Source organism: Streptococcus taonis (assembly GCF_029948085.1).
GTDB lineage: Bacteria > Bacillota > Bacilli > Lactobacillales > Streptococcaceae > Streptococcus > Streptococcus taonis.
Genome location: NZ_JARZZP010000002.1, coordinates 57672 through 115342, shown reverse-complemented (window position 1 = coordinate 115342; position 57671 = coordinate 57672). Strand labels below are relative to the sequence as shown.

General features: G+C 39.8%; 55 protein-coding genes, 2 tRNA genes, 2 pseudogenes and 1 riboswitch (2 of these 60 cut by a window edge). Of the genes and pseudogenes, 53 read left to right on the top strand and 6 right to left on the bottom strand.

Translation table 11 applies throughout. The features are described from left to right. From QEZ38_RS01460 to QEZ38_RS01395, 14 genes are all read left to right on the top strand, one after another. Positions 1-635 carry the 3' portion of an ABC transporter ATP-binding protein gene (locus QEZ38_RS01460; RefSeq protein ID WP_049503117.1) on the top strand. The gene continues 130 nt to the left of window position 1, outside the view, so the window shows 635 of its 765 coding nt (coding positions 131-765); the start codon falls outside the window, past its left edge; the stop codon is at positions 633-635. Further along, positions 635-1345 (top strand): ABC transporter ATP-binding protein, encoded by a 711-nt coding sequence (locus tag QEZ38_RS01455; RefSeq protein WP_281334783.1) that lies wholly within the window; start codon positions 635-637, stop codon positions 1343-1345. The genes QEZ38_RS01460 and QEZ38_RS01455 overlap by 1 nt, the downstream gene beginning before the upstream one ends. A 354-nt stretch (positions 1346-1699) precedes the next feature. Beyond that, positions 1700-2356 carry a CBS domain-containing protein gene (locus QEZ38_RS01450; RefSeq protein ID WP_223139992.1) on the top strand — a complete coding sequence of 219 codons (657 nt, stop codon included), beginning with the start codon at positions 1700-1702 and terminating at the stop codon, positions 2354-2356. Positions 2357-2484: 128 nt separating this feature from the next. Beyond that, positions 2485-2775, top strand: coding sequence for a 30S ribosomal protein S6 (gene rpsF, locus QEZ38_RS01445; RefSeq protein ID WP_001151786.1), 291 nt, complete (start codon positions 2485-2487; stop codon positions 2773-2775). Between the two features lie 11 nt (positions 2776-2786). Beyond that, on the top strand, positions 2787-3257 hold the full coding sequence (ssbA, locus tag QEZ38_RS01440; RefSeq protein WP_223139991.1) for a single-stranded DNA-binding protein SsbA: 471 nt from the start codon (positions 2787-2789) through the stop codon (positions 3255-3257). 32 nt (positions 3258-3289) lie between these two features. After that, positions 3290-3529 carry a 30S ribosomal protein S18 gene (gene rpsR, locus QEZ38_RS01435; RefSeq protein ID WP_000068664.1) on the top strand — a complete coding sequence of 80 codons (240 nt, stop codon included), beginning with the start codon at positions 3290-3292 and terminating at the stop codon, positions 3527-3529. Between the two features lie 444 nt (positions 3530-3973). Next, the gene (locus QEZ38_RS01430) at positions 3974-4477 is read left to right on the top strand and encodes a GNAT family N-acetyltransferase (protein ID WP_281334782.1); all 504 of its coding nucleotides are present in this window, start codon (positions 3974-3976) and stop codon (positions 4475-4477) included. Positions 4478-4557: 80 nt separating this feature from the next. Continuing rightward, entirely contained in the window at positions 4558-5958 is a 1401-nt protein-coding gene (locus QEZ38_RS01425; RefSeq protein WP_281334781.1) for a bifunctional Cof-type HAD-IIB family hydrolase/peptidylprolyl isomerase, read from the top strand. A gap of 1 nt (position 5959) precedes the next feature. After that, positions 5960-6322: a S1 RNA-binding domain-containing protein gene (locus tag QEZ38_RS01420; RefSeq protein WP_281334780.1), complete on the top strand. Its 363-nt coding sequence runs from the start codon at positions 5960-5962 to the stop codon at positions 6320-6322. Between the two features lie 49 nt (positions 6323-6371). After that, positions 6372-7118, top strand: a complete 747-nt coding sequence (locus tag QEZ38_RS01415; RefSeq protein WP_281334779.1) for a tRNA1(Val) (adenine(37)-N6)-methyltransferase — start codon at positions 6372-6374, stop codon at positions 7116-7118. Then, positions 7108-7392, top strand: coding sequence for a GIY-YIG nuclease family protein (locus tag QEZ38_RS01410; protein WP_281334778.1), 285 nt, complete (start codon positions 7108-7110; stop codon positions 7390-7392). Before QEZ38_RS01415 ends, QEZ38_RS01410 begins: the two co-directional genes overlap by 11 nt. A gap of 84 nt (positions 7393-7476) precedes the next feature. Next, positions 7477-8412, top strand: coding sequence for a manganese-dependent inorganic pyrophosphatase (locus QEZ38_RS01405; protein ID WP_281334777.1), 936 nt, complete (start codon positions 7477-7479; stop codon positions 8410-8412). Between the two features lie 70 nt (positions 8413-8482). After that, positions 8483-8995, top strand: a complete 513-nt coding sequence (locus QEZ38_RS01400) for a YiiX/YebB-like N1pC/P60 family cysteine hydrolase (RefSeq protein ID WP_281334776.1) — start codon at positions 8483-8485, stop codon at positions 8993-8995. Further along, complete coding sequence (locus QEZ38_RS01395) at positions 8979-9629, top strand: DUF1803 domain-containing protein (protein WP_281334775.1); 651 nt, start codon at positions 8979-8981, stop codon at positions 9627-9629. The genes QEZ38_RS01400 and QEZ38_RS01395 overlap by 17 nt, the downstream gene beginning before the upstream one ends. A gap of 34 nt (positions 9630-9663) precedes the next feature. Here the strand turns inward: QEZ38_RS01395 and QEZ38_RS01390 are convergent, their stop codons facing one another. Next, positions 9664-11109: a UDP-N-acetylmuramoyl-L-alanyl-D-glutamate--L-lysine ligase gene (locus QEZ38_RS01390; protein ID WP_281334774.1), complete on the bottom strand. Its 1446-nt coding sequence runs from the start codon at positions 11107-11109 to the stop codon at positions 9664-9666. 105 nt (positions 11110-11214) lie between these two features. Here QEZ38_RS01390 and QEZ38_RS01385 point away from each other — a divergent pair, with 105 nt between their 5' ends. The 19 genes and pseudogenes from QEZ38_RS01385 (at position 11215) to QEZ38_RS01295 (ending at position 32742) form a co-directional block, all read left to right on the top strand. Next, positions 11215-12837 carry a putative polysaccharide biosynthesis protein gene (locus tag QEZ38_RS01385; protein ID WP_281334773.1) on the top strand — a complete coding sequence of 541 codons (1623 nt, stop codon included), beginning with the start codon at positions 11215-11217 and terminating at the stop codon, positions 12835-12837. Positions 12838-13027: 190 nt separating this feature from the next. Further along, positions 13028-14986 carry a peptide ABC transporter substrate-binding protein gene (locus QEZ38_RS01380; RefSeq protein ID WP_281334772.1) on the top strand — a complete coding sequence of 653 codons (1959 nt, stop codon included), beginning with the start codon at positions 13028-13030 and terminating at the stop codon, positions 14984-14986. Between the two features lie 145 nt (positions 14987-15131). After that, the gene (locus QEZ38_RS01375; protein WP_281334771.1) at positions 15132-16226 is read left to right on the top strand and encodes a cystathionine gamma-synthase; all 1095 of its coding nucleotides are present in this window, start codon (positions 15132-15134) and stop codon (positions 16224-16226) included. Positions 16227-16233: 7 nt separating this feature from the next. Continuing rightward, positions 16234-17400, top strand: a complete 1167-nt coding sequence (locus QEZ38_RS01370; protein WP_281334770.1) for a MalY/PatB family protein — start codon at positions 16234-16236, stop codon at positions 17398-17400. Between the two features lie 92 nt (positions 17401-17492). Beyond that, positions 17493-20579, top strand: coding sequence for a pilus expression-regulating Snf2 family helicase (locus QEZ38_RS01365; protein WP_281334769.1), 3087 nt, complete (start codon positions 17493-17495; stop codon positions 20577-20579). Positions 20580-20637: 58 nt separating this feature from the next. Continuing rightward, the gene (zapJ, locus tag QEZ38_RS01360; RefSeq protein WP_281334768.1) at positions 20638-21234 is read left to right on the top strand and encodes a divisome accessory protein ZapJ; all 597 of its coding nucleotides are present in this window, start codon (positions 20638-20640) and stop codon (positions 21232-21234) included. Positions 21235-21245: 11 nt separating this feature from the next. Next, positions 21246-22580, top strand: a complete 1335-nt coding sequence (gene murC / locus QEZ38_RS01355) for a UDP-N-acetylmuramate--L-alanine ligase (protein ID WP_281334767.1) — start codon at positions 21246-21248, stop codon at positions 22578-22580. 8 nt (positions 22581-22588) lie between these two features. Next, the gene (locus QEZ38_RS01350) at positions 22589-23104 is read left to right on the top strand and encodes a GNAT family N-acetyltransferase (RefSeq protein ID WP_281334766.1); all 516 of its coding nucleotides are present in this window, start codon (positions 22589-22591) and stop codon (positions 23102-23104) included. Then, entirely contained in the window at positions 23101-23595 is a 495-nt protein-coding gene (locus QEZ38_RS01345) for a GNAT family N-acetyltransferase (RefSeq protein WP_281334765.1), read from the top strand. Before QEZ38_RS01350 ends, QEZ38_RS01345 begins: the two co-directional genes overlap by 4 nt. A gap of 75 nt (positions 23596-23670) precedes the next feature. Further along, positions 23671-25419: an endolytic transglycosylase MltG gene (mltG, locus tag QEZ38_RS01340; RefSeq protein ID WP_281334827.1), complete on the top strand. Its 1749-nt coding sequence runs from the start codon at positions 23671-23673 to the stop codon at positions 25417-25419. A 352-nt stretch (positions 25420-25771) separates the two neighbouring features. After that, the gene (greA, locus tag QEZ38_RS01335) at positions 25772-26254 is read left to right on the top strand and encodes a transcription elongation factor GreA (protein WP_000818756.1); all 483 of its coding nucleotides are present in this window, start codon (positions 25772-25774) and stop codon (positions 26252-26254) included. 82 nt (positions 26255-26336) lie between these two features. Then, positions 26337-27710, top strand: a complete 1374-nt coding sequence (locus QEZ38_RS01330; protein WP_281334764.1) for an amino acid permease — start codon at positions 26337-26339, stop codon at positions 27708-27710. Between the two features lie 98 nt (positions 27711-27808). Next, a complete protein-coding gene (locus QEZ38_RS01325; RefSeq protein ID WP_281334763.1) occupies positions 27809-28219 on the top strand; it encodes a GNAT family N-acetyltransferase in 411 nt (136 codons plus the stop codon). Positions 28220-28270: 51 nt separating this feature from the next. After that, positions 28271-28867 (top strand): HAD family hydrolase, encoded by a 597-nt coding sequence (locus tag QEZ38_RS01320; RefSeq protein ID WP_281334762.1) that lies wholly within the window; start codon positions 28271-28273, stop codon positions 28865-28867. 149 nt (positions 28868-29016) lie between these two features. Then, positions 29017-29226: a helix-turn-helix transcriptional regulator gene (locus tag QEZ38_RS01315; protein ID WP_001107501.1), complete on the top strand. Its 210-nt coding sequence runs from the start codon at positions 29017-29019 to the stop codon at positions 29224-29226. Continuing rightward, the gene (locus tag QEZ38_RS01310) at positions 29216-29704 is read left to right on the top strand and encodes a DUF6773 family protein (RefSeq protein ID WP_281334761.1); all 489 of its coding nucleotides are present in this window, start codon (positions 29216-29218) and stop codon (positions 29702-29704) included. The genes QEZ38_RS01315 and QEZ38_RS01310 overlap by 11 nt, the downstream gene beginning before the upstream one ends. Positions 29705-29811: 107 nt before the next feature. Beyond that, positions 29812-31272, top strand: a complete 1461-nt coding sequence (locus QEZ38_RS01305; protein ID WP_281334760.1) for a nicotinate phosphoribosyltransferase — start codon at positions 29812-29814, stop codon at positions 31270-31272. After that, on the top strand, positions 31269-32093 hold the full coding sequence (nadE, locus tag QEZ38_RS01300) for an ammonia-dependent NAD(+) synthetase (protein ID WP_281334759.1): 825 nt from the start codon (positions 31269-31271) through the stop codon (positions 32091-32093). The genes QEZ38_RS01305 and nadE overlap by 4 nt, the downstream gene beginning before the upstream one ends. 107 nt (positions 32094-32200) lie before the next feature. Continuing rightward, positions 32201-32742: pseudogene (locus tag QEZ38_RS01295) on the top strand (GNAT family N-acetyltransferase). A 45-nt stretch (positions 32743-32787) separates the two neighbouring features. Here the strand turns inward: QEZ38_RS01295 and QEZ38_RS01290 are convergent. The 4 genes from QEZ38_RS01290 to QEZ38_RS01275 form a co-directional block, all read right to left on the bottom strand. Beyond that, entirely contained in the window at positions 32788-33870 is a 1083-nt protein-coding gene (locus QEZ38_RS01290) for a M24 family metallopeptidase (RefSeq protein WP_281334758.1), read from the bottom strand. Between the two features lie 114 nt (positions 33871-33984). Further along, on the bottom strand, positions 33985-34767 hold the full coding sequence (gene gatD / locus QEZ38_RS01285; protein ID WP_281334757.1) for a lipid II isoglutaminyl synthase subunit GatD: 783 nt from the start codon (positions 34765-34767) through the stop codon (positions 33985-33987). Further along, positions 34767-36110: a lipid II isoglutaminyl synthase subunit MurT gene (gene murT / locus QEZ38_RS01280; RefSeq protein ID WP_281334756.1), complete on the bottom strand. Its 1344-nt coding sequence runs from the start codon at positions 36108-36110 to the stop codon at positions 34767-34769. Before murT ends, gatD begins: the two co-directional genes overlap by 1 nt. A gap of 87 nt (positions 36111-36197) precedes the next feature. Then, a complete protein-coding gene (locus tag QEZ38_RS01275; RefSeq protein ID WP_281334755.1) occupies positions 36198-37514 on the bottom strand; it encodes an FAD-containing oxidoreductase in 1317 nt (438 codons plus the stop codon). Positions 37515-37853: 339 nt separating this feature from the next. Between QEZ38_RS01275 and cshA the strand changes: the two genes are divergently transcribed. The 15 genes from cshA (at position 37854) to QEZ38_RS01200 (ending at position 51315) form a co-directional block, all read left to right on the top strand. Next, on the top strand, positions 37854-39431 hold the full coding sequence (gene cshA, locus QEZ38_RS01270) for a degradosome RNA helicase CshA (RefSeq protein ID WP_281334754.1): 1578 nt from the start codon (positions 37854-37856) through the stop codon (positions 39429-39431). A 272-nt stretch (positions 39432-39703) separates the two neighbouring features. Further along, the gene (gene codY / locus QEZ38_RS01265) at positions 39704-40492 is read left to right on the top strand and encodes a GTP-sensing pleiotropic transcriptional regulator CodY (protein WP_281334753.1); all 789 of its coding nucleotides are present in this window, start codon (positions 39704-39706) and stop codon (positions 40490-40492) included. Beyond that, positions 40492-41067: a cysteine hydrolase family protein gene (locus QEZ38_RS01260; protein WP_281334752.1), complete on the top strand. Its 576-nt coding sequence runs from the start codon at positions 40492-40494 to the stop codon at positions 41065-41067. Before codY ends, QEZ38_RS01260 begins: the two co-directional genes overlap by 1 nt. Positions 41068-41148: 81 nt before the next feature. After that, positions 41149-41234: transfer RNA gene (locus QEZ38_RS01255), tRNA-Leu, on the top strand. Between the two features lie 135 nt (positions 41235-41369). After that, positions 41370-42647 carry an ABC transporter permease gene (locus QEZ38_RS01250; RefSeq protein WP_281334751.1) on the top strand — a complete coding sequence of 426 codons (1278 nt, stop codon included), beginning with the start codon at positions 41370-41372 and terminating at the stop codon, positions 42645-42647. 13 nt (positions 42648-42660) lie between these two features. Next, the gene (gene vex2 / locus QEZ38_RS01245; protein ID WP_281334750.1) at positions 42661-43308 is read left to right on the top strand and encodes an ABC transporter ATP-binding subunit Vex2; all 648 of its coding nucleotides are present in this window, start codon (positions 42661-42663) and stop codon (positions 43306-43308) included. Between the two features lie 54 nt (positions 43309-43362). Then, positions 43363-44742 (top strand): ABC transporter permease subunit Vex3, encoded by a 1380-nt coding sequence (gene vex3, locus QEZ38_RS01240; protein WP_281334749.1) that lies wholly within the window; start codon positions 43363-43365, stop codon positions 44740-44742. Between the two features lie 70 nt (positions 44743-44812). Beyond that, complete coding sequence (gene vncR / locus QEZ38_RS01235) at positions 44813-45469, top strand: response regulator transcription factor VncR (RefSeq protein ID WP_281334748.1); 657 nt, start codon at positions 44813-44815, stop codon at positions 45467-45469. Further along, positions 45466-46788, top strand: coding sequence for a sensor histidine kinase VncS (gene vncS / locus QEZ38_RS01230; protein ID WP_281334747.1), 1323 nt, complete (start codon positions 45466-45468; stop codon positions 46786-46788). Before vncR ends, vncS begins: the two co-directional genes overlap by 4 nt. Positions 46789-46932: 144 nt before the next feature. Beyond that, positions 46933-47814, top strand: a complete 882-nt coding sequence (locus QEZ38_RS01225; RefSeq protein ID WP_049528618.1) for a class II fructose-bisphosphate aldolase — start codon at positions 46933-46935, stop codon at positions 47812-47814. A 282-nt stretch (positions 47815-48096) separates the two neighbouring features. Further along, complete coding sequence (locus QEZ38_RS01220; RefSeq protein ID WP_281334746.1) at positions 48097-49089, top strand: ABC transporter ATP-binding protein; 993 nt, start codon at positions 48097-48099, stop codon at positions 49087-49089. 1 nt (position 49090) lies between these two features. Then, positions 49091-49909: an ABC transporter permease gene (locus QEZ38_RS01215; RefSeq protein ID WP_281334745.1), complete on the top strand. Its 819-nt coding sequence runs from the start codon at positions 49091-49093 to the stop codon at positions 49907-49909. A gap of 1 nt (position 49910) precedes the next feature. Continuing rightward, the gene (locus QEZ38_RS01210; protein ID WP_281334744.1) at positions 49911-50696 is read left to right on the top strand and encodes an ABC transporter permease; all 786 of its coding nucleotides are present in this window, start codon (positions 49911-49913) and stop codon (positions 50694-50696) included. A gap of 37 nt (positions 50697-50733) precedes the next feature. Beyond that, positions 50734-51195, top strand: coding sequence for a GNAT family N-acetyltransferase (locus tag QEZ38_RS01205; protein WP_281334826.1), 462 nt, complete (start codon positions 50734-50736; stop codon positions 51193-51195). 47 nt (positions 51196-51242) lie between these two features. After that, positions 51243-51315: transfer RNA gene (locus QEZ38_RS01200), tRNA-Thr, on the top strand. Between the two features lie 650 nt (positions 51316-51965). Here QEZ38_RS01200 and QEZ38_RS01195 read toward each other — a convergent pair. Further along, positions 51966-52149 (bottom strand): annotated as a pseudogene (locus tag QEZ38_RS01195) (helix-turn-helix domain-containing protein); the annotation flags it as partial. A gap of 407 nt (positions 52150-52556) precedes the next feature. Next, a riboswitch (glycine riboswitch) is annotated at positions 52557-52645 on the top strand. A gap of 90 nt (positions 52646-52735) precedes the next feature. Between QEZ38_RS01195 and QEZ38_RS01190 the strand changes: the two are divergent. From QEZ38_RS01190 to QEZ38_RS01170, 5 genes are all read left to right on the top strand, one after another. Next, positions 52736-54058, top strand: coding sequence for an alanine/glycine:cation symporter family protein (locus QEZ38_RS01190; RefSeq protein WP_281334743.1), 1323 nt, complete (start codon positions 52736-52738; stop codon positions 54056-54058). 438 nt (positions 54059-54496) lie between these two features. Continuing rightward, on the top strand, positions 54497-55675 hold the full coding sequence (locus QEZ38_RS01185; RefSeq protein WP_281334742.1) for a ryptide export MFS transporter: 1179 nt from the start codon (positions 54497-54499) through the stop codon (positions 55673-55675). 224 nt (positions 55676-55899) lie between these two features. Then, positions 55900-56448 carry a carboxymuconolactone decarboxylase family protein gene (locus QEZ38_RS01180; RefSeq protein ID WP_045763587.1) on the top strand — a complete coding sequence of 183 codons (549 nt, stop codon included), beginning with the start codon at positions 55900-55902 and terminating at the stop codon, positions 56446-56448. A gap of 14 nt (positions 56449-56462) precedes the next feature. Continuing rightward, positions 56463-57527 (top strand): acyl-CoA dehydrogenase family protein, encoded by a 1065-nt coding sequence (locus QEZ38_RS01175; RefSeq protein WP_281334741.1) that lies wholly within the window; start codon positions 56463-56465, stop codon positions 57525-57527. A 108-nt stretch (positions 57528-57635) separates the two neighbouring features. Then, positions 57636-57671 carry the beginning of a TDT family transporter gene (locus QEZ38_RS01170; protein WP_075232154.1) on the top strand. Its footprint extends 861 nt past the window's final position, so only the first 36 of its 897 coding nucleotides appear in the window; the start codon lies at positions 57636-57638; the stop codon falls past the right edge of the window.

Here is a 57671-nt window from a genome sequence, read left to right as displayed (position 1 = left end):
CCCTCTTCAACTTGTTGACAGGTGTTTATGAACCAAGCGAAGGGACAGTAACCTTGGATGGTCACTTGTTAAATGGCAAGCAACCCTATAAAATCGCATCTCTTGGTTTAGGGCGTACCTTCCAAAATATCCGCCTTTTTAAGGACTTGACAGTTTTGGATAACGTTCTGATTGCATTTAGTAATCATCATAAACAACATGTTTTTGCAAGTTTCTTGCGCTTACCAGCTTTTTATAAGAATGAAAAAGAATTGAAAGCTAAAGCCTTAGAATTACTAAAAATCTTTGATTTGGATGGAGATGCTGAAACTTTAGCTAAAAATTTAGCCTATGGTCAACAACGTCGTTTGGAAATTGTTCGTGCTCTTGCTACAGAACCTAAAATCCTTTTCTTGGATGAGCCTGCAGCAGGTATGAATCCACAAGAAACTGCAGAATTGACTGAGTTGATTCGTCGCATCAAGGATGAATTCAACATTACTATCATGCTGATTGAACATGATATGAACTTGGTTATGGAAGTTACTGAGCGTATCTATGTTCTTGAGTACGGTCGTTTGATTGCTCATGGAACACCAGATGAAATCAAGAGTAATAAACGTGTTATCGAAGCTTATCTAGGAGGTGAAGCCTAATGTCTATGTTAAAAGTTGAAAACCTCTCAGTACACTATGGTATGATTCAAGCTGTACGCGATGTGAGCTTTGAAGTAAATGAAGGAGAAGTTGTTTCCCTTATCGGTGCAAACGGTGCTGGTAAAACAACTATCCTTCGTACCTTGTCAGGACTTGTTCGTCCAAGTTCTGGTAAAATTGAATTTTTGGGACAAGAAATCCAAAAGATGCCTGCACAAAAAATTGTGGCATCAGGACTTTCTCAAGTACCAGAAGGACGTCACGTCTTCCCTGGTTTGACAGTTATAGAAAACTTGGAGATGGGAGCTTTTCTTAAGAAAAATCGTGAAGAGAATCAAGCAAATTTGAAGAAAGTCTTTTCACGTTTCCCGCGTTTGGAAGAACGTAAAAACCAAGATGCAGCTACCCTTTCTGGTGGTGAGCAACAGATGCTTGCTATGGGACGTGCGCTTATGTCAACGCCTAAACTTCTTCTCTTAGATGAACCATCAATGGGGCTTGCACCAATTTTCATCCAAGAAATTTTTGATATCATCCAAGATATTCAAAAACAAGGTACAACTGTTCTTTTGATCGAGCAAAATGCCAATAAAGCACTAGCCATCGCAGATCGAGGCTATGTTCTTGAAACAGGTAAAATCGTTCTTTCAGGAACAGGTAAAGAACTCGCAGCATCAGACGAAGTCAGAAAAGCATATCTAGGTGGCTAAAAAGGTCTGGGGGACCTTTTTAGTCGGCGGATAAGGATTACGTAGTAATCTTCGCATAGTCTGGGAGACTAGTTTAGGTTGCGAATAAGGATTGCGCCAGCAATCCACATTAGTCCGTGGGACCTTTTTAGTCGGCGGATAGAGATTGCTTGGCAATCATCAGAACCAGTGGATTGTGTTAGTGCGCGGGAAAGATTACTAAACAAATTACATAATCATAAGATTGAGAGCTCTAATCTAGGGCTCTTTTTATAGTATTTCAGAGTTTTCAGAATCTTGAAAAAGAGATGAAAGCGTTTGATTGATTTTCGTAAAAAGTGTATAATAAAGCTATAAACATAAAGGAGAGTTCCTATGGCAGTTAAAGATTTTATGACACGAAAGGTCGTATATATTAGCCCAGATACGACTGTAGCACATGCAGCAGACTTGATGCGCGAACAAGGTTTACATCGTCTTCCTGTTATTGAAAATGATAAATTAGTTGGCCTAGTAACAGAAGGAACAATTGCTGAAGCCAGTCCATCAAAAGCAACGAGTCTTTCAATCTTTGAGATGAATTACTTGCTCAATAAAACAAAAGTAAAAGACGTCATGATTCGTGATGTTGTAACTGTCTCAGGTTATGCAAGTTTGGAAGATGCAACCTACCTTATGCTGAAAAATAAGATTGGAATCTTGCCAGTTATTGATAATGGACAAGTCTATGGTGTCATTACTGACCGTGATGTTTTCAGAGCATTTCTTGAAATTTCTGGTTATGGCGAAGAGGGAATCCGTGTTCGTTTTATCACAGAAAATGAAGTTGGGGTACTTGGTAAGATTGTTTCTTTAATCGTTGAGGAAAATCTAAATATTTCTCATACTGTTAATATTCCACGTAAAGATGGTAAGATTGTTATCGAAGTTCAAATTGAGGGAACGGTTGATCTAGCTACCTTTAAACAGAAATTTGAATCTGAGAATATTCAGGTTGAAGAAATTACACAAACTTCTGCAAAAAAACTGTAAAAAATAAAATAGAAGCAGTTTTTACTTGCGAAAAAAATTTTTTTCTAGTATAATAATTTATTGTGAGCAAACCTCACTTACCCCTTGCAAAGTCTTGGGGTCATTAGACCAAAAGGAGGAACATATCAATGGCTAAATACGAAATTCTTTATATCATTCGTCCAAACATTGAAGAAGAAGCGAAAAACGCTTTGGTAGCACGTTTTGACTCTATCTTGACTGACAACGGTGCAACTGTTGTTGAATCAAAAACATGGGAAAAACGTCGTCTTGCATACGAAATTCAAGATTTCCGCGAAGGACTTTACCACATCGTTAACGTTGAAGCAAATGATGATGCAGCTCTTAAAGAGTTTGACCGTCTTTCAAAAATCAACGCTGACATTCTTCGTCACATGATCGTCAAAACTGACGCGTAAGAAGGTAGATTATGATTAACAATGTTGTACTTGTAGGGCGTATGACTCGTGACGCTGAGTTGCGTTATACCCCATCAAATGTAGCAGTTGCGACTTTTACTCTTGCAGTAAACCGTACATTTAAGAGTCAAAATGGCGAACGTGAGGCTGATTTTATCAATGTCGTTATGTGGCGCCAACAGGCTGAAAATCTTGCTAATTGGGCTAAAAAAGGCTCACTTATCGGGGTGACAGGTCGTATTCAGACTCGTAGTTACGATAACCAGCAAGGACAACGTGTCTACGTGACGGAAGTCGTGGCTGAGAATTTCCAAATGTTGGAAAGCCGTAGTGTGCGTGAAGGACATACTGGTGGATCTTATTCTGCACCAAGTTCAAACTATTCAGCACCTACTCAATCAGTACCTGACTTTTCACGTGATGAAAATCCATTCGGAACAACGAATCCTTTGGATATTTCAGATGATGATTTACCATTCTAATGGACAATTAATACTATAAAGGAGAAAAAAACATGGCTCAACAACGTCGTGGCGGATTCAAACGCCGTAAAAAAGTTGATTACATCGCAGCAAACAAAATTGAATATGTTGATTACAAAGATACTGAGCTTCTTAGCCGTTTCGTTTCAGAACGTGGGAAAATCCTTCCTCGTCGTGTAACAGGAACTTCAGCTAAAAACCAACGTAAAGTAACAACAGCTATCAAACGCGCTCGCGTAATGGCTTTGATGCCTTTCGTAAACGAAGATTAAAAAAGAGGTCCGGGTGGACCTCTTTTTCAGACCCCGACGGGTCTTTTTTTCACGAGCATAGAAATGTGAAAGCAAGTTGAGGTCCGGGGGACCTCTTTTTCAGACCCGTTTGGATCTTTTTTTCAGGTCCAGTGGACCTCTTTTTCATGAGCATGAAAACAAGAAAGCGAATTAAGACCCCGACGGGTCTTTTTTTCACGAGCATAGAAATGTGAAAGCGAGTTGAGGTCCGGGAGACCTCTTTTTCAGACCCGGTTGGGTCTTTTTTTCACGAGCCTTGAAATGAGAGAGCGAGTTTGGGTCCGGATGGACCTCTTTTTCATGAGCTCGGAAATAAGAAAGCGAATTGAGACTCGGTTGGGTCTTTTTCCACGAGATAGTTTTTTTTTCTGACCTTGGCGTGCTATAATGGTAATAAAAAGAGTAAAGGTGGGTAAGTCAAAGATGAATTGTACGATTAGAAATATGATTAAGTCTGATATTGAATCCTTATCTCATGGATTTATGAATCAAGGTTGGCCTACTAGAGAAGAAATCTTAGCTAGCTATTTTTGGGAGCAAGCAAGTGGCGACAGAGAAGTCTTAGTTGCAGAGATTGGTGGTGCTGTAGCGGGCTACGTTACCATTTTGCCCTCTGCTAAACATGGTCCTTTTGCAGAAGTCTATCCAGAATTATCAGATTTTAATGTGTTTGAGCCTTTTCGAAATCAAGGGATTGGGAATCAACTGCTAGAAGAAGCAGAAAAACGAGTCAAGTTTGTTTCGAGTAAGGTCACTCTTGGTGTAGGTTTGCACTTAGGCTATGGCCCTGCCCAGAGATTGTATATCAGACGGGGCTACATTCCAGATGGGACAGGTGTCTGGTATCGAAATCAACCCTTGGAAATGAATGCAACTAGCCAAAATAATGATGATTTGGTTTTGTATCTAGTAAAGGAATTCGGATAAGAGACAAGGATTTTATTGGGGATGTGGGATTTCTCTACTTTATGGTATAATGGAAAGAGTGAATTGAAGGAGGTAATGAGATGGATGCGAAATTAAGATATAAGGCAAAAAAGATAAAGATTATTTTTTTTGATATTGATGATACTTTGCGAAACTCAAAGACTGGTTTTATCCCAACCTCAATTCCAACAGTATTTCAACAATTACGTGAAAAAGGTATTTTGACTGGGATTGCGACTGGTCGTGGGATTTTCGGTGTCGTGCCAGAGATTCGCGAACTTAAACCTGACTTTTTTGTTACTCTGAATGGTGCCTATATTGAGGATAAAAAAGGCAATGTGATTGATAGTAACAAAATTTCTAAAGATAAGGTTGAAACCTATATTGCTTGGACCAAGGAAGTTGGGATTGACTATGGTTTAGTTGGTAGTCATACTGCTAAACTCTCTACTAGAACTGAGTTGATTAGTGAGGCCATTGATCCAATTTATCCCGACTTGGATGTTGATCCTGATTTTTATGAAAAAGAAGACATCTATCAGATGTGGACCTTTGAGGATCGGGGAGATGACCTGACTTTGCCTGAAAGTTTAGCATCGACTTTGCGCATGGTACGCTGGCATGAACATTCGTCAGATGTGGTACCAATTTCAGGTTCAAAAGCAGCTGGTGTAGCAAAAGTTGTAGAACATTTAGGTCTTAAACCTGAGAACGTCATGGTCTTTGGGGATGGACTGAACGATTTGGAGCTTTTTGATTATGCAGGTATTAGTGTTGCCATGGGCATTTCTCATGACAAAATCAAAGAAAAAGCAGATTATATTACAAAAACATTAGAAGAAGATGGCATTTTTGATGCCTTAGAAGGATTTGGTATGGTAGAAAAAGAATTGCATTTCCCACAAGTAGACATTGAAACAGTAGAAGGTCCTATCGCGACTATTAAGACCAATCACGGAGACTTGCGTATCAAGCTTTTCCCTGAACATGCTCCTAAAACAGTGGCTAACTTTGTTGCTCTTTCAAAAGATGGCTACTATGATGGTGTCATTTTCCACCGTATTATCAAGGACTTTATGATTCAAGGTGGAGATCCAACTGGAACTGGTATGGGTGGCGAGTCAATCTACGGCGAATCATTTGAGGATGAGTTCTCAGAAGAACTTTACAATATCCGTGGTGCTCTTTCTATGGCTAATGCTGGTCCAAATACCAATGGTAGCCAGTTCTTTATCGTCCAAAACCAGCATCTGCCTTATTCTAAGAAAGAAATTGCTCGTGGTGGTTGGCCAGAGCCAATTGCGGAGATTTATGCAGAACAAGGTGGAACTCCTCATCTAGACCGTCGTCATACTGTATTCGGTCAACTTGCGGATGAAGCTTCTTATGAAGTTCTGGATACAATTGCAGGTGTAGAAACAGGTGCAATGGACAAGCCAGTTGAAGATGTCGTTATCGAAACGATTGAAATCGAGGACTAGGATGAAAATAGGTGATAAGCTAACAGGGCGAATTACAGGGATTCAGTCTTATGGAGCCTTTGTAGAGTTAGAGACTGGTATCACAGGCTTGATTCATATTTCTGAAATTCGTACAGGATTTATTGAGAATATTTATGATGTACTGAAAATTGGTGAAGAAGTCCAAGTACAGGTTGTCGATTTGGACGAATATACAGGGAAAGCAAGTCTTTCTATTCGGACTTTGGAAGAAGAGAAACATCAATTACCGAGACGGAGACGTTTTTCAAGTGACCGTGTCAAATACGGATTTGCTCCTTTGGCTCGCATGATGCCTATCTGGACAAAGGAAGCCATCTCGAATCTAAATAAGAAGAATTCGTGAATGATTTCTTACTTCTTGCAATGTTAATATAGTTTGTTATAATGGAAGTATGGTAGAAGAATTATTAAAATCAGGAGAGAGAATCAACCAGCTCTTTTCTACAGATATCAAGATTATTCAAAATAGAGAGGTTTTCAGCTATTCGGTGGATAGTGTACTTTTGTCACGCTTTCCTCGCTTTCCTAAAAATGGCTTGATTGTGGATTTTTGTGCAGGTAATGGTGCTGTAGGGCTTTTTGCTAGTAGCCGGACCAAGGCTAAAATCTTGTCTGTCGAAATTCAGGAACGATTGGCGGATATGGCAGACCGGTCAGTCCGATTAAATGGCTTAGAAGAACAGATGCAGGTCATTTGTGATGATTTGAAAAATATGCCTGCTTACATTCAGGGGAGCAAGGTTGATTTGATTTTATGCAATCCTCCTTATTTTAAAGTGGATCCAAATTCTAATCTGAACGAAAGTGAGCATTACCTTTTAGCTCGGCATGAAATTACAACCAATCTTAAGGAAATCTGTCGTAGTGCCCAAAGTATTCTCAAATCCAATGGGCGTTTAGCCATGGTTCATCGTCCAGATAGATTATTAGATATCTTAGATACGCTTCAACAGCATAATCTAGCTCCAAAGCGTCTGCAATTTGTTTACCCTAAACGGGAGAAAGAAGCCAATATGCTTTTGATCGAGGCTATCAAGGACGGCTCCACTAGTGGTTTTAAGGTTCTGCCACCACTCATTGTTCATAATGATGATGGTTCCTATACTCCAGAAATTCAAGAGATTTACTATGGAACATAAGGCTTACATGTATGTGGTAGAGTGTTGTGATGGTACCTACTATACTGGCTATACAACGGATGTCAAAAAAAGAATCGCCGTTCACAATAGTGGTAAGGGAGCCAAGTACACACGAGCTCGCTTGCCAGTAAAACTTATCTATGTAGAAGGTTTCGATAGTAAAGAAGAAGCCATGTCAGCCGAAGCGCTTCTAAAACGTAAGAAGAGGCCACAGAAGGAAAGATTTTTATCTGACAACCAAGAAAAAAATTTAATCAGTCATTTTGAAGAGTAGAGGGGAGTTCTTTGACTCCTCTTACTTTTGTCAAAAATTGAAAAAAATGCTACAATAAAGAGAATAAAGAAACGAGGTATTATCATGTCTAAGATTCTAGTATTTGGTCACCAAAATCCAGATTCAGATGCCATCGGGTCATCTGTAGCTTTTGCGTATCTTGCAAAAGAAGCTTATGGCTTGGATACAGAAGCGGTGGCTCTTGGAACTCCAAATGAAGAAACAGCTTTCGTATTGAACTATTTTGGTGTGGAAGCACCGCGCGTGATCACATCTGCTAAATCAGAAGGTGCAGAACAAGTTATCTTAACAGACCACAATGAATTCCAACAATCAGTTTCAGATATCGCTGAAGTAGAAGTTTACGGTGTTGTGGATCACCACCGTGTAGCTAACTTTGAAACTGCAAGCCCACTTTACATGCGCTTGGAGCCAGTTGGATCAGCATCTTCTATCGTATACCGTATGTTCAAAGAACACGGTGTAGCTGTTCCAAAAGAAATTGCAGGTTTGATGCTTTCAGGTTTGATTTCAGATACCCTTCTTTTGAAATCTCCAACAACTCACCCATCTGATAAGGTGATTGCGCCTGAATTGGCTGAATTGGCTGGAGTTAATTTGGAAGAATACGGTCTTGCAATGCTCAAGGCTGGTACAAACTTGGCAAGCAAGTCAGCAGAAGAATTGATTGACATCGATGCGAAAACTTTTGAACTCAACGGAAATAATGTCCGTGTGGCTCAAGTCAATACAGTTGATATTGCTGAAGTTTTGGAACGCCAAGCTGAAATCGAAGCAGCCATCCAGGCCGCAAATGCAGCTAACGGATACTCTGACTTTGTCTTGATGATCACAGATATCGTTAACTCAAACTCAGAAATCCTTGCTCTTGGATCAAACATGGACAAGGTGGAAGCAGCCTTTAACTTCAAACTTGAAAATAACCACGCTTTCCTTCCAGGTGCTGTTTCACGTAAGAAACAAGTGGTACCACAATTGACAGAAAGCTTTAATGCTTAATTGTAATATAAAAATGGGGATACCCATTGTTAAAAAGGAGTCTCGACTCCTTTTTTGCTAGGAGAGAAGTATGTTAGAAAATGGCGATTTGATTTTTGTGAAAGATGATTCGGATATAGGACAGGCCATTCAGGAATCTACTGGTAACTATAGCCATGTGGCCATCTTTTTGGACGGACAGGTCTATCATGCAACTACGGAAGGCGGAGTCATTGCCCAATCTCCTGAAGATTTCTTTGAAGCTGAGAAAGTCTATGACCTTTATCGCTATCTAAAAATGGATCAAAAAGAAGTCAAAAAGCTGGCAGAGAGCCTTTTAGGGACTCCCTATAATTTCTCTTTTTATCCCGACGGAGATGGTTTCTACTGTTCCCAGTTCATCGCTGAACTACTCCCTACTTTTGATACCATTCCCATTAAGTTTGGGGATGATACACAGGAAATCAGTGATTTTTGGAGAGAATATTATCGAGAGTTGGGGCTTCCTGTACCTCTGAATCAGCCTGGCACTAACCCGAGTCAATTAGCAGCATCACCACTTTTAGTTTGTAAAGAAAGGAATCTTCATGATTCAGATTTTTAATCCATCTCGCTTGACGCGTCAACCATTCTTTAGAGATTTGGTTGACTATCTTGATCAGCATGATGATGTTATTCTCCGTGAAATCAAGGCTCAGTTTCCAGGGGTTGCAGTTGACAAGTACTTGGAGGAATACATTAAAGCTGGTTTCATTCTTCGAGAAAACAAACGCTATTATCTCAATCTCCCATTTCTAGAATCTACAGAATCTCTTGAACTAGACCAAGAAGTCTTTGTGAGAGATGATAGTCCTATCTATCTAGAAATCCTGGAGAAACATTTTCAGACGGAATTACGCAATCAAACCAATGCAGCTATCCTAGAAGAGTATACGGATTTTGCTAGGGAAAAAATGACCTTGTCTAATTATTTTTATAAGGTTAAGCACCAGTATCCGCTGACAGAAGAACAGCAGAAACTCTATGCTGTTTTGGGGGATGTCAATCCTGAGTATGCTCTCAAGTATATGACAACCTTTTTGCTCAAATTCCTCAAAAAAGACCAACTAATGCAGAAACGTCGTGATATCTTTGTAGATAGTTTAGTTTTGTTAGGCTACATCGTTCAAAATGTAGATGGGAAATATGAGTTGGCTGTCGAATTTGATAAGGAACGATTCATCTTTATAAAAAAATAAAGGCTAGGGATTTTCCTAGCCTTCTTTAAATTTACTATAGATAACGTTCTGCGATAGCTGCATCTCCAGGGTAGTCTTCCTTCTTGCCTTGGACGATTTGGTAGCAATCAGCTCCTTTACCAGCGATAATGACCGCATCTTCAGCTTGGCTCGTAATAGCCATAGCAGTCTTGATAGCTTGCTCACGGTCGGCAATCTTTTCAACAGGATGATGGATATAGCTACTGATTTCATCTGCAATGGCCATTGGATCTTCGTAGTTTGGATCATCAGCTGTTAGAAAGACTTGAATTTCAGGATGTTGATCGAGGAGAAGTCCAAAGTCCTTGCGACGGCTTTCTCCCTTGTTTCCAGTTGAACCGAGAACTAGAGCTATCTTTCCGGTCTGATGTGTTTCAACGACAGAGATTAGTTTTTTAAGACTGTCACCATTGTGGGCGTAATCAATGAAAACTTTTGCACCATTTTTCTGAGTGAGGACTTCCATTCGACCAGGAACACGTGTTGCTGCAATTCCTTTTTTGATGTCATCCAGACTAGCACCTAGACGAAGACAAGCCAGCCCAGCTGCGACGGCATTTTCTTGGTTGAAGTGCCCAATCAACTGAATATCATAGTCTCCTGCTAATTTACCAGTAGCTGAGAAGCTAAAGGCTTTGGAGTTTTCGATTTGGTTACTTGACTGGCTACCATAGAAGTCATGTTCTTGATTTTCTACTTGTTCCTTCAAGACTGAAAAATGGTCCATATCACTATTAATGACAACTGCTCGGCTATTTTTCATCAAGAGACGCTTGTGATAGAAGTAGTCTTCAAAGTTAGGATGCTCAATTGGACCAATATGGTCAGGGGTGATGTTTAGAAAAACTCCCACGTCGAAAGTTAAACCATATACTCGATTGACCAGATAAGCTTGGCTGGAAACTTCCATTACCAGATGGGTTCTACCATTCTTAACCGCTTGAGCCATCATATTAAAGAGATCAATATTTTCAGGTGTTGAAAAGGAAGATTTAAAGAATGTCTTACCATCTAAAGTTGTATTCATTGTCGACAAGAGGGCTGTTGGGTAGCGTTGAGACAAGATATGATAGGCAAAGTAAGCCGCTGTTGTTTTTCCCTTGGTTCCTGTAAAGGCTAGAATTTTAAGTTTATCCTGCGGATTACCATAAAATTCCATGGCAATCAAGCTCATGGCCTTTTTGATATTGTTAACAACAATAACAGGAATACCTACTTCATAGTCCTGCTCAGCCACGTACCAACCAAGTCCTTGTGCGATAGCTGAAAACAGATATTCTTTTTTAAAGGCAGCTCCTTTGGCAAAAAATAGAGTATTTTCTTTGGTTGTGCGGCTATCGTAACTGATGCTGTCAAAAATAACATCGCTGTAGTTGTAGTGGTAATATCCTTGGTCGATAATCTCACGGAAGAGACCATCCTTCTTTAAAATATCTAATATAGTTTCTATCTTTATCATACTTTCTATTGTATACCTTAAGTCTGAATTTTACAAGTAACAAGGAAAAGTTTATAATGGAAGATAAGGAAGAATTCCTAGTGATTAAAAATGAATGAGGAAGTTATGTCTAACGAAAATAATCATCAGCAGGCCCAGATGTTACGAGGGACTGCTTGGCTTACAGCTAGTAACTTTATCAGTCGCCTGCTCGGAGCTATTTACATCATTCCCTGGTATATCTGGATGGGGACTTATGCCGCTAAGGCCAATGGACTCTTCACTATGGGTTACAATATCTACGCTTGGTTCTTGTTGATTTCGACAGCAGGTATCCCTGTGGCAGTCGCAAAGCAAGTTGCCAAGTATAACACCATGCATGAGGAAGAGCATAGTTTTGCCCTGATTCGGAGTTTCCTAGGCTTTATGACAGGACTTGGTGTGGTCTTTGCTTTAATCTTGTATCTCTTTGCCCCTTGGTTAGCAGATCTTTCTGGTGTTGGTAAGGAGCTCATCCCCATTATGCAGAGTCTAGCTTGGGCTGTCTTGATTTTCCCGTCTATGAGTGTTATCCGTGGATTTTTCCAAGGGATGAATAATCTTAAACCTTATGCCATGAGCCAAATCGCTGAACAGGTCATTCGTGTGATTTGGATGCTCTTAGCAACCTTTATAATCATGAAGTTGGGTTCAAAAGATTATCTATCAGCAGTTACCCAGTCTACCTTTGCGGCCTTTGTGGGAATGGTAGCTAGTTTTGCAGTCTTGATCTATTACCTTTACAAAGAAGGAATGCTTCAAAAAGTTTTTGAAACTCGAGATAAGATTGATAGTAAGGGTCTCTTGGTTGATACCATTAAGGAAGCTATTCCTTTTATCTTGACTGGTTCGGCTATTCAGCTTTTCCAAATCTTGGACCAAAATACCTTTATCAATAGCATGAAGTGGTTTACCAACTATAGTAATGAAGACTTAATTATCATGTTTTCTTATTTCTCTGCTAATCCTAATAAAATCACTATGATTTTGATTTCGGTTGGAGTTTCGATTGGTAGTGTTGGTCTGCCTCTCTTGACGGAGAACTATGTCAAGGGGGATTTGCAGGCAGCTGCTCGTTTGGTGCAAGATAGTATCACCATGCTCTTCTTATTCTTACTTCCAGCAACTGTTGGAGTAGTCATGGTTGGTGAACCTCTCTATACAGTCTTTTACGGTAAGCCAGATAGTTTGGCTATGGGCTTGTTTGTCTTTGCAGTTTTACAGTCAACCATTCTTGGTTTGTACATGGTCTTGTCCCCTATGCTTCAGGCCATGTTCCGTAACCGCAAGGCGGTTCTTTACTTTGTCTATGGATCTATTGCCAAAATCGTTCTACAATTACCATCAATAGCGATTTTCCATAGTTATGGTCCCCTCATTTCAACGACTATCGGTCTCATTATCCCGAATGTCTTGATGTATCGTGATATCTGTCAGGTTACAGGTGCTCGTCGTAAGATTATTCTGAAGCGAACAATCTTAGTTACTATTTTGACTTTAGTCATGTTTATTCTGGTAGGCCTCTTACAATGGATTCTTGGATTTGTTTTCCATCCAACTGGACGTTTCTGGAGCTTCATCTATGTCGCCCTAATCGGAACAATCGGTGGTGGTCTCTACGGAGTCATGTGTCTCTATACTCGTCTCTTGGATAAGATTATTGGACAGGCAAAAGCGGACCAGTTGCGAGAACGCTTGAAAATATCATAATAGTTTATAAATAAAATTAACAATTTGAACTTTCAACTCTAAAAAAGTTTAAATTGTTCATTTTTTATTTAAAAAAGAGAGAAAAAAATAAAAATTGTAGAAAAAAGATTAATTTATGTCTATAATCGCTTGACTAAAAAAAACAATAGCTGTATAATGATACAAATATTTAAATTTGGAGGTTCTGGAAATGAAAAAGTCTAAGGCAAAATATCTGACGCTGGCAGGCCTTGCCCTAAGTGCCGCTCTACTATTGGCGGCTTGTAGCAACTCAGCTAGTTCAACTAAAACATACAACTATGTCTATCCTAGCGATCCGTCTAGTTTGAACTATCTTGCAGAAAACCGTGCAACAACCAATGACATCGTTACCAATTTGGTAGATGGGTTGATGGAAAATGACCAATACGGTAACTACGTTCCATCCTTAGCAGAGGATTGGAGTGTTTCTCAGGACGGTTTGACATACACTTATAAACTTCGTAAAGATGCTAAGTGGTATACCTCTGAAGGTGAAGAATATGCTCCAGTAACTGCCCAAGATTTTGTAACTGGTTTGAAATATGCTGCTGATAAAAAATCCGAAGCTTTGTACCTGGTTCAAGATTCTGTAGCAGGTTTGGATGACTATATCAACGGGAAAACAACTGACTTTTCAACTGTCGGTGTTAAGGCGATTGACGACCAAACAGTTCAGTACACTTTGACACGACCAGAATCTTATTGGAATTCTAAAACAACATCAACCATTCTCTTCCCTGTCAATGCAGACTTCCTGAAATCAAAAGGGGATGATTTTGGTAAGGTAGACCCTTCTAGTATTTTGTACAATGGACCTTTCTTGATGAAATCCTTTGTTTCAAAATCTGTCATCGAATTCAAGAAAAATCCCAACTACTGGGATGAAAAAAATGTCTTTGTGGATGATGTGAAATTGGCCTATTATGATGGTAGTGACCAAGATGCACTAGCTCGTAACTTTGTAGAAGGAGTCTACAGCTACGCACGTCTCTATCCAAATAGCTCAAGCTTTGAAGGAATTAAAGAGAAGAACAAAGATAACATCATTTATAGTATGCAAACCGCAACTTCTTATTACTTGAACTTCAACTTGGACAGAAAATCTTATAACTTCACGTCTAAATCCTCAGATATCGAAAAGAAATCAACTCAAGAAGCAGTTCTGAATAAAAACTTCCGTCAAGCCTTCAACTATGCATACAACCGTACAGCCTATGGAGCTCAATCTCAAGGGGAAGACGGAGCAACGAAGATTATTCGTAACCTGGTTGTACCTCCAACATTTGTAAGTATCAACGGAAAAGACTTTGGCGATGTTGTTTCAGAAAAGATGGTCAACTATGGCCAAGAATGGCAAGGAATCAACTTTGCAGATGCACAAGACCCATACTACAATCCTGACAAGGCTAAGGCTAAGTTTGCAGAAGCTAAGAAAGAATTGGAAGCTAAGGGTGTGCAATTCCCAATCCACTTGGATGTATCAGTTGACCAATCAGCTAAAAAAGGTGTACTTGAAGCAAGCTCTTTGAAACAATCCATCGAATCTGTTCTAGGGGCTGAGAATGTGGTTATCGATATTCAACAATTATCAACAGACGACTATGATAATTCTAGCTACCTCGCTCAAACCGCAGCTCAAAAAGACTTTGATATCTATAATGGTGGTTGGAGTGCGGACTACTTGGATCCTTCAAGTTATCTTGATATCCTAAATGTTAATAATGGGGGTATGTTGCAAAACATTGGTCTAGAACCAGGTGAGGTAAATGACAAGGCTAAGGCAGTTGGACTCGATACTTACACTCAAATGTTAGAAGATGCTAACAAGGAGCAAGAACCAGCAAAACGTTATGAAAAATATGCTGAAGTTCAAGCTTGGCTCGTTGATAGCGCCCTTGCAATTCCAAACGTTTCTCTTGGTGGAACACCGACCTTGAGAAAGACAGTTCCATTCTCATCGCCATTCTCACAAGCAGGAAATAAGGGTGTCGAATCATACAAATATCTCAAGTTGCAAGATAAGACTGTAACGGCTGATGAGTATGAAAAAGCTAAAGAAAAATGGCTAAAAGAAAAAGAAGAATCTAACAAAAAAGCCCAAGAAGAATTAGCAAAACACGTTAAATAATCAGTCAGTGCAACAGGAAAAACGATAGTTTCTCAGGAAGCTATCGTTTTTGTATAGTTTGAAACTATAACTAGCTCTTGAAAACAAGAAAACGAAGGATCCCAAATAAGTGGTACAATAGTTACTATAGATTTGGAGGTATTGTATGAGTAAATCATTTCACATCAACACAATTTTAGCACAAGCAGGGATCAAGTCTGATGAGGCAACAGGTGCTTTGGTTACACCAATTCACTTTTCAACGACTTATCAGCACCCAGAATTTGGTCAATCAACTGGATTTGACTATACCCGCACTAAAAACCCAACTCGTAGCAAGGCAGAGGAAGTCTTAGCAGCTATTGAATCAGCCCACTATGCTCTAGCAACTAGTTCAGGTATGTCTGCGATTGTGTTGGCCTTTAGTGTCTTCCCAGTAGGAAGCAAGGTTTTGGCTGTCCGTGATCTTTACGGTGGTTCTTTCCGCTGGTTCAATCAAGTGGAACAAGAAGGACGTTTCCACTTTACTTATGCAAACACAGAAGAAGAGCTGATTGCCGAGCTAGAAAAGGATGTGGATGTACTTTATATCGAAACACCAACCAACCCTTTGATGTTGGAATTTGATATTGAAAAATTGTCAACATTAGCTCATGCTAAAGGTGCTAAAGTTGTCGTGGACAATACCTTCTACAGTCCAATCTATCAACGTCCAATTGAAGACGGGGCAGATATTGTCCTTCATTCAGCGACAAAATACCTTGCAGGTCATAATGATGTTTTAGCTGGTGTAGTTGTGACAGATAGTGCGGATCTATACGAAAAACTCTTTTACAATCTCAACACGACAGGGGCTGTTTTGTCACCATTTGATAGCTATCAGTTGATTCGTGGTCTTAAGACCTTGTCACTTCGCATGGAGCGCTCGACTGCTAATGCTCAAGAAATCGTAGCCTTTTTGGAACAATCACCTGCTGTCAAAGAAGTCTTGTATACAGGTCGTGGGGGAATGATTTCCTTTAAAGTAGCAGATGAGAAACGTATTCCTCATATCTTAAATACTTTGAAAGTATTTTCTTTTGCTGAAAGTTTAGGTGGGGTAGAAAGTCTGATTACCTACCCAACTACTCAAACCCATGCAGACATTCCTGCAGAGGTTCGCCATTCTTATGGATTGACAGATGACCTCTTGCGCTTGTCTATTGGTATTGAGGATGTTAGAGATTTGATTGAAGACTTGCGTCAAGCCTTGGAAGGATGATAAAACTATGGGAAAATATGATTTTACGACCTTGCCCAATCGTTTTGGACATCATACCTACAAATGGAAAGAAGCAGAGACTGACCGTCAAGTATTGCCAGCCTGGATCGCTGATATGGACTTTGAAGTCTTACCTGAGATTCGTCAGACAGTCCATGACTATGCTGAGCAATTAGTCTATGGCTATACCTATGCTAGTGATGGCTTGATTGAAGCCGTTCAAAACTGGGAGGAAAAACAGCACGGCTATCGCTTTGATAAGGATGCCCTAGTCTTTATCGAAGGAGTAGTACCAGCTATTTCAACAGCCATCCAAGCCTTTACCAAAGAGGGTGAAGCAGTACTCATTAACACACCAGTTTATCCTCCTTTTGCTCGCAGTATTAAGCTTAATAATCGTAGACTAATCACCAACTCTCTAGTAGAAAAAGACGGACTTTTTGAGATTGACTTTGATCAATTAGAGAAAGACTTTGTTGAAGAGGATGTGAAACTTTACGTTCTCTGCAACCCTCATAATCCTGGTGGACGTGTTTGGGAGAAGGAAGTCTTAGAGAAGATTGGACAACTTTGTCAAAAACATGGAGTTTTGTTGGTGTCTGATGAGATTCACCAAGACTTAGCCTTGTTTGGAAACAAACACCAGTCATTCAATACGGTAAATGAAGATTTTAAAGAATTTTCACTGATTTTAAGCAGCGCTACCAAGACCTTCAATATTGCGGGAACAAAGAATTCCTACGCTATTATCGAGAATCCTAAGTTAAGAGTGGCTTTCCAAAAGCGCCAGCTAGCTAATAATCAACATGAAATCTCAGGGTTGGGCTATTTGGCGACAGAAACTGCTTATCGCTATGGGAAGGATTGGCTAGAGGAACTCAAGCAAGTCTTTGAAGACCACATCAATTATGTGGTGGATTTATTTGGAAAAGAGACTAAAATCAAGGTCATGAAACCTCAAGGAACCTATCTCATTTGGCTTGATTTTTCAGCCTACGATATTCGTGATGAAGAATTAAGAAGCCTTTTAAGAGACGAAGCCAAGGTTATCCTGAACAGGGGCTTGGACTTTGGTGAAGAAGGAGCTCTCCATGCTCGCTTAAATGTAGCCATGCCGACATCTGTCTTGGAAGAAGTTTGCCAGCGAATCATTGCTACTTTCGCTAAATTTTAAGAAGCTAGCCTTTTAGGAGAAAAGTACTCCTAGAAGGCTATTTTCGTAAGAAGAAATGTGGTATAATTAAGAGATAAAGTAAAGGGGAAAATATGGCTAAATTGATTCCAGGGAAGCTTCGAATGGAGGGAGCTCAACTCTACGAAACTAGTCAGATTGAAATTATCAAAGAGAAAGACCATCGCCTCTATGCGCGTGTAGCAGATGAAGAAATTCGCTATAGCCTGGATGATGATTTGGTTTTTTGTGCTTGTGATTTTTTCCAAAAAAGAGGGTTTTGTGTGCATTTGGCAGCACTAGAGCATTACCTGAAAAATGATCCGATTGGTCAGGAACTCTTGGGAAATCTGGAAAATGTGCACGAACAGAAAGAAGAAGTTGAAACTCAGGTTACTTTTGGAGGAAAGTTTTTAGAATCCATTCAAATTCCTAGTCTTTCTGAAATCTATCAGTTGTCTGCTCAGGGGCAGATTGAAGCAGGGACTAATCGCATTATTTGGACTTTGAGAGTCGGTCTTATCCAGACGCAGAAATTTTATGTAATTCGAGATATCCCCCTTTTTCTGAAGGTGTTAGAAACTAGTAAACCCTATATGATTGGAAAGTTATATGAAACTTCCTTGAATATTCGTCAGTTTGATGAAAGTAGCCAACTTGTTCTGAATTTCCTTCAAGGAATTGTAGAAGATGAGGTTGAAAATTCCCTCTTTTTCCAGAATCAAGGTCGTCATCTCTATTTCCCGCTGTCTTTTTTTGAGCAGGGTGTTAGTCTGCTGATGGGCTTAGATGAATTCCAATTTGACCATCAGATTTCAAGCTATCCTCATCTTGTATTTCAAGATTTTGATGGTCAAGCAGGCTTATTTACCTTTCAAATTGAGGAAAAATCCAACTATTATGAGATGGAAATTTTTCAACAGGTAAGGCTTAATTCGTTTTATAAGGGACAAGTCTTGTTTACTAAAGGTACATTTTATCTTCTGTCCAAGGAGCAAGCTAGACTTATAGAAAAATTAAAAAAAGTATCTATCGATAAAAGTGGTAGAAAGATTTTACAATTTGATACTAGTGATCGAGATCTTTTAGCTTCGACCTTGTCGCAGTTTAAAGACATAGGAGAGGTAAAAGCCCCTGATGCGCTTCAAATTCAGTCTTTCCGTCCTTCTTTCTACATGGAAGAAGAAGAGGACGGTTCTATTCGTTTGGATATGCAGTTTCAATATGAAACTTGCCTAGTAAGGAATCGTAATGAACTAGAGAATCTTCCTTTTGCTAGCGATATTCAACTAGAGAAAGAGATTTTTCAACTAGCTCTATCAGCTGGATTTGAAGCAGATTTTCGTTCATGGCGTCAAAGTTTGAAAGCTGATGCAGTCCATGCCTTCTTCCAGGAAGTTTTGCCAGCCTTTGCAGCACTTGGAGAATTAAAGATTTCTGAAAGTTTGCAAGACCTTTATCAGGTTCAGAAGCCTCAAGTTCACATCTCATCCAAGGGAAGCCTATTAGAAATTCAATTTGATTTTCAAGATATAGATCAAGAAGAAATCGATCGAGCGATGAAAGCGCTAGTTGAGAAGCAGGATTATTACATCAGCTCTTCGAATCAGGTTTACTATTTCGATGATCAGACCAAGCGTATCCGTCAGGATTTAGAAGAATTAGGGATAGAGAACCTACAAGATGGAGCTTTTCGAGCTCGTAAATCCCTAGCTTATACCCTATCTCATCTCTTTAAGGATCAGGATCAAATTTCTTTCACCGAAGAATTTCGCAATCTGGCCCATGATTTGACGCATCCAGAAGATTTTTCGATGAAAGAGCTGAATATCCAAGCAGAACTTAGAGACTATCAGAAAAAGGGAATTCAGTGGCTTCAAATGCTTCACCATTATGGCTTTGGTGGGATTCTAGCAGATGATATGGGACTTGGGAAGACCTTGCAAACCATCGCCTTTTTAAGTAGTCAGGTTCAAGCAGATACTAGTGTCCTAATCCTTGCTCCGTCTGGCTTAATCTATAACTGGGCTGATGAATTTCAAAAGTTTGCTCCAGATTTGGATGTCGCGGTTGTGCATGGCTTAAAATCTCATCGAGAGTCAATTTTGGCAGAAAATCATCAGATTTATGTTACAAGCTATGCTACTTTCCGTCAGGACAGTGAGATTTATCGAAACCTATCTTTTGATTTCCTCTTTTTAGACGAAGCTCAAGTCATGAAAAATGCACAGACCAAGATAGCACAAAGTTTGCGACAGTTTGTAGTTCCATCTGTTTTTGCCCTCTCAGGAACTCCAATTGAAAACCACCTAGGAGAGCTTTGGTCGATTTTTCAGATTGTCTTACCAGGTCTCTTGCCAACTAAAAAAGACTTTATGAAACTACCCGCTGAGAGAGTCGCTCAATTTATCAAACCCTTTGTCATGAGACGTAAGAAAGAAGAGGTTTTGACAGAGTTGCCTGACTTGATTGAAGTTGTTTATAAGAATGAACTGGAGGATAAACAAAAAGCTATCTATCTTGCTCAACTGCAACAGATGCAGGAACGTTTGGGACAGGTAAGCGATTCGGAATTTCAACGAAATCGCGTCGAAATTTTGACCGGACTCATGCGTCTGCGTCAGATTTGTGATACGCCTGCGCTCTTTATGGAGGACTACCAAGGAGAGAGCGGGAAGCTGGATAGTTTACGAGATTTGCTGGTTCAGATTGCTGAAGGTGGACACCGTGTACTTATCTTCTCACAATTTAGAGGTATGCTGGATCGGATTGAGCAAGAACTGCCTGACTTAGGCTTGACTTCCTTTAAAATTACGGGTTCAACACCTTCGCAAGAACGTCAGGAAATGACCAAGGCTTTTAACCAAGGAGAGCGCGATGTATTCTTGATTTCTCTAAAGGCTGGTGGGGTTGGACTCAATCTCACTGGTGCGGATACGGTCATTCTAGTAGACTTATGGTGGAATCCTGCAGTTGAATCTCAGGCTATCGGTCGAGCCCATCGTATGGGGCAAGAGCAGGCTGTTGAAGTTTATCGCCTTGTGACTCGAGGTACAATTGAAGAAAAGATTCAAGAATTACAAGAGAAAAAGAAAAATCTTGTTTCTGAAATCTTGGATGGAACAGAGTCTCGAGGAAGTTTGAGTCTAGCTGAAATACGAGAAATTTTAGGGATTTCATGAGCCTATACTTGAAAAATCAAGACATTACGCTATAATGGAGTATTGAAAGGAAATAAATATGACACAAAAACGATTTCCAATAGTGGCAGATGATGAAGTCATGTTGACAGAAATGCCAGTTATGAATCTCTACGATGAGTCTGATTTCATCAGTAATATCAAAGGTGATTATCAAGATAAAAACTACTTAGAATGGTCTCCAATCACTGAAGAAAAAAAGCAAGGGAAAGCCAAGCCTCTTGTAAAACCGATTGAGAAAAAAGAAAAATCCTATGCTGAATTAGCACGTGAAGAAGCTCGCGCGGATTTGAAAAAGAAGCGCTCGGCTCGATATTTGACTCAGGATGTGAGTCATACGAGACGTCAAACGAAAACAAGCCAGGTGCGTCCAGCAAATCAACCGACAGCACCTTTTCAAAAAGAAAATCCAGGAGAATTTGCGAAATATAGTCAGAAGTTAGGTCAATCTCACTATATTTTGGCAGAAACCGTTTCTCAAGTGGAACATCCAATTTCAGACGGTGAAACAAGACGTTCCAAGAAAAACAATTATGACTTTTTAAAGAAAAGCCAAATTTATAACAAAAAAAGTAAACAAAAAGAACAAGAACGTCAAGTGGCCCAAGAGCTTAACTTGACTAGAATGAGCGAATAGAGGGGAAAAAAATGGCAAAAACCTATCATTTTATCGGAATCAAAGGATCAGGTATGAGTGCCTTGGCTTTGATGTTGCATCAAATGGGGCACAAGGTGCAAGGTTCTGACGTTGAAAAGTACTATTTTACTCAACGTGGACTAGAGCAAGCAGGAATTACAATTTTACCTTTTGATGAAAAAAATCTTCAAGGTGATTTAGAAATTATCGCTGGTAATGCCTTCCGTCCAGATAACAATGTTGAAATTGCTTATGCAGACCAAAATGGTATCAGCTACAAACGTTACCATGAGTTTCTTGGTGGCTTTATGCGTGACTTTATCAGTATGGGAGTTGCAGGTGCCCACGGTAAGACGTCAACGACAGGAATGCTTTCTCATGTCTTGTCACACATCACTGATACAAGCTACTTGATCGGAGATGGTACAGGTCGTGGTTCTGAAAATGCCAAGTATTTTGTCTTTGAATCAGACGAGTATGAGCGCCATTTCATGCCATATCACCCAGAATACTCTATCATCACTAACATCGATTTTGACCACCCTGACTATTTCACAAGCTTAGAGGACGTCTTCAACGCCTTCAATGATTATGCTAAACAAATTACCAAAGGTTTGTTTGTCTATGGTGAAGATGCTGAGTTGCGTAAGATTACGGCAAATGCTCCGATTTACTACTATGGTTTTGAAGCAGAAGGTAATGACTTTGTAGCCAGCGACTTGCTTCGTTCTACTACAGGTTCAACCTTTACCGTTCACTTCCGTGGTCAAGAGTTGGGCCAATTCCATATTCCAACTTTCGGTCGCCACAATATCATGAATGCCACAGCAGTAATTGGTTTGCTTTATACTGCTGGCTTTGATTTGAATTTAGTGCGTGAACACTTGAAGACTTTTGGAGGAGTGAAACGTCGCTTTACAGAAAAGGTTGTTAATAATACGGTTATCATCGATGACTTTGCTCACCATCCAACAGAGATCATTGCGACTCTTGATGCTGCACGTCAAAAATACCCAAGCAAGGAAATCGTGGCTATTTTCCAACCACATACCTTTACTCGTACCATTGCCTTGTTGGATGATTTTGCCCAAGCCTTGAATCAGGCTGATGCAGTTTACCTCGCACAAATCTACGGTTCAGCTCGTGAGGTGGACCATGGTGATGTCAAGGTAGAAGATCTTGCCAATAAAATCAACAAGAAACATCAAGTTATCACAGTTGAAAATGTTTCTCCACTCCTAGACCATGACAATGCTGTCTATGTTTTCATGGGAGCTGGCGATATCCAAACTTATGAATATTCATTCGAACGTCTCTTGTCTAATTTGACAAGCAATGTTCAGTAAGGAAGATCATGGAATTTCCAATTAAAATCAGGGAAGCACAGCAATCAGATATAAATCAGATTTGCTTGATACAAGAAAGTATTTCAAACTCCCTAGAAGTATTGAATAGAGAAATAATAGAAGAACGTATCCGCAACCATGCGGGTACGTTTCTCTTAGCTAGCCTGGATGATCAAGGGATTGCCTATATCACTGCGACGACACCTCCTATTCCCTCTTTAAGAAAATGGATGCTTGAGATCGGAGATGAGGAATTCATTAGTGAGAACGCAATCATCCTTGAAGATTTAGCTGTTCATCCAGATTACCAAGGGCAAGGCTTTGGAACCTTGTTGCTAGCAGCTTTGAAGGAAGTTACCCGTCAGCAAAATAGACCAGGTATTTATTTGCTTTGTGAGGATGAGTTGCTGGCCTACTTTGAAATGAATGGATTTGTGGAACAAGGGATCGTAGAGGGAGAAAGGAACAGTGAATTTGCCTTTCTCATGCGATGGCAGAATCCCTATTATCAGGAGGAACTATGATTATTAGACCAGCTAGATTGACAGATTTAGATCGTATCTTTGAAATTGAACTAGAAAATTTTTCAATTGAAGAAGCCATTCCTCGTCCTGTTTTTGAAGCTCATCTGAAGGAAATTAAGACCAGTTTTTTAGTGGCTGAAAAAGAGGGGGAAATACTAGGCTATATTGAGGGACCAGTAGTTCCTCATCGATATTTACAAGACCAGTCCTTTACAGAAGACATTAAAGATTATAGCCATCAAAAAGGTGGCTATATCTCTGTGACTTGTCTATCCATTGCTAAGAAAGCTCAAGCTTTAGGTGTCGGACGAAAATTATTGACCGCTTTAAAAGATCTCGCTCTTGAGCATGAGCGTGAGGGAATCAATCTAACCTGCCATGACTATCTCATTGGCTATTATGAGAAACATGGTTTTGTGAATGAAGGAAAATCCAAGTCGACTTTTGCTGGTGAAGAATGGTATGATATGGTCTGGGAAAACACGAATTAGGCATCAGAAAGGCATCTATGGTTGCTTTTCTTTAGTTTTTGAGATATAATATTATGGATTATCAACAAGGAGGTAATACCTTTGAGCGAAAATTCTCGAGAAGAAGAAAAGTTAAGTTTTAAAGAACAAATTTTACGAGATTTAGAAAGATTGAAAAGAGAAGAAGAGGTTAACGCTACCGAGAGTGGTAAGGATGAGCTTTTCTCTGATTTCAGTAATCTTTCAAAGACAGATGAACTAGTGAAAGAGCCGTCTGTAGAAGACTTGATGGAAGATTCAGTTTCACTAGTGGATGAACTATTTGCTAATGCTCCAACAGTTCCACCACGTCCAGTTTTACAAGATGATTCAGTTGAAACTTCTGTAGCTTCAGAACCAGTTGTATCTTCAGAGCCAGCTGTAGCTCCAGATCCTCTACCATCAACGGAAGCTGTTGAACCCGTCAAGCCTCTTGAACCTGCTCAGCCGGTTCAAGAAGAGAAAGAGTTCAATGCTAATTCGACAAGGATTCCAGTTTCTTATCGTACGAATCAGGCCAAACCAAGTCCTGCTCGAAAGAATATTAAACCTCAACCGAAACCAACAGTTCTTGCAAAAGAAACTCCAAGTCAAGAACCAGTTGCTCCAGTTGAAACTAGAACGGAGCTTCCTAGAAGAAGTCGTAAAGAATCAGTGAAACCAATCAAGAAAAAGAAAAAATCACGCTTGAAAGGATTTTTCGCAACAGTATTTGTTTTATTGATTTTACTAGGTGTGGGTGGATTCTTTGGTTACCGTTATGTCGAATCTGCACTCCAACCGGTTGATGCTAATTCAAAACAGTATGTTACGGTTCAGATTCCAGAAGGGGCCAATCTTCAGCAAATTGGTGATACCTTAGAAAAATCTGAATTGGTAAAACATGGTTTTATCTTTAGCCTTTATGCTAAGTATAAAGACTACAATGATTTGAAATCTGGTTACTATAATTTGCAGAAGAGCATGAGTACAGATGATATCATCAAAGAATTGCAAAAGGGTGGAACTCCTCAACCTCAAGAGGTTGCACTTGCAAATCTTACAATCCCTGAAGGTTATACCCTTGATCAAATCGCACAAACAGTTGGTCAGCTTCAAGGAGACTTTAAAGAACCTTTGACTGCTGATGCCTTCTTGGCAAAAGTGCAAGATGAAACCTTCATCTCTCAATTAGTTGCTAAGTATCCAACCCTTCTCGGAAGTCTACCAACTAAAGAAAGTGGTGTTCGTTATCGTTTAGAAGGGTACCTATTCCCAGCAACTTATGCTATCAAAGAAAGCACAACTATTGAAAGCTTGATTGATGAAATGGTGGCAACTATGGACAAAAACTTGTCAGCACATTACACTGCAATCAAGGAAAAGAACTTGACAGTGAATGAACTCCTCACCATCGCATCACTTGTGGAAAAAGAAGGATTGAAAACTGATGATCGCAAGCTGATCGCTGGAGTTTTCTATAATCGTTTGAACCTTGGTATGCCACTTCAGAGTAATATTGCTATTCTCTATGCAGAAGGTAAGCTAGGACAAAATATTAGCTTGGCAGATGATGCAGCAATTGATACAACAATTAATTCACCTTATAATGTTTATACAAACCTTGGCTTAATGCCTGGCCCAGTAGACAGTCCAAGTCTGGATGCAATTGAAGCAAGTATCAATCAAACTAAGAGTGACAATCTCTACTTTGTAGCCAACGTACAAGATGGCAAGGTTTACTTTGCAACGACACGAGAAGAACATGATCGAAACGTTGCAGAGCATGTCAACAGTAAATTGACACAATCAAGTAGCTCAAACTAACTCTTAGAACAGATTTGCGATTAAATCCCTGAGTGTAGAAGAGAAACTCTCTTTTTACGGGAATAGCAAGTCACACCAGTCTTTCCGCTATGATTAGAAACGCCTGAAATTCACAAGTTTTAGGCGTTCGGAAATTGTGAAAGTAAAACACCTACCTCTTATTTGAACCTGAGTCTAGCAGTGATAGAATCATTAGGTTTAGGCACAGATTTTAAAAGGTCGATACTGACTAAAATCATTTAAGGAAAGCTTTAAAAAGACTTTGTCTTCATTGTAAAATTATGTGGTTTACCACATAATTTTGCTTTACTACCTAAAGAAATTAAATTTAATCAAAAGAAAGTTGAGAAAAATGGCAGAAAAAACATATCCGATGACCCTTGAAGAAAAGGAAAAACTCGAAAAAGAATTAGAAGAGTTGAAACTAGTTCGTCGTCCAGAAGTTGTAGAACGCATCAAGATTGCGCGTTCATACGGTGACTTGTCAGAAAATAGTGAGTATGAAGCAGCTAAGGATGAGCAAGCCTTCGTTGAAGGACAAATCTCTAGCTTGGAAACAAAAATCCGTTATGCTGAAATTGTCAATAGCGATGCAGTTGCTCAAGATGAAGTTGCTATCGGGAAAACAGTCACTATCCAAGAAATTGGTGAAGACGACGAAGAAGTATATATCATCGTGGGATCAGCGGGTGCAGATGCCTTTGCAGGTAAAGTATCAAATGAAAGCCCAATTGGGCAAGCCTTGATTGGTAAGAAAACAGGTGATACTGCTACGATTGAAACGCCTGTAGGAAGCTATGATGTTAAAATCTTAAAAGTAGAAAAAACAGTTTAATAGGAATGAAAAGAAGGAGTAGATATAGGGAAAGCGCTTCCCATCACTCCTTTTCTTCATTCTAAAAACTAGAGGAGACTATATGAATTCAGAAAATAAGCACAAAAAGAAAAATAAAATGGAACGTGGGTTAACCAATCGCCATGTTCAGGTTATGGCGATTGCAGGAACAATTGGAACAGGACTTTTTCTAGGAGCTGGACGTTCCATTAGTTTGACAGGTCCGTCAATCGTCTTGGTCTATATGATTACGGGTGGTTTTATGTATCTTATGATGCGTGCTATCGGGGAAATGTTGTACCAAGATCCGGAGCAACATACCTTTATCAACTTTATTACCCGTTATCTAGGTCAGGGTTGGGGTTACTTCTCAGTCTGGTCTTACTGGCTCTCAGTAGTCTTTATCGGTATGGCTGAGATTACAGCTATTGCTCACTATGTTCAGTTTTGGTTTCCATCCTGGCCATCTTGGTTGATTCAGGTTGTATTTCTGACAATACTCGGCTTGGTGAATTTGATTGCCGTTAAAATCTTTGGTGAAGTAGAATTTTGGTTTGCTATGATCAAAATCGTGGCCATTCTTGCCATGATTGCGACAGGTGTCTTTCTAGTTTTGACTGGCTTTGAAACGCCTTATGGTTCAGCAAGTCTTGCCAATATCAGTGATCAGTTCTCACTTTTCCCAAATGGTGGTATGAACTTTGTCATGGCCTTCCAGATGGTTTTCTTTGCCTACTTGATGATTGAATTTATCGGTGTTACCACATCTGAAACCAAGGACCCTCGAAAAGTCTTGCCTAAGGCTGTTAAGGAAATTCCCTTGCGAATTATCTTTTTCTATGGTGGAGCTCTTTTAGCCATCATGTCTATTATTCCTTGGCGTGAGCTTTCTGCAGCAGATTCACCATTTGTAACGGTATTTGAACTTGTTGGTCTTAAGTGGGCGGCTGCTTTGATTAACTTTGTTGTTTTGACTTCAGCAGCGTCAGCCTTGAATTCAACCCTTTACTCAACAGGTCGTCACTTGTATCAAATTGCCCATGATTCACCAAATCGTTTCTTGAAAGCTATTAAGGCAGACACGCTCTCACGTCACAATGTTCCTCAGAATGCAATCATTGCTTCTGCTGTATTGATTGGTTTTGCAGCCTTCATCAATGTACTTCCTGGAGTATCAGATGCCTTTGCTTTGATTACAGCTTCTTCATCAGGTGTTTATATTGCCATCTACATCTTGATCATGGTAGCCCATCTCAAGTATCGTAAGTCTAAAGACTTTATGGCAAATGGCTATCTCATGCCTCAATACCGCTTGCTAAATCCTCTGGCCATGCTCTTCTTTATCTTTGTATTTGGAACACTCTTTTTACAAGACTCTACATTTGTAGGAGCAATCGGTTCAGCTATCTGGATTGTCGCATTTGGTATTTATAGCCAATGGAAATTTAGAAAATAAGTTTTACTCTCATCAACTTAGGTTGGTGAGTTTTTTAGTTTGACAGTTCTTCAAAATAGGAATATAATCAAGGCGTAAGTGTCTTTGAGGAGGTTTTGATGCACATTAGATTGGATAATACAGAGTCTCAGAAAGCGCAAGAAATTGGGGATTTGATTCGCTCCTATAATCGTTCTAAGAGAGAAGCAGCTGAAAGTGAGCCACTTAACCTTTATGTCGAAGATGATAGCGGTCAAGTCATGGCTGGTTTAGTAGCAGAGACCTTTGGAAATTGGCTAGAAATTGAGTATTTATTTGTGAAAGAGGATTTGCGAGGACAAGGAATCGGCTCCCAACTATTGCAACAAGCAGAAAGTGAAGCTAAGAAGAAAAACTGTCGCTTTGCTTTTGTGAATACGTATCAATTTCAAGCGCCATCCTTTTATCAAAAGCATGGTTACAAGGAAGTCTTTACTTTAAAAGACTATCCCTATACTGGACAAAGGCACTATTATCAAAAAGAGTTGTAAATGGAAAATGAACGATCGAAGAAATCGACACATCATAATGGAGTTGGCTTAATGGATATCATACTAGATATGGGTAATGTTCTACTGGAATGGAACAAGGATAAGATTTTGAAAGCTGTAGCTAAAACTCAGAAAGATTATCTGATCTTAGACAAGTCTATTTTCCAGTCGGGGCTCTGGGAAAGATTAGACTTAGGGACTTTGACTCGGGAAGAACTGGTTGATAAGGTTCTTTCTTTATTAGGGGATTGTTATCGGGAAAAGGTCGAAGAAGTGATTTGGAATTGGCCAGCCTATATCGATATTTACACGGAAGTCTTTCCGCTGCTTGCACGTTTAAAGGAAAAAGGTTATCGTATTTTTGTTCTATCTAATACATCGCCAGTTTTTTATGAATTATTGAAAGACCAACTATCTCCTTTAAATGGAATCTTAGATGGTTTCGTCCTTTCCTGTGATATCAAGATCATCAAACCAGATCCAAAGATGTTTGAAGAAATTCTCCGTAAATATCAGTTGGATCCAGAAAATTGTATTTTTCTGGATGATGTTAAAGATAATACTAATATGGCTGAAAGTTTAGGTATCAAAGCCTATCAAGTCAAACACAGAAGCGATGTCGTAGATGTTTTGAAAAAATTTGAATAAGTGGAAAACTCTCTATCATTTAGCTGGTAGGGAATTTTTGTTAAAAAAATCGCACAAAAAGAAAGATATATATTGCATAATGTAAAATATATGATATAATAAAGTTGAAAAAAGAAGCGCGACTTTTAAAATTAAGGAGGAGGTAAGAAGTGGCTAAGAATTTAAAATTAAAACTCGCTCGAGTAGAGCTTGATATGACACAAGGTGACTTGGCAGAAGCTGTAGGGGTTACGCGCCAGACTATCGGCTTGATAGAAGCTGGAAAGTACAATCCTTCGCTTTCACTTTGCCAATCCATTTGCAGATGCTTAGGGAAAACTCTAGATCAACTATTTTGGGAGGAAGAAGATGAAAAATAGATTTTATTATTATCAATTACTAGACGAAAGGGAAGAACAACTGATGAATAAAGCAGGGGCAGAAAGTTTCTATATCTCTATAGCTTTCTTGCTTTTATCTTATATGATTACAGTATTAGCACCAAGTCTTTTTAATCCGAGAATGATTCTCATCATTATCATTATTGGAACTTCTTACTTTTTCGGCCGTGCTCGAGATTTGGGTGTGAACTACTATAGTCGTTTTCATTTTACAATTATAGGGTGTTTGCTGGTAACTCTCGCTATTACGACTCTTTTGATGTTGCAGAATTATCAATTCAATATCGAAATTTATCAGCACAATCCTCTGAACGTTAAATACTTGTCTGCTTGGGCAATTACTTATGTTATTTACCTTCCTTGGGTTTTTATTGGCAATCTCGGTCTGAAGAGCTATGGCGAATGGGCTCAGAAAAAATTTGAGCAAGACATGGATGAACTGGAGAGTGGAGAATAGCTTGTTACTCTTTTCTCAATCCAGCTAAAATGTGTTATAATAGTACTAATTTATGAGAAAAGAAGAAATATTTTCATCTTTTTACAAATAGGGAAGAAGGATAGTATATGTACCCAGATGACAGTTTAACTTTGCACACAGATTTGTATCAGATTAACATGATGCAGGTTTATTTCGACCAAGGGATTCATAACAAGAAAGCGGTTTTTGAAGTTTATTTCCGCCAACAACCTTTCAAAAACGGTTATGCTGTATTTGCAGGTTTGGAACGAATTGTGAACTACTTAGAAAACCTGCGCTTTTCTGAGAGCGATATTGCTTATTTGGAATCACTTGGTTATCATGGTGCTTTCTTGGAATATCTCCGTAATCTCAAGTTGGAATTGACTGTACGTTCTGCTCAAGAAGGGGATTTGGTCTTTGCTAATGAACCAATCGTTCAAGTGGAGGGACCTTTGGCTCAGTGCCAATTAGTTGAAACAGCACTCTTGAACATCGTCAACTTTCAAACCTTGATTGCGACTAAGGCTGCTCGTATTCGTTCAGTCATTGAAGATGAGCCTTTGATGGAGTTCGGTACACGTCGTGCTCAAGAAATGGATGCAGCTATCTGGGGGACTCGTGCGGCTGTTATTGGTGGTGCCAATGGAACTAGTAATGTACGCGCAGGTAAGCTCTTTGGTATTCCTGTTCTAGGGACTCATGCTCACGCCTTGGTACAAGTCTATGGCAATGATTATCAGGCTTTCAAGGCTTATGCCTCAACTCACAAAAACTGTGTATTCCTAGTGGATACCTATGATACTCTTCGTATCGGTGTTCCAGCAGCGATTCAGGTTGCGCGTGAACTTGGTGATAAGATTAATTTCCTTGGTGTCCGTATTGACTCTGGAGATATCGCCTATATTTCTAAAAAAGTTCGTCAACAACTGGATGAGGCAGGATTTACGGATGCTAAGATTTATGCATCCAATGATCTTGATGAAAATACTATCCTTAACCTCAAGATGCAGAAGGCTAAGATTGATGTTTGGGGTGTCGGGACTAAGCTCATCACAGCCTATGACCAACCAGCTCTAGGAGCAGTTTATAAGGTTGTTGCTATTGAAGATGAGAATGGTCACATGCGCAATACCATTAAACTTTCAAACAATGCGGAGAAGGTTTCAACTCCAGGTAAGAAACAAGTTTGGCGCATCACCAGTCGTGAAAAAGGGAAGTCAGAAGGTGACTACATTACTTACGATGGTGTAGATGTTACTAGTATGACTGAAATCAAGATGTTCCATCCAACCTATACTTACATCAAGAAAACTGTCCGCAATTTTGATGCCGTTCCACTCTTGGTTGATATTTTTAAGGATGGTAAACTGGTCTATAACTTGCCAACCCTGCCTGAAATCCAAGCCTATGCTCGTAAGGAATTTGATAAACTTTGGGATGAATATAAACGTGTCCTGAACCCACAACATTACCCTGTAGACTTGGCTCGTGATGTATGGCAAGACAAGATGGACTTGATTGATAAGATGCGTAAGGAAGCTCTAGGTGAAGGAGAAGAAGAATGAGTTTGCAAGAGACCATTATCCAGCAACTAGGTGTAAAACCAGTGATTGATGCCCAGGAAGAAATCCGTCGTTCGATTGACTTTTTGAAAAGATACTTGAAAAAACATCCTTTTTTAAAGACATTTGTCTTAGGAATTTCTGGGGGACAGGACTCGACCTTGGCAGGACGCTTGGCTCAATTAGCCATGGAAGAAATGCGAGCAGAAACAGGTGATGATAGTTATAAATTTATCGCTGTTCGCCTCCCTTATGGAGTGCAAGCTGACGAGGATGATGCTCAAAAAGCCCTAGCTTTTATCCAGCCAGATGTGAGCTTGGTCGTTAATATCAAGGAGTCTGCTGATGCTATGGCCGCAGCTGTTGAAGCAACAGGGAGTGCAGTTTCCGATTTTAACAAGGGAAATATCAAGGCTCGTAGTCGTATGATTGCCCAATATGCCATTGCGGGTGCCCATAGCGGAGCTGTTATCGGGACAGACCATGCTGCGGAAAATATCACAGGTTTCTTTACCAAGTTTGGTGACGGTGGTGCAGATATTCTCCCACTCTATCGCCTCAATAAACGTCAAGGAAAACAACTCTTGCAGGAACTTGGAGCTGATCCAGCCCTCTATGAGAAAGTACCAATCGCAGACCTAGAAGAAGAGAAACCAGGATTGACAGATGAAGTAGCCTTGGGAGTCACTTACAATGAAATCGATGATTACCTCGAAGGTAAGCAAGTAAGCCAAGAAGCCCAAGCAACCATTGAAAAATGGTGGTATAAAGGCCAACACAAACGCCACCTACCAATCACAGTGTTTGATAAGTTTTGGGAGTAAAAATCTCCAGTGGAGGTTTTTACCCCGAGTCTTGAAACAGGAGAACGAGGCAGGTCCGGGGGACCTTTTTACCTTCTTACCTTGAAATTAGAAAGTGAGCTACGATTATGAAAGCACTAGGTACACAAACTATAGAGACAGAACGTTTGATATTGAGGAGATTTGTGAAACTGATGCTCAAGCCATGTTTGAAAATTGGGCTTCTAGTCTAGATAATCTAACCTATGTTACTTGGGATCCTCATCCAAATGTTGATTTTACAAAGAACTCAATAAGAACTTGGGTAGCATCCTATGACAATCCAAATTACTACAAATGGGCCATTAGTCTCAAAGAAAATCCAGAATATGTCATTGGAGATATTAGTCTGGTCAGTGTGGATGAAGAAAACTCTAGCTGTGAGATTGGATATATCTTAGGGATGGACTACTGGGGACGAGGACTCATGACAGAAGCCTTGAAGGCAGTTTTATCATACTGTCTAGATGAGATTGGATTTGAAGAGGTTGATGCTTGCTATGTAAGTCTAAACCCAGCATCTGGTCGTGTTATGGAAAAGGCGGGTATGACTTGTTGGAAGACGATCCCAAATGCAGTTGAACGAAAAGGTTATATAGCTGATAAAATTTATTATCAAATCAAAAAATAAGATGGAAAGTTAAGCTTTTCCATCTTATTTTTTATAAAATATTTTTTAATCAAAGTAAAGCAAATCTTTGCTGGTACTTGTAAAGAGGTCAAAGCCGTCTTTGGTTACAACACCGCAGTCTTCGATGCGGACACCGACTTTACCAGGGATATAGATACCAGGCTCAACTGAGAAGCACATACCTTCTTCGATAATCATGTCGTTTCCTTCCATGATAGATGGGAATTCGTGGACATCCATACCGATACCATGACCGAGACGGTGATTGAAGTACTCACCATAGCCAGCTTTTTCGATCACTTCACGAGCTGCACGGTCAACCTCATGAGCTGTTACACCAGGTTTGATAAAGTCAAGGGCAGCTTGTTGGGCTTCCAGAGTCAAGTTGTAAATATCTTTCTTGAACTGGTCAGGTTTACCAACAGCGACTGTACGAGTCATATCTGATGCATAACCATTGACCATCACACCGAGGTCAAAGAGGAGAAGGGCATTGTTTTCAACCTTGTTAGCTCCAGGAATACCATGTGGATTCGCAGCATTATCACCAGTCAAGACCATGGTATCAAAGCTCATTTCATAGCCTTCACGTTTCATAGCGAAATCGATTTGCGCAATGATATCAGTTTCCGTATTATCAAGAGAGATATTGTCAAAACCAACTTTAACAGACTTGTCGGCGTAAACACCTGCAACCATCATCTTTTGCACTTCGTCTGCTGATTTGATCAAGCGCATGCGTTGGATCAATGGAGTCAAGTTCTCAAATTCAGCAGTTTCAAAGACAGTTTTCAAACCGTGATATTTAGTCAAGATGAGATTGTCAAACTCAACTGCTACACGTTTGAAATCAAGCTGTGGCAAGGCGTTTTGGATTTTCTTCCAAGGGTTTTCAGAGTCCACGTAGCCAACTACTGGGAAAGAGACAGTGCTAGTCGCACGTTCAACCTCAAGTGCTGGAACGAAGAGAAGCGGTTCCTGATCTGCAAGGACAAAGAGGAACATCTGGCGTTCGTGGGGATCACTGTAAAAGCCAGTGAGGTAATTAATTGTGACGGGGTCAGACACGACAGCGACGTCTAGCTTTTCTGATTCAAGATAAGTTAAGATTTGTTGTAATTTAGACATATGCTACCTTCTTTCTACCCCTCTATTTTTGCAAAAATTAGGAGAAAATGCAAGGGAGAAGGGGAAATGAAGGTAAAAAAATTCCAACAGCCGAAGCAAGTTGGAATCTAAATATTAGTTAAAATCTGCTTTGCTCTTAACATCGCCATATTCTTCAGCAATTTCTTGGCTGAGAATGTCTTCGTAAGCTGGAAGGACAAGATCCTGACCGTATTTCTTTTTGAGGGCAAGAGTTACTAGGCGATAAGCGAGATTGGCATTTCGGGAGAGGATAGGTCCGTGGAAGTAGGAACCAAAGACATTTTTATAGTGAACACCTTCACCGACCTTCTCTTCATTGTTTCCATTTCCATAAACAACTTGGCCAAGCGGTTTTTGGTCATCTGAGAGGAAGGTGCGGCCTTGGTGATTTTCAAATCCATAGTAGGTTTCATCGAATTCTTCATTGTGAATCTTAATATCACCGATGAATCGGTTATTGGTTTGGTTGAGTGTGTAATGTCCCATGACACCTAGACCTTCGATGCGTCTTCCGGAAGCTTCAATATAGTATTGGCCTAATAGCTGGAAGCCACCACAGATAGCAAGAACAACCCCATCATTTTGGATAAAGTTGTCAATGCTCTCTTTTTTATCTGGCAAATCACCAGCAATGATGCTCTGTTCAAAGTCCTGGCCGCCACCGAAAAAGGCGATGTCGTAGTGATTTTCATCGAAATCATCATGAAGTGAAACGATGTCAACTGTCACATGAGCCCAAAGCTTTTCAGCGACGTACTTGAGCATGAGGATATTCCCATTATCTCCGTAGGTGTTCATGAGGTTGCCATAGAGGTGAGCGATATTCAGCTGGTATGGATAGTTGCCGTCTTTTGAGGAAAGTGAAGTATAAACCATTAGTTCATCTCCTTTCTAACAAGTTGACGATTGGCCAGTAGTTCTCTGAATTCTAGCATAGCCGTATATGTCGCAAGGATATAGGCATGCTTGCAGTCTTGAGCTTCAATCGTTTTAAGAACTTGTTCCAAGCTGTTTGTTTCGGTGATTTTATCGGCTGGATAGCCAGTAACACGTAGACGACGAGCAATTTCAGAATGACGAACTCCACCCGCATTGATTTCAGGAATGTCCATATCAGTAATTTGCTCAAAGTCAGCATCCCAAATCCAGCTGGTATCAATCCCGTCTGCATAGTTGGCATTGAGGAGAACAGATAGACTAAATGGGTAAGGAGCTAGTTTGATCATTTCGATGGCCTGGGTAGCACCAACAGGATTTTTAATAAGAACCAGTGTGCATTCTTTGTCACCGATATGGAAGGTTTCTTGTCGTCCAAAAACTGCGCGACTCTTGTCAAATCCTTGCTTGATTAGTTGTGGCTCAGCTCCGAGGAAGCGGGCAATAGCGACAGCAGCCAGAGCATTGTAGATATTGTAGAGTCCGCCAATTTGAATACCGTATTCTTGGCCGTCGATGACAAAGCGAGAGCGATTGTTTGTTAACTCAACCAATTCTGTCAGACGGTAATCCAAGTTAGGACGCTTGCATCCACAATTTTCACAGATGTAGGCACCCAAGTTGGCATAGGTATTGAGCTCGTACTTAAGAATGCTATGACATTCAGGGCAGAGAATACCTTCAGTATTGTAGTGAGCAAGTTGCGCTGGACCTTTTTCTAGATCAAAACCAAAATACTGAACAGGATTTGAAATTACAGGCTTGTAGAAAAGCGGACTATCACCGTTTAGCAGAACAGTAGCAGTAGGAACTTTTCGAATAGCATCCAAAATCATGTTATAGGTCGTATAGATCTCACCGTATCGGTCCATCTGATCGCGGAAAATATTGGTGATAACGAAAAGACTAGGATGGATGTAGTCACAGATATGTGAGAGACTAGCTTCGTCGATTTCAAGAACTGCAATATTTTTTCCAGTTTTTGAAGATTTTGCAGTCAAGAAAGTAGTCGTGATTCCTGTTATCATGTTGGCACCACTAGGATTAGTTAAAACTTGACCATAAATTTCCTTTAGGATACCGACAGTGAGAGCGGTTGTCAAGGTTTTTCCATTGGTTCCAGTTACCACAACAATCTCGTAATTCTTTGCTAAATGTTGTAAAATATCTTTATCAAATTGGAGGGCAAGTTTCCCTGGGAGCGTACTTCCACGTCCGAGACGACTCAAAATAAAGTGAGAAGAACGTCCAGCAAGGAGCCCAAAAGTAGTTTTTAATTTCATGTTTCTATTATATCATAAAAGCTGAAAAAGACAGATTTGAGATTTTAGAAAAAGAAAAACAGCCCAAGGAGGGCTGCCTGAATTAACTTAAATCGCAAACAAGTCATTCAAGTTCTCAGCCAAGGTTGGGTGAGTGAAGATTTGTTTTGTGAAGTAAGTGTATGGGATTTTGTTGTCCATAGCAACAGTAATGATATTGATGATTTCTTGTGATCCTTCTGAAAAGATAGTTGCACCTAGAATTTCTTTAGTTTCAGTGTTGACAATAGCTTTGAATGCTCCACGAAGGTCTCCGTTTACGTGACCACGAGGCATAGCAGCGACAGGGATTTCCTTAACAGCGTATGGAAGTTTCAAATCAGCTGCTTGGCTTTCAGTCAAACCAACTTGTGAAAGTGCTGGTGTGATAAACATGGTGTTTGGTACATTGAGACGGTCTTCAAGTGTGTAGCTGCCATCACCAGCAAGGTAGCTGTAGACAACACGGAAGTCATCAAGTGAAATGTAAGTAAATTGAAGGCCACCGTTGACATCTCCAACTGCAAAGACACCAGGAACGTTTGTTTGACAATGTTTGTCTACTTTAATAGCGCCACGTTCAGTAAGTTCAATATCTGTATTTTCAAGTTGAAGTGGTTCAACATTTGGTTTACGTCCTGTTGCATAGAGAAGGGCATCGAAACGATAGGTTTCATTTTCAGTCACAACAAGAACTTGGTCACCATCGTTTTTGATTTCAGTAGTATGGATGTTTTGAAGTAATTCGATGCCGTCTTCTTCCATGTATTGTTTAGCAAGAGCTGCGATGGAAGGTTCTGCACGAGGTAAGAAAGTGTCCATTGCATCTAAGACTGTTACCTTGCTTCCGAGTTTATTGTAGAGACCAGCAAACTCAAGACCGATATTTCCGCCACCAAGGACACCAAGTTTTTCAGGCAATTTGTCCAAGTTTTGGATACCTGTTGAGTCAAAGACATTCTTGCTTGTAGCAAGGCCTGGGATTGGCAATACGTTTGAAACAGCACCAGTGTTGATGACGATAGTTTCAGCAGTCAGTTCTTGTTTTTCGTCACCAGCTTGGATTTCGATGACTTTATTAGAAACAAAGTGAGCTTCAGCATCAAAGATATCTACGCCTGTACCTGCGACAGTAGCATAGTTTTTACCATTGAGGCGTGTAGTAACAGTATTCTTTGTTGCCATAACCTCATCAAATGACAAGTCTTTTTCAGCAGCAACTAACAAGGTTTTAGTTGGGATACAACCGATATTGATACAAGTACCGCCGTACATCGCCTTACTACGTTCGATAAGGGCAACCTTTTTACCAGCTGAAGCTAGTTTTCCAGCAAGTGTCTTACCTGCCTTACCAAATCCTATTACAATTAAATCGTATGTTAACATTTTTATTCCTCCTGTTCGAACTTCATTCTAGCATAAGAAAAAAACTTTTGCACAAATCTGCTACGGAAAATCATTTCAGGAACCGAATGCTCTAACAAATACTTTTTGAGTGAAGCAAATCGATAGAAAAATCGTTTACATGACTTAATCAGGAGGTTAGACTATCTTTTGACCCTCTCTTGTGTTATACTAGATAAGTTGCAAAAAAGCAGTACTTTTCTTTAGTGGAAAAGAAGCAACACGGTCTTTCATAAAAGATATGAAAGTACGTCATGACAAGAAAAGTATAAACTAAGCGCTATAGGATGGCTTCGCACCATCTTTAGAAAGAAGAGTAACGTGAAATTTAATGAATTTAACCTTTCTGCTGATTTATTGGCAGAAATTGAAAAAGCAGGATTTGTAGAAGCAAGTCCTATCCAAGAGCAAACCATTCCTCTGGCTCTTGAAGGGAAAGATGTTATCGGACAAGCTCAAACAGGTACAGGAAAAACTGCTGCCTTTGGTTTGCCAACCCTTGAAAAGATTCGTACAGAAGAAGCAACCATTCAAGCTTTGGTCATCGCCCCAACTCGTGAACTAGCTGTTCAAAGTCAGGAAGAACTCTTCCGCTTTGGTCGTAGCAAGGGTGTGAAAGTCCGTTCTGTTTATGGTGGTTCAAGTATTGAAAAACAAATCAAGGCTCTTAAATCAGGAGCTCATATCGTAGTTGGAACGCCTGGTCGTCTCCTAGATTTGATCAAACGCAAGGCCTTGAAATTGCAAGATATTGAAACTCTCATCCTTGACGAAGCAGATGAGATGCTTAACATGGGCTTCCTTGAGGACATCGAAGCTATCATCTCACGTGTCCCAGAAAATCGTCAAACCTTGCTCTTTTCAGCAACTATGCCTGAAGCTATCAAGCGTATCGGGGTTCAGTTCATGAAAGAACCTGAGCATGTGAAGATTGCTGCCAAGGAGTTGACAACTGAACTAGTTGATCAGTACTATATCCGTGTCAAGGAACAAGAAAAATTTGACACCATGACTCGTCTTATGGACGTTGAACAGCCTGAGTTGTCTATTGTCTTCGGTCGTACAAAACGTCGTGTAGATGAGTTGACTCGTGGTCTGAAAATCCGTGGCTTCCGTGCAGAAGGGATTCATGGAGATTTGGACCAAAACAAACGTCTTCGTGTCCTTCGCGATTTTAAAAATGGCAATCTGGATGTCCTCGTAGCAACGGACGTTGCGGCTCGTGGTTTGGATATCTCTGGTGTAACACATGTCTACAACTATGACATCCCACAAGATCCTGAAAGCTATGTTCACCGTATTGGTCGTACAGGTCGTGCTGGTAAGTCAGGTCAATCGATTACTTTCGTAGCACCAAATGAGATGGGCTACCTCCAAATCATCGAAAACTTGACCAAGAAACGCATGAAGGGCTTGAAACCTGCGACAGCAGAAGAAGCCTTCCAAGCTAAAAAGCATGTTGCATTGAAGAAAATTGAACGTGACTTTGCCGATGAGACTGTTCGTGGAAACTTTGACAAATTCGCAAAAGATGCCCGTAAATTGGCAGCTGAATTCAGCCCAGAAGAATTGGCAATGTACATTCTAAGTTTGACAGTTCAGGATCCAGATAGTCTTCCAGAAGTTGAAATTGCGCGTGAGAAACCACTGCCATTTAAACCATCAGGTAATGGCTTCGGTGGTAAAGGCAAGGGAGGACGTCGTGGTGAGGAACGTCGAGATCGTGATCGCCGTCGCGACAATCGTCGTGGTGAACGTCGAGATGACTTCAAAAAAGGCAGTCGCAAAAACGACCGCTTTGAGAAGGAAAAACGTTACCGTAAGGATAATAAAAAACCACGCAATACTTCAAGCGAGAAGAAAACTGGTTTTGTAATCCGTAACAAGGGTGATAAATAATAAAAAAAGCGGTTCACTGAGGTGGATCGCTTTTATATATAAGGAGACCGAGAGTCAAGAGAAATTTAATACGAGAAAATAGATTTATATATTTGTTATCTTGTAATATTATATTATCAAAAATTTTGGAAGCTGTCAACAAGTAAATTAGAAAAAACTAGTAAAAATTTTCGAACAGTCATAAATTGCAATTCAATAAACAATTTTCAGATAATTATTGAAATAATGATCAATTTATGATATAATGGAAGCGATTAAATACGAGGTGAAAAATGGCACATTTATTAGAAAAAACGAGAAAAATTACGTCTATCCTGAAGCGTGCGGAGGAGAAATTACAAGATGATCTTCCATATAATGCCATCACACGCCAATTAGCGGATATTATTGATTGCAACGCTTGTATCCTAAATAGTAAGGGACGTCTTTTGGGATATTTCATGCGTTACAAAACCAATACAGATCGCGTAGAGCAATTTTTCCAATCAAAAATTTTTCCTGAGGACTATATTCAAGGTGCAAACATGATTTACGATACAGAAGCAAATCTGACTGTAGATCACGAATTAAGCATCTTTCCAGTTGAGAGTCGTGCAGATTTCTCAGAAGGTTTGACAACAATTGCTCCAATCCATGTTTCTGGGATTCGTTTGGGTTCTTTGATTATTTGGCGTAATGACAAAAAATTCGAAGATGAGGATTTGATTCTTGTTGAGATTGCTAGTACGGTGGTTGGTATTCAGCTTTTGAACTTCCAACGTGAAGAAGACGAGAAAAATATCCGTCGTCGTACAGCCGTAACGATGGCAGTCAACACTCTTTCTTACTCTGAGTTACGAGCAGTGTCAGCTATTTTGGCTGAATTGAATGGCAATGAAGGACAATTAACTGCGTCAGTCATTGCAGACCGTATCGGTATTACGCGTTCTGTGATTGTCAATGCCCTTCGAAAACTCGAATCAGCAGGAATTATTGAAAGTCGTTCACTGGGGATGAAGGGAACTTATCTTAAGGTCTTGATCCCAGATATCTTTGAAGAAGTGAAAAAGAGGGACTATTAATGGCTAAGGCTTTAATTTCGATTGACTATACAGAAGATTTTGTAGCGGATTATGGAAAATTGACAGCAGGAGCTCCTGCTCAAGAAATATCAGAAGCAATCAATCAGGTAACTAGATTAGCATTTGACCGTGGAGATTATATTTTCTTTACCATTGATGCTCATGAGGAAAATGATGTCTTTCATCCAGAAAGTAAACTATTTCCCCCTCATAACCTTATTGGGACTAGTGGGCGTAATCTATATGGTAAGTTAGCTGAATTTTATCAGGAACAGGCCCAGGATAGTCGTGTTTTCTGGATGGATAAACGTCACTATTCGGCTTTTTCTGGCACAGATTTGGATATCCGTCTGAGAGAGCGTCGCGTGGATACAGTCATCTTAACAGGTGTTCTGACAGATATCTGTGTATTGCATACGGCTATTGATGCCTATAATCTTGGGTATCAGATAGAAGTTGTTAAGCCAGCAGTCGCATCCATTTGGCCTGAAAATCACCAGTTTGCACTTGGACATTTTAAGAATACATTAGGAGCGAAACTCCTTGATGAAAACCTAGTTGAAATCAAAGAATAATGTATTCAAAAAATCTGAAAAAAATCTGAAAAAAGTGTTGACAAAGTTTGTGAAAGTTGATATACTAGTAAAGTAATCGACGCGGGGATGGCGGAATTGGCAGACGCGCAGGACTAAGGATCCTGTGACCGCTTTAGGTCGTGAGGGTTCAAGTCCCTCTCTCCGCATAGGAAAAGAGTTAGCTTTGGCTAGCTCTTTATTTTTTTATCAAAATGAGGGCAAAGATTTTGCTCTTTTTTTGTGATTTCATAAACATTTCATATTTGAATATTATAATGGTTTTACAAATATGGAGGTGCTATATGAATCCCACTCAAAGAGCTTGGGCTTACGTCAGCAGAAAACGACTGAGAAGTCTCATATTATTCTTGATTCTATTTGTCTTATTGGCTGGAATATCGGCTTGTCTGACGCTTATGAAGTCCAACAAAACAGTAGAAAATAATCTCTATCGCTCATTGAATACGTCTTTTTCTATTAAAAGAATAGAAGCAGATCAGACTTTTCAACTGTCTCAACTAGATGACCTTAAAAAGATAAAGGGTCTTGAGAAGATTTCACCTGAGCTAGAAACAATAGCCAAGTTAACTGACAAAGAAGTCGTTACTGGAGAACAAAGTATTCAAAGGGATGATTTGACAGAGGCTGAAAAAAATCTCATCAGTTTGATAGCTTTAGAAGATTCCTCTAAGGATGTCTCCTTTACTAGCTCTGCCTTTACCCTTAAAGAAGGAAGGCATTTAGAAAAAGGAGATAGCAAAAAAATCTTAATCCATGAAGATTTAGCCAAGAAAAACAATCTAAAAGTAGGAGATAAGATTAGCTTAAATCTTGGTCAAGTAGAAGGAAATAGTGGACAAAGGCTAGACTATGAAATCGTAGGTATTTTCTCAGGTAAGAAGCAAGAAAAATTCACTGGTCTTAGCTCAGATTTTAGTGAAAACACGGTCTATACAGACTACGAAAGTAGCCAAACTCTTCTTGGAAATAAGGAAGCTCAAGTTACTGCCGCTCGTTTCTATCTAGAAAATCCCAAAGATATGGATAGCATCATTCAAGAGGTTGAAAAGTTATCCCTTGAAAACCAAGGTTTCCAAGTTGAAAAGGAAAATAAGGCTTTTGAACAAATCAAGGATTCCGTTTCGACCTTCCAAACCTTCCTCCAAATTTTCCTCTATGGCATTATGATTGCTGGTGTAGGAGCTCTGGTCTTGGTCTTGTCCCTTTGGTTACGAGAGCGAGTTTACGAGGTTGGTATTTTATTGGCGCTAGGTAAGGGAAAAGGAGCAATCTATAGCCAATTCTGTCTAGAAGTCATTCTGGTTTCATTGGCAGCAATTCTACCAGCATTTCTTGCAGGAAATGCCATTACTTCCTATCTTTTAAAAACTGTACTAGCAAGTGGCGACCAAGCTGCCCTACAAGATACGCTAGCAAAAGCAACGAACCTTTCAACAAGTCTTCTATCATTTGGAGAATCTTATATTTTCCTACTTATAATTAGCTGCTTGTCAGTTGCACTTTGTTTCCTATTTTTATTTAGAAAATCACCGAAAGAAATTTTATCATCCATCAGTTAATAAAGGAGAAATCATGACTTTACTACAATTACAAGATCTTACTTATCGTTATAAGAACACTGCAGAAGCAGTATTATATAAAATTAATTACGATTTTGAACCAGGCAAGTTTTATAGTATTATCGGAGAATCAGGAGCCGGGAAATCCACACTCTTGTCTCTATTAGCAGGACTTGATAGCCCAGTCGAAGGAGCTATCTTATTCGAAGGCAAGGATATTCGTGAACAAGGATATTCTTATCACCGTATGCACCACATTTCCCTTGTTTTTCAAAACTATAACCTGATTGATTATCTTTCTCCATTGGAAAATATCCGCTTGGTTAATAAAAAAGCTAGCAAGGATACCCTTCTTGAACTTGGTTTAGATGAAAGTCAAATCAAGCGGAATGTTCTCCAATTATCAGGTGGACAGCAACAACGGGTTGCCATTGCTCGTAGTCTTGTATCGGAAGCACCAGTGATTTTAGCAGATGAACCAACAGGAAACTTGGATCCTAAGACTGCTGGAGATATCATCGATTTGCTCAAATCTCTCGCTGAGAAAACAGGCAAGTGTGTGATTGTTGTGACCCACAGTAAGGAAGTAGCACAGACGTCAGATATTACACTTGAATTGAAGGATAAAAAACTGACTGAAATTAGAAATAGTAGTCATTAATCAGCTGAAAAAACAAAATTTCTACTAAGCAAAGTAAACCTAGAAAGGAATCTTATGTTACACAACGCATTTGCCTATGTCACAAGAAAATTCTTTAAGTCGCTTGTGATCTTTCTCATCATTCTCTTGATGGCTAGTTTGAGTTTGGTCGGCTTGTCTATCAAGGGTGCGACAGCCAAGGCTTCTCAAGAAACCTTTAAAAATATCACCAATAGTTTTTCGATGCAAATCAATCGTAGAGTCAACCAAGGAACTCCACGTGGTGCAGGGAATATTAAGGGTGAAGATATTAAAAAAATTACTGAAAATAAAGCCATCGAATCCTACATCAAACGGATTAATGCTATCGGTGATTTAACAGGCTACGAATTGATTGAGACACCTGAAACCAAGAAAAATCTAACGCCAGATCGAGCTCAACGTTTTGGAAGTAGCTTGATGATAACAGGGGTTAATGACTCTTCTAAAGAAGACAAGTTTGTTTCAGGCTCTTACAAACTGGTCGAAGGAGAACATTTAACAAACGATGACAAATACCAGATTCTCATGCACAAAGACTTGGCTGCTAAACACGGTTGGAAGGTGGGAGACAAGGTAACACTCAACTCCAATATCTACGATGCCGATAATGAAAAAGGAGTTAAGGAAACAGTAGAAGTAACGATCAAAGGACTTTTTGATGGACATAACAAATCTGCTGTGACCTATTCACAAGAACTCTATGAGAATACAGCTATCACAGATATTCACACAGCTGCCCAACTCTATGGTTATACAGAAGATACAGCTATTTATGGCGATGCTACCTTCTTTGTAGCTGGAGATAAGAACCTCGATAGTGTCATGCAAGAATTAGGGTCTATCAACGGTATCAACTGGAAGATGTATAGCTTGATTAAGAGTTCATCTAACTACCCTGCCCTTGAACAATCTATCTCAGGCATGTACAAGATGGCTAATCTGCTTTTCTGGGGTAGCTTAGGCTTCTCAGTTCTCCTACTTGGTCTATTACTCACGCTTTGGATTAACGCCCGTCGTAAAGAGGTTGGAATTCTCCTTTCAATTGGTCTTAAACAAGCAACTATTCTAGGACAATTTATCACAGAAGCAGTTATGATTGCAATTCCAGCACTAATTTCAGCCTACTTCTTAGCTAACTATACTGCTCGTGCTATTGGAAATACAGTACTAGCCAATGTCACATCAGATGTGGCTAAGCAGGCTAGTAAGGCCGCACAAGCCTCTAATCTCGGTGGTGGTGCAGAAGTGGACGGCTTTAGCAAGACACTTTCAAGTCTGGATATTTCCATTCAACCTTCTGACTTTGCCATCATCTTTGTACTTGGTTTGGTATTGGTAGTATTAGTTATGGCACTTGCTTCAAGCAATTTCCTCTTTAAACAACCAAAAGAACTCTTGTTGGATAGTGAATAAAAAACCTGCTACCTATTCTCACTCAAATGAGATATAATATAGGTAGCATTTTTGATAGAAAAGGATTTATATGAAAATTCTAATTGTAGAAGATGAAGACATGATCCGTGAGGGAATTAGTGATTACTTGGCGGATTGTGGCTATGAAACCATTCAGGCTGCAGATGGTCAAGAAGCCTTAGAACAATTTTCAAATCACCAAATAGCTCTGGTTCTCTTAGACATTCAAATGCCTAAACTCAATGGTTTAGAGGTTTTGTCGGAAATCCGTAAGACCAGCCAAGTTCCAGTCTTGATGTTGACAGCCTTTCAGGACGAAGAGTATAAAATGAGTGCCTTTGCCTCACTAGCAGATGGATATCTAGAAAAGCCTTTTTCCCTATCTTTGTTAAAGGTACGAGTAGATGCTATTTTCAAGCGTTATTATGATGCAAGTCGTACCTTTACCTATAAGGATACCAAGGTTGATTTTGACAGTTATAGAGCTAGTGTGGCGGGGAAAGATGTTCCTGTGAATGCAAAAGAACTAGAAATCTTAGATTATCTGGTCAAAAATGAAGGTCGAGCCTTAACACGGTCGCAGATTATCGATGCTGTATGGAAGATGACAGATGAGGTTCCTTTTGACAGAGTGATCGATGTCTATATCAAGGAACTACGGAAAAAATTGGATTTAGACTGTATTCTTACCGTGCGCAATGTTGGTTATAAATTGGAGAGAAAATGAGACGTTCAGGTTTATTTAAAAAGATTTTTATCTATACCTTCTCGGTATTTTCTACCTTGGTCATTTGTTTGCATTTGGCCATCTATTTTCTCTTTCCATCAACCTATCTCAGTCATCGTCAGGAGAACATAGGGCAAAAGGCTACAGAAATAGCCCAGTCCCTCCAAGGTAAGGATAGTCAAGCTATTCAGGAAGTCCTTGAACTTTATTCACAAAGCAGTGATATCAAGGGAGCTGTTAAGGGAGAGATGACTCAGGATAAGTTGGAAGTCAATGATAATCTTCCCATTGATAAAGAACGACAAACGGCCTCCTTGGTTATTGAGGAAAGAGAAGTTCAAACTAAGGATGGTCAGACGATGACCTTACAATTTTTAGCTTCTATGGATTTGCAGAAAGAAGCAGAAGATATGAGTCTGCAATTTCTACCCTATACTCTGTTAGCTTCTTTCATTATTTCACTTCTTATCGCCTTTATCTATGCGAGAACAATCACAGCTCCTATATTGGAAATCAAACGAGTGACTCGACGGATGATGGATTTGGATGCAGAAGTTCGTTTGCGCGTGGATTCCCAGGATGAAATTGGTGACCTCAAAGAACAAATCAATAGCCTCTATCAACACCTCTTGACCGTTATTGCGGACTTACATGAGAAGAATGAAGCTATTCTCCAGCTAGAAAAGATGAAGGTCGAATTTTTACGAGGTGCCTCCCATGAACTGAAAACACCTCTAGCTAGTCTGAAGATTCTTCTGGAAAATATGCAAGCCAATATTGGCCGCTACAAAGATCGTGACCATTATCTGGGAGTTTCTTTAGGTATCGTGGATGATTTAAGTGGCCACGTGCAGCAAATCCTATCCCTTTCTTCGGTACAGGAATTAGGCGATAAAAAGGAGGAAATCAACCTTCTGGAAATGACCAATCTCCTATTGAAGGATTATGACTTGTTGGCTAAAGAGAGAGAAATCACTGTAGAGAATCAACTCACTAACCAGAAAGTTTATCTAAATCCTTCGGTACTCAAGCTGATTCTGTCAAATCTCATCAGTAATGCGGTCAAACATTCTATCCAAGGCGGTTATCTAAAAATCGGTAATAAGGATGGCTGGATATTTATTGAGAACAGTTGTACACTTGAGGAACAAGATAAATTTGAACAATCCTTTACAACTTCTAGTCGCCAAAGTAAGGGAGCTGGATTAGGGTTATTTGTAGTCAAGAGTTTATTAGAAAACGAAGAAATCGACTATCGTTTCGAAAGATATAACGACCACTTGGTATTTTACATGAACCTGCCTCAGAACAAGGATTAGACCAAGTGGGAAAAGGTTTACATATCTAAAAATAGAAGAAATTCAATCTAAAGTATGGGAAAAACTAGCTTTTTTTGCTCAAAAGTGATAAAATGAACAATGTAAATGGGATGTCCCATAAAAATATACAGGAGGCCTGATAAAATGGCAATCGTTTCAGCAGAAAAATTTGTCCAAGCAGCTCGTGACAACGGTTATGCAGTTGGTGGATTTAACACAAACAATCTTGAGTGGACTCAAGCTATCTTGCGCGCAGCAGAAGCTAAACAAGCTCCAGTTTTGATCCAAACTTCAATGGGTGCTGCTAAATACATGGGTGGTTATAAAGTTGCTCGCAACTTGATCGCTAACCTTGTTGAATCAATGGGTATCACTGTACCAGTAGCTATCCACCTTGACCACGGTCACTACGAAGATGCACTTGAGTGTATTCAAGTTGGTTATACTTCAGTAATGTTTGACGGTTCACACCTTCCAGTTGAAGAAAACCTTGAAAAAGCTCGTAAAGTTGTAGAATTTGCTCACGCAAATGGTGTATCAGTAGAAGCTGAAGTTGGAACTATCGGTGGTGAAGAAGACGGAATCATCGGTGACGGTGAATTGGCTCCAATCGAAGATGCTAAAGCAATGGTTGCAACTGGTATCGACTTCTTGGCAGCTGGTATCGGTAACATCCACGGTCCTTACCCAGCAAACTGGAAAGGTCTTCACCTTGATCACTTGCAAAAATTGACTGAAGCTGTACCAGGATTCCCAATCGTATTGCACGGTGGATCAGGTATTCCTGATGACCAAATCCAAGCAGCTATCAAACTTGGTGTTGCTAAAGTTAACGTTAACACTGAATGCCAAATCGCATTCGCTAACGCAACTCGTAAATTTGCTCGTGACTACGAAGCAAACGAAGCAGAATACGACAAGAAAAAACTCTTCGACCCACGTAAATTCTTGGCTGACGGTGTCAAAGCTATCCAAGCATCAGTTGAAGAACGTATCGACGTATTCGGTTCAGAAGGTAAAGCTTAATCTAGCTGAACCATATAAAACAGAAACCTGCCCCTGAGGGTGGGTTTTTTGGCGTTCTAAGAAAACTATTAAACCAGAATATTGGATTAAAACTATTATTTTGTGAGAGAAATCTCTAATTTCACAATCTATAGGCAAACGCTTGCATTCCGTTTTTTATTGGATTATAATAGGTTGATATAAATCCTTCTGTAATAATATTGAGAAGGTGTAGAAAGTAAGGATTTAGAATGTTTGTAGTCAAAACACAATGTTGTTATTCCTTACGATAGGGAGATAGATATGGCAATGATAGAAGTGGAACATCTTCAGAAAAATTTTGTAAAGACTGTCAAGGAGCCGGGGTTAAAGGGGGCTTTGCGCTCCTTTATTCATCCTGAAAAGCAGACCTTTGAAGCGGTTAAGGATTTGACCTTTGAGGTGCCAAAAGGCCAAATTTTAGGCTTTATCGGGGCAAATGGTGCTGGGAAGTCGACAACCATCAAAATGTTGACAGGAATTTTAAAGCCGACATCGGGCTCTTGTCGGATCAATGGCAAGATTCCTCAGGACAATCGTCAAGAATATGTCAAGGATATCGGGGTTGTCTTTGGACAACGAACCCAGCTATGGTGGGATTTGGCTCTACAAGAGACCTACACGGTCTTGAAAGAGATTTACGATGTGCCAGATTCGCTCTTTCATAAGCGCATGGACTTTTTGAATGAAGTCTTAGACTTGAAGGACTTTATCAAGGATCCCGTGCGGACTCTTTCACTAGGTCAACGGATGCGGGCGGATATTGCGGCTTCCTTGCTTCACAATCCCAAGGTTCTCTTTTTAGATGAGCCAACCATCGGTTTGGATGTTTCGGTTAAGGATAACATTCGTCGGGCCATTACCCAAATCAATCAGGAGGAAGAAACAACCATTCTCTTGACCACTCACGACCTGAGTGATATTGAGCAACTTTGTGATCGGATTTTCATGATTGACAAGGGGCAGGAGATTTTTGATGGAACGGTTAGCCAGCTCAAGGAGACCTTTGGAAAGATGAAGACTCTCTCCTTTGACCTGACGCCAGGTCAAAATCATCTAGTCTCTCATTATGAGGGCTTGCCTGATATGTCCATTGCTAGACAAGGAAATATTCTCAATATTGAATTCGATAGTTCCCGCTACCAGTCGGCCGATATTATCAAGCAAACCTTATCTGATTTTGAGGTCCGTGATTTGAAGATGGTGGATACGGATATTGAGGATATTATCCGTCGCTTCTACCGAAAGGAGCTCTAAGATGGCCAAATTGTGGAGACGTTATAAACCCTTTATCAATGCAGGGATTCAGGAGCTGATTACCTATCGAGTCAACTTTCTTCTCTATCGGATTGGTGATGTCATGGGAGCCTTTGTGGCTTTCTATCTCTGGAAGGCAGTCTTTGATTCCTCGCAGGAGTCCTTAATCCAGGGCTTCAGCATGGCAGATATCACCCTTTACATCATCATGAGTTTTGTGACTAATCTGTTGACCAAGTCAGATTCGTCATTTATGATTGGGGAGGAGGTCAAAGATGGCTCCATTATCATGCGTTTGTTGCGACCAGTGCATTTTGCGGCCTCTTATCTCTTTACCGAGCTTGGCTCCAAGTGGTTGATTTTTATCTCTGTTGGACTACCATTTTTAAGTGTCATTGTTTTGATGAAAGTCGTATCTGGACAAGGTATTTTAGAAGTGCTAGGCTTAACTGTCCTTTATATTTTTAGCTTAACGCTGGCCTATCTGATTAACTTTTTCTTTAATATCTGTTTTGGATTTTCAGCCTTTGTGTTTAAAAATCTTTGGGGTTCCAATCTACTCAAGACTTCCATAGTGGCCTTTATGTCTGGAAGTTTGATTCCCTTGACTTTCTTTCCAAAGGTTGTTTCAGATATTCTCTCCTTCCTACCTTTTTCATCCTTGATTTACACGCCAGTCATGATTATTGTTGGAAAATACGATGCCAGTCAGATTCTTCAGGCTCTCGCTTTGCAGTTTTTCTGGCTCTTAGTGATGGTGGGGGTGTCTCAGTTGATTTGGAAACGAGTCCAGTCCTTTATTACCATTCAGGGAGGTTAGTATGAAAAAATATCAACGCATGCATCTGATTTTTATCAGACAATACATCAAACAAATCATGGAATACAAGGTGGATTTTGTGGTTGGTGTGCTGGGTGTTTTCCTGACACAAGGGTTGAACCTCTTGTTTCTCAATGTCATCTTTCAACACATCCCATCCTTAGAAGGCTGGACCTTTCAAGAGATTGCCTTTATCTATGGCTTCTCCTTGATTCCTAAGGGACTGGACCATCTCTTTTTTGACAACCTCTGGGCTTTAGGTCAACGACTAGTCCGAAAAGGAGAATTTGATAAGTATCTGACTCGTCCTATCAATCCCCTATTTCATATTCTGGTTGAGACCTTTCAGATTGATGCCTTGGGTGAGCTCTTGGTCGGTGGCATTCTATTGGGAACAACAGTGACTAGCATTACTTGGACGCTTCCTAAATTCCTGCTTTTCCTAGTTTGTATTCCTTTTGCGACCTTGATTTATACTTCCTTGAAAATCGCGACAGCTAGTATTGCTTTTTGGACCAAGCAGTCAGGCGCCATGATTTACATTTTCTATATGTTCAATGATTTTGCCAAGTACCCGATTTCTATATACAATTCACTTCTTCGTTGGTTGATCAGTTTTATCGTGCCTTTTGCCTTTACGGCTTACTACCCTGCCAGCTATTTCTTGCAGGATAAAGATGGACTCTTTAATATTGGTGGTTTGATTCTGATTTCTCTTATCTTCTTTGGAATCTCTCTAAAACTCTGGGATAGGGGCTTAGATGCCTATGAAAGTGCGGGTTCTTAATAGCAAAAATTGGACCAAATCATGAAAGGATTTTATGATGTTTGTAATTGAAGAAGTGAAAGATGCCAATCAAAAAATGGCAGTTGTCGCTGAGATTTTAAAGGATTTGCCAGAATGGTTTGGAATACCAGAAAGCACGCAAGCTTACATCAAAGGAGCCAAGGACCTGCAAGTGTGGGCCGCCTTTCAGGAGAGTGATTTGCTTGGCTTTGTGAGCTTGTCCTATTCCAGTGAAGATTGTGCAGAGATTGACTGTCTCGGAGTAAAAAAAGCTCATCAAGGTAGAGGGATTGGTAATCAATTGCTTGCTACTTTAGAAAGTGAAGCCAGTAAAAAAGTTGATTATTTACAAGTGAAAACAGTAGCAGAAGGCTCTAATAAAGATTATGATCGAACAAATGTCTTTTATCGCAGTCTTGGCTTTAAAAAATTAGAGATTTTTCCACAACTTTGGGGGCCTCAAAATCCTTGTCAGATTTTGATTAAAAAGATGGGTTAAGAATCCCTTGACATCCTTCCTTATAGTGCTATACTATAAGAGGATTCGCCGATTTAGCTCAGTTGGTAGAGCACCGCATTCGTAACGCGAAGGTCACAGGTTCGATCCCTGCAATCGGCATTTTTACTAATGTAAAGAAAGACAAAGAAAATTTAAAATGTTTATTTAAAGGCAATTATCTCAAGTTGATTGTTAAAAATAATTTAGTATTTTATTTGAAAAAAACAGTAAAAAAGCGCAAAAAATCACTTCCTGTGCTACACTGTAATTGAAAATTTTTTATTTTAGGCGTTAGAACTGTTTCCTCAGTCCTAGCGCCTTTTCTGTTTGATAAGTCTGTTTGGTGGAGGATACTCAATGAAAATCAAAGAGCAAAGTAGGAAACTAGCCGCAGGTTGCTCAAAGCACTGCTTTGAGGTTGTAGATAGAACTGACGAAGTCAGCTCAAAACACTGTTTTGAGGTTGCAGATGAAACTGACGAAGTCAGTAACATATATACGGCAAGGCGACGTTGACGCAGTTTGAAGAGATTTTCGAAGAGTATGAGAATCTTATGGGCGCAAGCAATGATGGCTTTCATCTTGCTTCCTCTTTGGGAAATTCGATTGTAAAAAGAAGAAAAAGCTGGATCTTTAGAATGTGCTGCAATCAATCCCGACATAGTCAAAGCTTGCTTGATAGATCGATTTCCTTGCGTGATGTGTGAAGATTTTTTAATGCCAGCACTTTCATAAGACTGTTGAGCATAGTCGGCAGAATAAACCTTTTAGAAGCGCCCTATTCCAACACATTGTAGGACTGTCCCACGCTTGATTTCAGTATGGATAGTTTGAGGAGTTTTTCCAAGTAGAGGGGCAATTTCTCTATTTGATTTCCCTTTTTTTCCATCGTTCGATTAACCGACGGCTATCGATTGTCAAATGTTTGGATTTTGTAGTATAATGGCTTTGAATCTCTGTGCCTTTCTTGTGTTTGTGATTGAACAACAAGTATAACACAGAGCTGTTTTCTTATGCCTATAAGAGCTTTTATGTGACAAGAGAACCCCTTGAAGCTGTTTTGTCAGCTAAAGCAAGGCTAGTCTGAGCCTTGGACACCAGCCTAACATCATCAGGCCGCTTATCAAATGAAATTGAGTACTAGCTATAAGCTAGTTGAAGCATCTAATTTTTAGGAGGGCTGGATGGCTAACTTCATTATAGAACTTTCAGTAAAGCAAAAATCATAAAAAGTATAATAAAATTTTCTGAAAATAATTGACAAGAGCTGAATTTTCTTGTAAAATAAATAAAAATTAAATACAACACCGAATGAAGTTTAATAGAAGTGGAAAATCGTTTGATTTTTCATGACTGTAAATGGACGGAACTCTGGAGAGACCGTAAAGGCACCGAAGGGGCAAGGCAGGCAACTGCTCAAACTCTCAGGTAAAAGGACAGAGCAATGATAGAGCGCTTTTTGGCATTTATCGATGCATTCCAGAGTACATGTTTTTAACATGTACTCTTTCTTTTGGGGTTGAATAGATAGGAGAATGGTATGTTAAATTTGCTAAAAGAGCTAGATGCTCTGGTATGGGGCCCACCCCTTTTGATTTTATTGGTTGGTACAGGGATTTACTTGACTCTTCGTTTAGGACTTTTACAAATCTTGCGTCTCCCTAAGGCCTTCCAGCTTATTTTTACCAAGGATAAAGGACATGGTGATGTTTCGAGCTTTGCTGCCTTGTGTACAGCCCTAGCAGCAACTGTTGGTACGGGAAATATTATCGGGGTTGCAACGGCTATCAAGGTTGGTGGACCAGGTGCTCTTTTTTGGATGTGGGTGGCTGCTTTCTTTGGAATGGCAACCAAGTATGCAGAAGGACTACTTGCTATCAAATATCGAACCAAGGATGACCATGGTGCGGTAGCAGGAGGACCGATGCACTATATCCTTCTAGGGATGGGAGAAAAGTGGCGCCCTCTTGCAATCTTCTTTGCTGTAGCTGGAGTCTTGGTTGCACTTTTGGGGATTGGTACTTTTGCCCAGGTGAATTCCATTACAGAATCCGTGCAAAATACGGCTAGTATTGATCCGACAATTACTGCACTTGTTTTATCTATTTTTGTAGGGATTGCAGTCTTTGGTGGACTTAAGTCTATTTCTAAGGTGTCAACTACAGTTGTTCCCTTTATGGCTATTGTCTACATCTTGGGAACCTTGACAGTCATTTTCTTTAATATCGATAAAGTACCGGCAACACTTTCACTGGTTCTCACATCAGCTTTTAGTCCCATAGCTGCAGTGGGAGGATTTGCAGGAGCTAGTGTTCGGATGGCTATTCAAAATGGTGTGGCGCGTGGTGTCTTCTCAAACGAGTCTGGATTGGGTTCAGCACCCATTGCGGCTGCGGCAGCTAAGACCAACGAACCGGTGGAGCAAGGTTTGATTTCTATGACAGGAACCTTTATTGATACCTTGATTATCTGTACTTTGACTGGTCTGACAATCTTGGTGACTGGGGTTTGGAATGGTAATTTAGATGGTGTTGCTCTAACTCAGTCAGCTTTTTCTACAGTATTTTCTTTCTTTGGACCTGCTCTTCTAACAATCTTCTTGGTACTCTTTGCCTTTACTACGATTTTGGGATGGAACTATTACGGAGAGCGTTGTTTTGAGTTTCTCTTTGGCGTTCGCTTTATCTGGCTTTATCGTGTGGTCTTTGTACTCATGGTCTTGCTGGGAGGATTTATCGAGCTGGATATGGTCTGGGTCATTGCGGATATTGTTAATGCCCTCATGGCTCTACCAAACTTGATTGCACTCTTAGCCTTGTCGCCAGTTGTTATTGCTGAGACTAAGAAGTATTTTGATAAATAATGTATGATTGATATTACCATTTATAGATAAGACTAGCATCTGTTTGTGAGATGCTAGTTTTTTCACTACTAGGGCTAGTCTTTTATTTTATACTCAATGAAAATCAAAGAGCAAACTAGGAAACTAGCCGCAGGTTGCTCAAAGCACTGCTTTGAGGTTGTAGATAGAACTGACGAAGTCAGCTCAAAACACTGTTTTGAGGTTGCAGATGAAACTGATGAAGTCAGTCACATATATACGGCAAGGCGACGTTGACGCGGTTTGAAGAGATTTTCGAAGAGTATTATGTCATAAGATGAGTGAAATTCAAGAGTACTTCTTTTATGATATCCTTTATTTGCACTTTTATTTATTGTATAATAGTCAGCGTAAATCTGTTTCTGTTCTGATATGTCTTGTTTCATCTATGTGCGAAAGAGAAATAAACTGGAGGTGTTTATGTCAAAAGATATTCGAAAATTAGTGATTTCACAGGGAATAGCGAATCTAGCAGATGTCTTTTTTAGAGTCATTGTGATTGCAAATGTGTTTGTCTTATCTGGTTCGGTCATTTCAACCTCCCTAGTGCCAATTCTGATAGGTCTATCCTCCTTTTTAGCCAGTTTCTTAGTTCCATTAGTAACGAAGAGATTAGCTTTAAATCGTGTTCTTTTCTTGACTCAATTGGGTAAGACGATTCTGCTAGCGATTTTGGTTTTTCTACTCAAGCAATCTGAAACTATTTCCCTCCCTCTTTTATATGCTATTGTTACCTTAATCTCCGTTTTTGATGGTTTTGCAGCGCCCGTTTCCTATGCGATTGTTCCACGCTATGCAAGTGATTTAGCTAAAGCGAACGCAGCTATTTCTATGAGTGGTGAAAGTGTGCAACTCGTTGGTTGGGGCTTAGGAGGTTTCTTATTTGCGAGTCTGGGAATGAATCCTAGTCTGCTCATTGTGTTAGTTTTGTTTACAATTTCGACGATTTTGATGTTTGGTTTGCCACTTGTAGAAAAAGAAGAGTTATCCTCTGAAACAAGTCTTGAGACGTTAACAAAAGGTTGGCGATTGGTGGCTAAAGAATCAAGATTACGCTTTATTGTCCAAGCCAATCTTTTAGAAATTTTAGCCAATGCTATCTGGGTATCTTCAGTTTTACTTGTGTTTGTGACTGAGATTTTACATCGGTCAGAAAGCTATTGGGGATACGTCAATACATCCTATTCCTTGGGAATTATCTTGGGAGGAGCTATTATCTTCCGTCTAGCAGAGAAAGTTGTTACCTATAAATATCAAACTATGACCTTTTCTTTGTTAGCGACAGCACTAGTAACTCTGTTGATAGTGCTATTTCCAAATGCACCTATTTTTCTATTCCTATCTCTAGTAATTGGTTTTCTATCTCAAATCAAGGAAGTTCCTGAGAGTGTGTTTTTACAGGAATCGGTTGATGAGAAGGAACTTGTGAATGTTTACTCCGTTATCGAAGTTGTCTCTACATTGGCCTTTTCTGCTTCTGTTTTTCTAATGAGTTTTATCACAGAATATTTTGGTGTATTTACTGGCTTTGGCTTAGCTATCTTCTGCTTGCTGGTAGAATCTATCTTAGTTTTAAGAAACAAGCATCAGATAAATTAACAGTATGATCACACATCTGGTGTGATTTTTTTGTTTTCATAAAAATTTTTTATCAGTGCAATTTAAAATATATATTATGCAAGGTATAGATTCTGTGTTAGACTTATTGTCAACGAAAAGCTAATGAATCATCAATCAAGGCAAGGATTTGTTCAATAGGCTGATGAGATTTCGTAAGATTTTCGCAGAAACCATTCAATTACAAAACGAAAAGAGGTCCCCTTATGACAACATTTACTATCCACACAGTAGAATCAGCACCAGCAGAAGTGAAAGAAGTTCTTGAAACGGTACAAAAGGACAACAATGGTTATATCCCAAATCTTATCGGTCTTTTGGCCAATGCCCCTACAGCCCTAGAGGCTTATCGCACTGTTGGAGCTATTAACCGTCGCAATAGTCTAACACCTGTAGAACGAGAAGTGGTGCAAATCACTGCAGCTGTAACCAACGGTTGTGCCTTCTGCGTCGCTGGCCATACAGCCTTTTCTATCAAGCAAATCCAGATGAACGATGACCTACTTCAAGCCCTTCGCAATCGTACTCCAATCGAAAGCGATCCTAAGCTGGATACTCTAGCTAAGTTTACCTTGGCAGTTATCAATACCAAAGGGCGCGTAGGAGATGAAGCTCTTGGAGAATTTCTTGAAGCAGGCTATACACAAGAAAATGCCTTGGATGTTGTTCTCGGTGTCAGTCTAGCAAGTCTTTGTAACTATGCCAACAACCTAGCTAACACACCGATTAATCCAGAATTACAACCTTATGCATAAGAGGAGGGCAGAGTATGGGATTTTTTTCAGAAGAATTTTTAAGTTGGTTAGACCAGCACGCCGATGAAATTGACAAAAAATCATGTCAAGCTGGAGAAGAGCTGATTGAGAAAATTGCTGCAGAAGGTGCCTTTCGTGTAGGAGTACCAAAAGTTCTTGGAGGGCTAGGTGGAAGTGATCAAGATGTTATTGATATCCTTGCAGAACTCGCTCAACATTCCTTAACAGCCTCCTTTATCTCATGGGGGCAACGAACTTTAATAGACAATATTCTTCATACTGATAATGCTTATTTCAAAGAAGTTTACTTGGAAAAACTCTTATCAGGAGAATATGCAGGTGCTACGGCCTTATCTAATGCGGTCAAGTATCTATCTGACTTAGAGGAACTAAATGTTCGAATCCTTGAGGAAAATGGAAATTATTATCTTAAAGGACGACTTCCTTGGGTAACCAATGCTCGTAGGGATCGCTTCCTCACTATTTTTGTAGCAGGATTTGCAGATGATCCGAGTACAAGTTATGTAGTAGCCGTACCATCGGACGCAGAAAACTTTAGTCGTTCCGAAGATTTGGAATTTGTCTCTCTCCAAGGAGGAAATACGGCAGCTCTGACTTTCAACAAGGTTCCTTTAAAGGAAGAGTGGATTCTATCCAAGGATGCTCATCAATTTTTAGCGCAAAATCGTCCAGCTTTTTTAGGCTACCAATTTGGCCTAGCTTTTGGTTTGGCTGAACGTTCACTCTCAGAAGTCGAAAAAGAATTGGGGAAACGAGGTGTCTTGAAGGAAGAGTGGCAACATCAGGTCGAACAGTTAGATGATATTCGGCATTCTCTCTATCAAGGACTATCTGAAGAGTCCTATTTCGTTAAAAATCCGCGTGAGCTATTCCAGTTACGGATTGATATTGTTGATGTTGTTGCCCAAAGTCTCTTATTAGAACTACAAGCTGGTGGCGGTAGAGGATACTTTAGTAAATCGACATCCGGTTTCATACGTCGTTGGAATGAAGGCGCATTTTTGCCAATTGTTTCTCCTAGTGCTGTGCAATTGCGACATATTTTAGCGACAAACTAAAAATAAAGAAAATAAAAACGAGGTTTATCTTTTTAAACTTCGTTTTTTAATACTTCATTTAAGCGCTTTTATGCTATACTGATAATAACATGACTATTGGAGGTTCATATGAAAAAACTCCCCTTGGCCTTTTCAGGGTGTTTA

What these genes read in the sequence shown, in the direction of transcription:
- QEZ38_RS01455 (WP_281334783.1), top strand. Translation starts at nt 635, where the DNA reads ATGTCTATGTTAAAAGTTGAAAACCTCTCAGTACACTATGGTATGATT.
- QEZ38_RS01450 (WP_223139992.1), top strand. Translation starts at nt 1,700, where the DNA reads ATGGCAGTTAAAGATTTTATGACACGAAAGGTCGTATATATTAGCCCA.
- rpsF (WP_001151786.1), top strand. Translation starts at nt 2,485, where the DNA reads ATGGCTAAATACGAAATTCTTTATATCATTCGTCCAAACATTGAAGAA.
- ssbA (WP_223139991.1), top strand. Translation starts at nt 2,787, where the DNA reads ATGATTAACAATGTTGTACTTGTAGGGCGTATGACTCGTGACGCTGAG.
- rpsR (WP_000068664.1), top strand. Translation starts at nt 3,290, where the DNA reads ATGGCTCAACAACGTCGTGGCGGATTCAAACGCCGTAAAAAAGTTGAT.
- QEZ38_RS01430 (WP_281334782.1), top strand. Translation starts at nt 3,974, where the DNA reads ATGAATTGTACGATTAGAAATATGATTAAGTCTGATATTGAATCCTTA.
- QEZ38_RS01425 (WP_281334781.1), top strand. Translation starts at nt 4,558, where the DNA reads ATGGATGCGAAATTAAGATATAAGGCAAAAAAGATAAAGATTATTTTT.
- QEZ38_RS01420 (WP_281334780.1), top strand. Translation starts at nt 5,960, where the DNA reads ATGAAAATAGGTGATAAGCTAACAGGGCGAATTACAGGGATTCAGTCT.
- QEZ38_RS01415 (WP_281334779.1), top strand. Translation starts at nt 6,372, where the DNA reads ATGGTAGAAGAATTATTAAAATCAGGAGAGAGAATCAACCAGCTCTTT.
- QEZ38_RS01410 (WP_281334778.1), top strand. Translation starts at nt 7,108, where the DNA reads ATGGAACATAAGGCTTACATGTATGTGGTAGAGTGTTGTGATGGTACC.
- QEZ38_RS01405 (WP_281334777.1), top strand. Translation starts at nt 7,477, where the DNA reads ATGTCTAAGATTCTAGTATTTGGTCACCAAAATCCAGATTCAGATGCC.
- QEZ38_RS01400 (WP_281334776.1), top strand. Translation starts at nt 8,483, where the DNA reads ATGTTAGAAAATGGCGATTTGATTTTTGTGAAAGATGATTCGGATATA.
- QEZ38_RS01395 (WP_281334775.1), top strand. Translation starts at nt 8,979, where the DNA reads ATGATTCAGATTTTTAATCCATCTCGCTTGACGCGTCAACCATTCTTT.
- QEZ38_RS01390 (WP_281334774.1), bottom strand. Translation starts at nt 11,109, where the DNA reads ATGATAAAGATAGAAACTATATTAGATATTTTAAAGAAGGATGGTCTC.
- QEZ38_RS01385 (WP_281334773.1), top strand. Translation starts at nt 11,215, where the DNA reads ATGTCTAACGAAAATAATCATCAGCAGGCCCAGATGTTACGAGGGACT.
- QEZ38_RS01380 (WP_281334772.1), top strand. Translation starts at nt 13,028, where the DNA reads ATGAAAAAGTCTAAGGCAAAATATCTGACGCTGGCAGGCCTTGCCCTA.
- QEZ38_RS01375 (WP_281334771.1), top strand. Translation starts at nt 15,132, where the DNA reads ATGAGTAAATCATTTCACATCAACACAATTTTAGCACAAGCAGGGATC.
- QEZ38_RS01370 (WP_281334770.1), top strand. Translation starts at nt 16,234, where the DNA reads ATGGGAAAATATGATTTTACGACCTTGCCCAATCGTTTTGGACATCAT.
- QEZ38_RS01365 (WP_281334769.1), top strand. Translation starts at nt 17,493, where the DNA reads ATGGCTAAATTGATTCCAGGGAAGCTTCGAATGGAGGGAGCTCAACTC.
- zapJ (WP_281334768.1), top strand. Translation starts at nt 20,638, where the DNA reads ATGACACAAAAACGATTTCCAATAGTGGCAGATGATGAAGTCATGTTG.
- murC (WP_281334767.1), top strand. Translation starts at nt 21,246, where the DNA reads ATGGCAAAAACCTATCATTTTATCGGAATCAAAGGATCAGGTATGAGT.
- QEZ38_RS01350 (WP_281334766.1), top strand. Translation starts at nt 22,589, where the DNA reads ATGGAATTTCCAATTAAAATCAGGGAAGCACAGCAATCAGATATAAAT.
- QEZ38_RS01345 (WP_281334765.1), top strand. Translation starts at nt 23,101, where the DNA reads ATGATTATTAGACCAGCTAGATTGACAGATTTAGATCGTATCTTTGAA.
- greA (WP_000818756.1), top strand. Translation starts at nt 25,772, where the DNA reads ATGGCAGAAAAAACATATCCGATGACCCTTGAAGAAAAGGAAAAACTC.
- QEZ38_RS01330 (WP_281334764.1), top strand. Translation starts at nt 26,337, where the DNA reads ATGAATTCAGAAAATAAGCACAAAAAGAAAAATAAAATGGAACGTGGG.
- QEZ38_RS01325 (WP_281334763.1), top strand. Translation starts at nt 27,809, where the DNA reads ATGCACATTAGATTGGATAATACAGAGTCTCAGAAAGCGCAAGAAATT.
- QEZ38_RS01320 (WP_281334762.1), top strand. Translation starts at nt 28,271, where the DNA reads ATGGATATCATACTAGATATGGGTAATGTTCTACTGGAATGGAACAAG.
- QEZ38_RS01310 (WP_281334761.1), top strand. Translation starts at nt 29,216, where the DNA reads ATGAAAAATAGATTTTATTATTATCAATTACTAGACGAAAGGGAAGAA.
- QEZ38_RS01305 (WP_281334760.1), top strand. Translation starts at nt 29,812, where the DNA reads ATGTACCCAGATGACAGTTTAACTTTGCACACAGATTTGTATCAGATT.
- nadE (WP_281334759.1), top strand. Translation starts at nt 31,269, where the DNA reads ATGAGTTTGCAAGAGACCATTATCCAGCAACTAGGTGTAAAACCAGTG.
- QEZ38_RS01290 (WP_281334758.1), bottom strand. Translation starts at nt 33,870, where the DNA reads ATGTCTAAATTACAACAAATCTTAACTTATCTTGAATCAGAAAAGCTA.
- gatD (WP_281334757.1), bottom strand. Translation starts at nt 34,767, where the DNA reads ATGGTTTATACTTCACTTTCCTCAAAAGACGGCAACTATCCATACCAG.
- murT (WP_281334756.1), bottom strand. Translation starts at nt 36,110, where the DNA reads ATGAAATTAAAAACTACTTTTGGGCTCCTTGCTGGACGTTCTTCTCAC.
- QEZ38_RS01275 (WP_281334755.1), bottom strand. Translation starts at nt 37,514, where the DNA reads ATGTTAACATACGATTTAATTGTAATAGGATTTGGTAAGGCAGGTAAG.
- codY (WP_281334753.1), top strand. Translation starts at nt 39,704, where the DNA reads ATGGCACATTTATTAGAAAAAACGAGAAAAATTACGTCTATCCTGAAG.
- QEZ38_RS01260 (WP_281334752.1), top strand. Translation starts at nt 40,492, where the DNA reads ATGGCTAAGGCTTTAATTTCGATTGACTATACAGAAGATTTTGTAGCG.
- QEZ38_RS01250 (WP_281334751.1), top strand. Translation starts at nt 41,370, where the DNA reads ATGAATCCCACTCAAAGAGCTTGGGCTTACGTCAGCAGAAAACGACTG.
- vex2 (WP_281334750.1), top strand. Translation starts at nt 42,661, where the DNA reads ATGACTTTACTACAATTACAAGATCTTACTTATCGTTATAAGAACACT.
- vex3 (WP_281334749.1), top strand. Translation starts at nt 43,363, where the DNA reads ATGTTACACAACGCATTTGCCTATGTCACAAGAAAATTCTTTAAGTCG.
- vncR (WP_281334748.1), top strand. Translation starts at nt 44,813, where the DNA reads ATGAAAATTCTAATTGTAGAAGATGAAGACATGATCCGTGAGGGAATT.
- vncS (WP_281334747.1), top strand. Translation starts at nt 45,466, where the DNA reads ATGAGACGTTCAGGTTTATTTAAAAAGATTTTTATCTATACCTTCTCG.
- QEZ38_RS01225 (WP_049528618.1), top strand. Translation starts at nt 46,933, where the DNA reads ATGGCAATCGTTTCAGCAGAAAAATTTGTCCAAGCAGCTCGTGACAAC.
- QEZ38_RS01220 (WP_281334746.1), top strand. Translation starts at nt 48,097, where the DNA reads ATGGCAATGATAGAAGTGGAACATCTTCAGAAAAATTTTGTAAAGACT.
- QEZ38_RS01215 (WP_281334745.1), top strand. Translation starts at nt 49,091, where the DNA reads ATGGCCAAATTGTGGAGACGTTATAAACCCTTTATCAATGCAGGGATT.
- QEZ38_RS01210 (WP_281334744.1), top strand. Translation starts at nt 49,911, where the DNA reads ATGAAAAAATATCAACGCATGCATCTGATTTTTATCAGACAATACATC.
- QEZ38_RS01205 (WP_281334826.1), top strand. Translation starts at nt 50,734, where the DNA reads ATGTTTGTAATTGAAGAAGTGAAAGATGCCAATCAAAAAATGGCAGTT.
- QEZ38_RS01190 (WP_281334743.1), top strand. Translation starts at nt 52,736, where the DNA reads ATGTTAAATTTGCTAAAAGAGCTAGATGCTCTGGTATGGGGCCCACCC.
- QEZ38_RS01185 (WP_281334742.1), top strand. Translation starts at nt 54,497, where the DNA reads ATGTCAAAAGATATTCGAAAATTAGTGATTTCACAGGGAATAGCGAAT.
- QEZ38_RS01180 (WP_045763587.1), top strand. Translation starts at nt 55,900, where the DNA reads ATGACAACATTTACTATCCACACAGTAGAATCAGCACCAGCAGAAGTG.
- QEZ38_RS01175 (WP_281334741.1), top strand. Translation starts at nt 56,463, where the DNA reads ATGGGATTTTTTTCAGAAGAATTTTTAAGTTGGTTAGACCAGCACGCC.